The following is a 54,756-nucleotide window of genomic DNA, read 5'->3' as shown; positions in this document are numbered from 1 at the left end:
CGTCAGTTCGCCCGCGGTTATCGCCTCGAAAAGGCGCGTGACCGAGGCGAACCAGCCAGGGCGGTCCAGCCGCATCCGGCATTCCAGCGGCAGGCGCTGTCGGTTCTCGCTTTCGCAGACGCGCCACGGGACCCGCAATCGCCCCGGCGCGGTGCCCAGGGTCCTGTCTGTGCGCGCGCTGGTCGCCGACAGCGGATAGGAGATCGGGCTTGCCGCGTGACGGATGAAGCGCCCGGTGCTCGGCGACCGGTGGAGGATGGTCCGGCTATCGTCGATGCGCGCCGGCCGCCGCCGCGGGGTTGAACCCCACCGGTCGAACCGTATGAGTATGGAGAGACCGACATCTGCGGAGTTCCGCCATGACCGATCCGGGTGATCTGCAGGATCGGCTCGCTGTCTTGGAAGCCGACAACGCGCGCCTGCGTCGGTTGTTGGACGCGGCGGGTGTGCCCGACAGCCTGCGTCACGGCCTGCACAACACCCTCGCGATCATGCGCGCGATCATGCACCGCTCCGCCGAGAGTGCCGGTGATGTCGAAGGCTACGTGGCGCATCTCGACGGTCGCTTCGGCGCCGTGATGCGCGTGCAGGCCGCCACCGACGTGCTGGGTGAGGCCGACCTGCACAGCCTGATCTCGGACGAGCTGATGTTCCACCTCGTGCGCGAAGGTGATCAGGCGACTCTCACCGGCCCGCGGGTGCGGCTCCGGCCGAAGGCGGCGCTGGTCCTTGCGCTGGCGCTGCACGAGCTGGCGAGCAACGCGGTCGAACATGGCTCCCTGTCCCTGCCGCAGGGTCGCGTCGACGTCAGATGGGAGGCCCGACCGTCGGACGGGGCGGAGACGGCCGACCCTGTCCTGCAGCTGGACTGGAAGGAGCAGGGCGGCGTCACGGTAGTGGATCCGAGCCGGCGCGGCTTTGGCACGGAGGTGCTGTTGGAGACCTTGGTCTATCAGCTCGACGCGCAGACGGTGCTGGACTTCGAGTCCGACGGGTTGCACTTCAGGCTCTGTCTCCCGCTCGTGCCGACGGTCGGACACGTTCTCGCCGAGGACGCGACCGAGGCAGCACGCGCCGCCGGGATCGCGGACGAGGCCTGACAGGGGCCACTGGCCGCTCCGCCTCGAGAAACGAACCGCCCCCTCGCACCGGGAACCGGTCTGCTTCGCCGGTGGTGCGCTACTCGGCGGGGTGCAGGCGGCTTACGAAGCCTCCCACCGGATCTTCATCGGCGATCGGCTCCTGGATCAGGGTCCAATAGCCGAGGGCGGCCACGAGGGCGATCACCGCGCCGGTGATGAAAGCCATGGAGAAGTGGCCCGTCCCGCCGACGATGAACCCGGTGACCATCGGCGCCAGGGCGCCGCCGATATAGCCACCGAAATTCTGCATCGCGCCGAGCGAAGCGGTGCAACTCGCCGGCGCCGCCACCGAGGCCATCGCCCAGGCGGCCGACGAGCTCATGTAGACCAGGAACAGCGAGGCCGAGATGCAGGCGATGGCCAGCGTGTCGCTCGGGGTCAGCGCGGCCACCACGGTGCAGGCCGCGGTCGCCACCAGGGAGGCGGCCATCGGGATCTTGCGGCTGCGGATCGGATCGACGCCGCGGCGGACCAGCAGGTCGACGACCCGGCCGCCCAGGATGCCGCCCATCACGCCGAACGCGAACGGGATCGAGCCGACGAGGCCGGTCTTCTGCAGGGTGAAGTGCCGCTCGATCTCCAGGTAGCTCGGCAGCCACGCGGTGTAGAGCCAGGTCATGTAGATGCAGCCGAAATAGCCGACGATCATGCCCCAGCTGGTGCGGAAGCCGAACAGCCGGCGCCACGCGCTCCAGGTGACGGCCCGGCTCGCGTTCGGCGCGTCCCCCTCCTCCAGGAAGGCGCGCTCGGCCGGCGTCAGGCTCGACTCGCGGGGGTTGCGGAACACCGCGTAGACGATGGCAGCGAGCGCCAGACCCGACGCCCCCATGATGACGAACATGGCCCGCCAGCCGAAGCTGACCATCAGGAAGGTCAGCAGCGGCAGCGCCAGGAAGGTGCCGAGCGAGGAGGCGCAGTTCCAGATCCCGGTGGCCGTGCCGCGCTGGCGGATGTTGAACCAGTCGCGGGAGACGCGGGCGCAGGTCGGGAAATGCGGCGCCTCGCCGAGCCCGAGCACGATACGCGCGCTCACGAATTGCCAGAACGAGGTCACGGCGCCGCCCAGCATCTGGCCCAGCGACCAGCAGGTCAGGCCGAGGGTGAGCGTCAGGCGCGGGCCGAGCCGGTCCGCCAGAGCGCCGGCCGGCAGCTGCGCGAAGGCGTAGGCCCACAGGAAGGCCGAGAGCAGCAGGCCCATATCGGGAATCGAGAGGCCGAGATCCTCGCGGATCAGGGGATTGGCCACGGCCAGCGTCGCGCGGTCGACGTAGTTGACGACCCCGGCCGTCACCAGCAACGCGAGCGATACGGTCTGGATGCGCTTGACGCGCGGTGAAGCGGCCAGGGCCATGGCGTTCCTCCGGGATGACGGGCCCGTTCGGGTCTCCGGGGCCGCCCGATCGTTTGCGACTCAACGCGGCCCGCACGCATTCTGCATCGAACGCCGCCGGACGGAAGGGCCGCCCCCTCGCCTCCAAGGCCCCGCCGGCGTAGACCGCCCTCCTCCGTCACCCTCCGAGACAGCTCCGCGTGCGCCTGACCCAGATCACCCACCACGACCTCGACGGCTACGGCGCCTCCACGGTGGCGGCCGCCTGCGCGATGGTCGAGCGCGTCGTGCACGTGCCGCGCTACAGCGATGTCGGCCCGGTTTTCGAGGACGAGATCAAGCGCCTCGGCCGGGCGGCCGAGGGCGAGATCCTGCTGATGACCGATCTCGGCCTGGAAGAGCAGACCATCGCGGGCCTCAAGAAGTTCGCTGCGCTGAACAAGCGTCGCGAGGCGGGCCGCAAGCACCGCCTCGTCGTCCTCGACCACCACGCCTCGTCCCTCGACCAGCTGCGCCGCCTCGGGTTGGAGCCGGCCCCCGATCCGGCGCGGCCGGGCCTCAACCGGGTCGATATGGACGATCCCGAGATCGCGATCCTCATCGAGGAGGACATTTGCGCCACGCGGATGACCTTCGAGCACCGGACCCTGTTCGCGACGCATGAGCCCGGACCCGACCTGTCGAGCCTGCTCGCGGCGGTCGACGCCCTCGACCTCTGGCGCAAGGAGAGCCCCGCCTTTCGGGGCGGCCTGGCGCTCGACGAGATGTTCTGGGAGGCGGTGTCGAGCTTCGTGCCGGTGGGTCACCCCTGGCACGACCGGTTCGTGTCCGACATCCTGCTCGCGGCAGCCGAGACCCTGCGGACGGGGGCGAGCCCGGCCGAACTGGAGCAGCGCGCGACGGCAATCCGCACCGGCGTGGTCGACGCGCTGCTGCGCGAGGCGCCGGACGACGATCCCGCGCTCACCACGCGCATGCGCCTCGCCCGGGCGCTCGCCCGCTCGGACGCGCTGTTCCGCCCGCTGAAGGACGGCACGCTCCTGTCGTTCGCGCTCGATTCCGGGACGTTCCAGCGGGTCTCCGACCTGATCATGGATGCGGGCCGGGCGAAGCGCGTGGTCAACGTCCAGCGGATGGGCACGCTGTCGTTCCGCTCGAACGACGGCACGGCACTCGACGGCGCCCGCCTGTTCCGCGGCGGCGGCCATCGCGACGCCGCCGGCGGCCGGCTGCAGAGCGGCTCCGCCTTCTCGATGGCGGACGCGATCGCACAGGTGGAGCCGGTTCTGAGCCCCGAGAAGCCGCCGGGCTCGGACAGCCCGTTCGCGGCGTTGAAGAACTGGAAGGGGTGAGGCTCGGCGGAGCGCGCCGACTCATGCCGCGTGCGGCTGGTCCAGCACGGCCCCGGGCGCCACCTGTTTGCTGGCGTCGAGGATCTCGACGCCGATGATGCGGCCGTCCTCGTCCAGATCCACGATGAACCCAGGGCGGATTTCCTCACTCTCGACGACGCGAGTATCGGCGAGTCGGATGTAGAGGGCGTCCACGACGGGGTCGTACTCGGATTTCATCCTGAGGTTCTCCAGTTCCGCGTGCGGCCTCGATCGAGCAGAGCCGTGATGATCAAGGCCTCCGCGCCGTCCTGAAGCGGCTCGTATACCACGCGCAGTACACGACCGCCGCATTCGGGCACGCGTGCGAAGGCGCGGAGACGCCCGGGGTGATTGAGATCCGCCTCGACGAGTTCCGGCTCCGCCACGACCCGTTCGACCCAGAGCGGCTCGATGGCGCGCAGCCGCATGCGTCCGAGGGCATGATCACTCCATCGGATGCGGACCGTTTCCACGGCCTTCCCCCCAGCCCTTTTAAGGTGTTTGGGCCAGCTGCGAAAATCGCAAGTCGTGGCTCTAACATCCTGAAAGAGCACCGCCTTTTCCCCTCCCCCTTGTGGGGAGGGGCCAGGGGTGGGGGTGGCGCAGGATGAGGCGCAGCGGTGCCGTCTGCACCACCCCCACTTCCAACTCCTCCCCACAAGGGGGAGGAGAGTGCGCTTGGCCCCTGTCTCGTTGCTTCCGCAAACACCTTAAAAGGGCTGGCCTCCCCCTTTCGCCGCGCACAGGTTGTCGTGCTCCTGCGACACTCTCCTGTCATGCGCCGAACCGACCGTATCCACAGCCCCCGCCGAGCGCGTCTACGGTTCAGATGAGGAGACAACACCGCCCATGCGCCCCGCCCGCGCGAGCCTCCGCGTCCTCATCGTCCTCGCGGTTGCACAGATCATCGGCTGGGGCAGCGTCGGCGTCACCGCGGTCGTCGCCCCCTTAATCGCGGCGGATCTCGGGATGGACCTAGCCGCGGTGTTCGCCGGCAATTTGATCCTGTACGCGACCATGGGCCTGTCGGCGCCGATCCTCGGACGCGCCTTCGTCCGGTACGGCGCGCGGAGCGTGATGATCGCCGGTAACGTGCTGGCCGGACCGGGTTTCGTCGGGCTGGCCCTGGCAACCGGTCCGGTATCGTATGGCACCGCCTGGATCGTCCTCGGCGTCGCCAGCAGTGCAACACTGACGAATGCGGCCAACATCCTGCTGAACGAGATCGCCGGGCGCGGTGCCCGGCGGGCCATCGCGGCGCTGATGCTGGCCACCGGCCTGTCGAGCAGCCTGTTCTGGCCGATCACGGCCTTTCGGTCGCGCTCCTCGGCTGGCGGGCGACCTGTCTCGTCTATGCCGGGGCGATGTGGTTCGCCTGCCTGCCCCTCTACCGCTGGGGTTTGCCGCCGCACGCGAAGGCCGCCGCCGGAGTCGAGACCGCTCCGGAGACCACGACGCCGCCGCAGACCAGCACGTTCTGGTTGATCGCCTGCGGGATCACCCTCAACGCTTTCGTCACGTTCGGCCTCAGCGCCACCCTGATCGCGTTGCTGGTCGCCGAGGGATTGAGCCGGCCGGACGCGGTCCGGCTACGGCGCGATGCTCGGCATCGTCCAGGTCGGCGCGCGGGGGATCGACTTCCTGGGCGGCGGCCGGTGGGACGGGCCGACCAGCGGCCTGTTCGCCGGCATCCTCGTGGTGACGGCGCTGCTCCTGCTCGCCGCGGTCGGCGGGACACCGGACGCGGTGATGATCTTCATTCTGATCTACGGTCTCGGAAGCGGCGTCCTGGCGGTCGTGCGCGCGACCCCGCCGTTGGCCTTCTACGACCGCGCCGCCTATGCGCGCGCCGCCTCGCGCATCGCGCTCCCGCTCAACCTCGTGATGGCGGCCGCTCCGCCGGTGCTGGCGATGGTCCTGACCACGTTCGGCCGGGAAGCCGTCCTCCTGCTGGCGGCCGGATGCGTCCTGGCGGCCACGGCCGCGTTCCTCGCCCTGGCGCGGCGCCGGCCGGGAGACGTGGCTGCCCTCACAGCCTGAAATCCTCGCCGAGATAGAGCCGCCGCGCCTCCGGGTTGGCCACGATCTCCTCCGGCGTCCCCTCGGTCAGGATCCGGCCGGAATGCGCGATGTAGGCGCGGTCGATCAGCCCCAGCGTCTCGCGGACGTTGTGGTCGGTGATCAGCACGCCGATCCCGCGCTGCTTCAGGTGCTTCACCAGATCCTGGATGTCGCCCACCGCGATCGGATCGATGCCCGCGAAGGGCTCGTCGAGCAGCATGAAGGTCGGCGAGGAGGCGAGTGCCCGGGCGATCTCGCAGCGCCGCCGCTCGCCGCCCGAGAGCGCGATCGAGGGCGACTTGCGCAGGCGGGCGATGTCGAATTCTTCGAGGAGCGAGTCGAGCTTACGCGCCCGCTCCTTGCGGTCGGGTTCGGCCACCTCCAGCACGGCGCGGATGTTGTCCTCCACGCTCAGGCCCCGGAAGATCGAGGCTTCCTGCGGCAGGTAGCCGATGCCGAGGCGCGCCCGCTGATACATGGGCAGATGGGTGATCGGCAGGCCGTCGAGGGTGATGTCGCCGCGATCGGCCGCCACCAGCCCGGTGATCATGTAGAAGATCGTGGTCTTGCCGGCGCCGTTCGGGCCGAGCAGCCCTACCGCCTCGCCGGTGCGGACGGTAAGCCCCGCCTCGTGCACCACGGTGCGCGCGCCGTAGCTCTTGCGCAGGCCGCGCACGCTGAGGATGCCGGGACCGCCCCCGTCAGGCGCGGCCTGGCCCTCGGGCGTGGCGCCCTCCGGCTGGCGCGTACGCCGGCCGAACAGGCGCCCGAGCCAGCCGGCACGGGCCGCCGGCTCCTGCGGACCTGCCTGGAACGCCACAGCGCCGCTCAATCGACCTGCGCCTTCGGCTTGGAAGGAGTTTGCGTGCAGCCCTTCGGCTTGCCGTCCTTCTCGGCCTTCTCGCCCGGCACGAACAGGGCCGAGACACGGCCGCCCGGCACCGGGTCCATGTTGGCCCGGCCGGTGTTCATATCGTAGACCAGCCGCTGTCCACGGGTGACGTTCTGGCACTGGCTCAGCACGACATTGCCGGTGAGCACGATCCGCTTGGCGTCCTGATCGAACTCCGCGTGATTGCCGGTGGCGACCTGATCCTTCTGGACGACCGTTACCGGGCCGGCGCAGTCGACCTTCTGGATGCCGTTCTCCGCCGGGTTGCGGGCCGGCGCCGCCTCAGGTGCCGCCTCGGCGACCTTGCCGTCGCCTTTCGCGTCCTTACCGGGCGTATCCTTTCCGCGCTTGTAGTAGACCGTCATGGTCGAGCACCGGATCGTGCTCTCGCCCTGCACGGCCACGACGTTGCCGGCGAAGATCGCTTTGTTCTCCCGGTCGAACACGTCGAGCCGGTCGGCGTCGATCTTGATCGGGTCCTTGCCGCTGCCGCCGATATTGCCGAAGGGCGAATCCTTCCGGGCCGCGGGCTTCTCGGCGAAGGCTGGTGCGGCCAGCAACAGGCAGGCCGCCATGGCAGCCGCGACGGTGCGGGCGGTGCTCATCGCGCACCGTCCGAAGGCTGCGCGTCCGAGGTCTGAATGCGCAGGGCCGACGTCTCGGCCGGTCCGTCATGCGGCCTGTCGCCCTGAGTCTCGTTGACGATGACCACGTGGACGTTGCCCACGAACGAGATCCGCTTGCCGCTCTCCACCACGTCGAGCGTGTCGGCGTTCACGGTGGCGCGCGGGCTCGACACGATGACGGGCTCCTGGGACGTGATCGAGCCGGTCTTGAACGTCACGGCGGCCGAGCGCAACCGCGCCTCCTCGCCCTTGTCGGTCCAGATCCGGATGTCGTCCTTGAGGTCGAGGGCCTCGCGGGCGCTGTCGAACAGGCCGGAAGTCGCCGACAGCCGGGCGATGCCGCCGTTATCGTCGGTGGCGATGTGGCCGCGCATCTGCTGCAGCTCGATCAGGCTCGGCTTGCGCACGTCCTGCAGGGCGGCATCCGCCGTCACCTCGTAGCCGCGGGTGCCCTGGCGGAAGCCGGCGAGCCGCGGATTCTCCATGCGGACCTTCGAGCCCGCCAGAGTCACGTGGCCGACCGAGACGTCCGGGAGCTTGGCTGCGAAGGGATTGAACAGGTAGGCGAGGAGCAGCGCCACCGCGCCGCCGGCCGCCACCGGAATCAGCCGGCGCATCGCGCGCACGCGGCCGCTGTGGCGGTACGCCCGGGCATGCGCCCGGGTCCGCGCCGACGCGACCGCCTGTCTGGTGCCGGCTTCAGCCTCGACCGGGTTCATGCAGCGTCCGTGAGGCGCGGCGGGCCGCGCGCTTAAAGGAATCGGATCAGACGCCTGCGGCCCCCACCGCGCCCGCGCCACCGGCCGGGCAATGCTCCCGACCGGTGGCGAAGTTATGGCTCGACCATTTCCGTTTGATCAATCGGACTTATCAATGTCCTCACGGCATGTGCGCGGACACACGTCGTGAGCTCACAGGTCCGACTCTAGGCGGCGCGCGCCGCCGCCAGCGCCGCCGCGACCGTGCGGGCGAAGGCCGCCGGGTCGCGCGGGCTGTCGCCGTCCTGGATGCGGGCGAGGTCGAGCAGCGTGCCGGCCGCCTGCGGCACCTCCGATTCGGGCGCCGCGGCGAGCGCGCGAATCAGCGGGTGGCGCGGGTTGATCTCCAGAACCGGCTGACCGGCGCCGGCCCGTCCGGCCCGGCGCATCAGCCGCTGCATCTGAAGGTCCGGTCCGCCGGTGCCGGCCGAGAGCACGACCGCCGAATCGACCAGCCGGTCGGTGGTCCGCACGTCCGAAACGTCGGCGCCGAGCGCCGTCTTCACCGCGGCCACGAAGGCGTCGATGCCCTCGGGCGCCTCCGGCTGCTCGCCTTCGAGGGCGAATTTCGACAGGTCGAGGCCGCCCTTGGTGATCGACCGGAGCGGCTTCTCCTCGAAGGTGCCGAGCTGGTCCGGCCAGAAGGCGTCGACGTGGTCGGAGAGCAGCAGCACCTCCAGACCGCGGGCCTTGAAGCCCTCGAGCTGCGGCGAGGATTTCAGCGCCTCGGCATCGTCAGCGACGAGGTAGTAGATCGCCTCCTGGCCGTCCTTCATCCGGGACACGTAGTCGGGCAGCGAGGTCCAGCCCTCCACCGCCGAGGAGCGGAAGCGCAGCAGCGGCGCGATCTCGCCCCGGCGTTCGAAATCCTCGTAAATGCCCTCCTTCAGGACCGGGCCGAAATTCTCCCAGAAGGATTGATAGCTCTCGGCATCCTTGGCACGGGTGGCGAGTTCGGACACGACGCGGCCGGTGACGGCGCGGCGGATCCGGGCCAGCGCCGGCGTCGATTGCAGCATCTCCCGGGAGACGTTGAGCGGCAGGTCCTCGGTGTCGACAACGCCCTGGACGAAGCGCAGCCACGGCGGCAGCAACTCGGCCTCGTCGGTGATGAACATCCGCCGGACATGCAGGCGGACCTTGCTCTGCCGCTCGTTGTCCAGCGCCTGGAACGGCTTCGAGCCCGGGATGAACAGCAGCGCGGAGAATTCGAGCTGGCCCTCGGCGCGCCAGTGCAGCGTCGCCCAGGGCTTGTCGAAGTTCATGCCGATCGAGCGGTAGAATTCCTCGTACTGCTCCTCGGTGACCTCGGATTTCGGCTTGCGCCAGAGGGCCGTGCCCTGGTTGGCCGATTCGTCCTTGCCGTCGCGCACGACAGCGATCGGCACGGTGATGAAGTCGGCCCATTTCCGCACGAGATGGTCGAGCCGGTAGGGCTCCAGGTACTCGTCGGCATCCTCCTTGAGGTGGAGCACGATGTCGGTGCCGGGCTCCGCCCGCGTCGCCGGTTCGAGGGTGTAACTGCCCTGCCCTTCCGAGGCCCAGGTCCAGGCCTCGTCGCTGCCGGCGCGGCGCGACGTGACGGTGACCCGGTCGGCCACCATGAAGGCCGAGTAGAAGCCGACGCCGAACTGGCCGATCAGGCTCGGCCGGTCCTCGGCCTTGGCGGATTCGAGCGTCTGCGAGAAGGCCCGCGTGCCGGAGCGCGCGATGGTGCCGAGATTGGTGGCGAGATCCTCCTTGGTCATGCCGATGCCGGCATCCGAAACCGTCAGGGTCCGCGCCTCCTTGTCGGGCGCGATGCGGACCTTGGCGTCCGGCGGCAGGGCGCTTGCCGCCGAGGTGAGGGCCTCGAACCGCCGCCGGTCCATGGCGTCGGCGGCGTTGGCGACGAGTTCGCGCAGGAAGATCTCGCGGTCGGAGTAGAGCGCGTGCACGACGAGGTCGAGGAGGCGTCCCACCTCCGCCCCGAATTCGTGCCGCTCGATCGTCTCGCTCACGGGTGATGCCTCCGCTGTGGGGAAAATTGCGGTGGCCATATGCTGGCGAACGCGGCCGTTTTCAATGCGGAGACCCACCGGGCTTGGCGAGCGATGCGCCGCTTTGGGCAGGTTCTTGTCCTGGGTCCCGGATCAGGTTCCGCTGACGCTCCACCTGTCCGGGAAAGGGCGGAGGAGGTCGAAACGCGAAGCCCTTTTTCGGGCGCATGCAGCGCCAGCGGAATGCGACCCGGGACCCAGCACACGATCTGCCGCGTAGCGGCTCCGATGTCCGTGCGCCACTCATGATCAGATCTCGATCTCGGTCCCCACCTCCACGATCTGCCGGGTCGGCAGGCCGAAATGGGCGCCGGTGCGCTCGGCGTTGCGCTTCATGAAGGCGAACAGCCCCTCCCGCCACGGCGCCATGCCGGGATGGGTGGGCGACGGGATGACCACCTCGTGGCCGACGAAATAGGTCATGTCTTGGAGGTATTCCGGCGGTAGCAGGCCACTCGCCACCGCACATTGCAACCCCTCGGGGATCGAGGCGGTCTGCATGAAGCCGTAGCGCAGGACGACGCGCTCCATGCCGGGCGTGTATTTCGAGATCGCCTTGCGAATCCCCTGGGCCACCAGAGTCACCTGCGCCCGCTCGCTCGCCGGGATGACGGGCTCCTCCTCGTAGATCACGGTGATCAGGAGGATCCGCTCGTGCAGGCAGCGGCTGCGCTCGATCAGCCGCCCGAGCGCCATCGGGATGCCCTCGGTGGCGGCGGTGAGGAACGCGGCGGTGCCCGGCAGCGTCACCGGCGGGTGTGTGGAGAGCCGCGACAGGAACGTCGCCTCGGACATGCGCATGGTCTGGCGGACGGTCTCGAGGACGTGGTTGCCCTTCATCCAGGTCAGCATCAGGAAGGCGACCGCGCCGGCGAGAAGCAGCGGAAACCAGCCGCCTTCGAGGAGTTTCACGCTGTTGGCGGCGAAGAACACGAGGTCGACGGCGAGGAAGAAGCCGTTCACCGTGAAGACCAGCACCAGGCTGTAGCCCCAGCGCAGCGCGATCAGCGCGGCGAGCAGCGTGGTGATGCCCATCAGCGCCGACACCGCGATGCCGTAGGCGCCCGCCAGCGCGTCGGAGGAGCCGAACACCACGACGGCCGTGAGCGTCGCGGCGGCGAGCAGCCAGTTCACGCCGGGCACGTAGATCTGGCCGCGCTCGTCCTGATCCGTGTGCACCACCCGCATCATCGGCATGAAGCCGAGCTGGATCGATTGCTGGGTCAGCGAGAACACGCCCGAGATCACGGCCTGCGAGGCGATGACGGTCGCCATGGTGGCGAGCGCCACCAGCGGATAATGCGCCCAATCCGGCGCAAGCCGGTAGAACGGGTTCGCGATCGCGCCGGGATCGGCGATGATCAGGGCACCCTGTCCGCAATAGTGGATGAGCAGCGCCGGCAGCACCAGGGCGAACCACGCTAAGCGGATCGCCGGGGCGCCGAAATGGCCGAGATCGGCATACATCGCCTCGCCGCCGGTCACCGCCAGGAACGCCGCGCCCAGCATCAGGAAGCTCACGTGCCAGCCGGCATGGAGCAGGAAGTCCACGGCCCGCCAGGGGTTGGCGGCCTCCAGGATCTCGGGGGTGCGCAGGATGCTGGGGATCGCGATCAGCACCAGCACCGCGAACCAGACCAGCATGACGGGCCCGAACACGCGGCCGATGGCGGCCACGCCCTTGTGCTGGACGAGGAACAGCCCGACCAGGATCACGAGCGTGATCGGCACCACGTAGGGTCCGAGCGACGGCGCGTCGACCTTCAGGCCCTCGATCGCCGAGAGCACCGAGATCGCCGGCGTGATCGCCCCGTCGCCGTAGAGCAACGCCGCCCCGACCAGCCCAACCACGAGGAGCAACGCCTTCCAGCTGCCGGGACGCGCCTGCCGGGCGCCGAGCAAAGCCAGCATGGCCACGATGCCGCCCTCGCCGCGGTTGTCGGCCCGCAGGATCAGCACCGCGTATTTGAGCGAGACGATCAGGATCAGCGACCACAGGATCAGCGACACCGCGCCGGTCGCGGCCGCCGGCACCGAGGCGCCCCCGCTGGTTGCGGCCTTCACCGCCTCCTTGAACGCGTAGAGCGGGCTCGTGCCGATGTCGCCGTAGACGACACCCAGCGCGCCGAGCATCAGCGCCGCGCCAGGACCGTGCCGGACCGCCCCGGGCTTGCGCGGCACGCGCGCTGCCGGCAGATCGACAGCCGGGGCCGCCGCGGGGTTCAGGGCTTGGCTCACGGGCGGGTCCGGTCGATGGCGTCGCTGTGGAGCGAAACCTTAGCAAGGTCCTCGCGCGGCGGTAGACTCAGGAGATCCCCGCAGCGACCACGTCAAAGACTTGTCACCCGAACGTGATGACAGTGGAACGTCGCCCCGGGTGTCAGCTCAGGCCGCGTCGAGCCCCAGGTCGATGATCGCCGCCGAGTGGGTGATCCAGCCGCAGGAGATCAGGTCGACGCCCGAGGCCGCCACTGCCCCCACGGTCTCGCGGGTGATCCGCCCCGAGGCCTCGGAGAGCGCCCGGCCGTCGATCATCGCCACCGCGCGGGTGAGTTGGTCGGGGCCCATATTGTCGAGCAATACGGCGTCGACTCCGACCGAAAGCGCTTCCTCCAGCTGCTCCAGGCTGTCGACCTCGCACTCGATCTTCACGAGGTGGCCCGCCCGGGCGCGGGCGCGCTCGATCGCCGGCACGATGCCGCCGGCCACCGCCACGTGGTTGTCCTTGATCAGCACGGCGTCGTCGAGGCCGAACCGATGGTTCGAGCCGCCGCCGGCGCGGACCGCGTGCTTCTCCAGGGCGCGCAGGCCGGGCGTCGTCTTGCGGGTGCAGACGATCGAGGCCTTGCCGTGCGGGCGCGCCGCCTCGACGAGGCCGTGGGTGGCGGTGGCCACGCCCGACATCCGGCAGAGCAGGTTGAGGGCGACGCGCTCGGCGGTAAGGATCGCCCGGGCCGGGCCTTCGAGGCGCAGCACCACGTCGCCGGGGGAAACCCGGGCTCCGTCGCCGCGCTCGACCGTGACGGTCACGGACGGATCGACCAGCGCGAACGCGATGGCCGCGGCGTCGGTGCCGGAGATGACGCCGTCCTGGCGCGAGGCGATCACGCCGCGCATCCGCTCGCCCGGGGGCACGATGGCGTCGGTGGTGATGTCGCCCGCCCGGCCGAGATCCTCCAGCAGGGCGGCGCGAGCCACCGGCTCAACGAGGAGCCGCGGCAGGGGCAGGATCTCTTCGGAGAGGACCGATCGGGTCATGGCGTCAGCACTTCCTCGGCGGACGGAATCGCGCGGGGCGCGGCGGTCAGATCGGCCAGCGTTGTCTCGGTGTGGGCGGCCGGGGCGAGATGCGGGACGTCGCTGCGCCAGTGGGCGCCGCGGCTCTCCTGGCGGCCGAGCGCGCCGCGGGCGATGAGCAGGGCCACCAGGGCAGCGTCGCAGGTTTCCGCCTTGGGCTCCAGGATGGCGACCGCCTCGGCGAGGCCCGCGGCATCGCGCACGACCCCGACCTTGCTCTCCATCAGCGCCCGGAGCGTCGGCAGATCGCCGGCGGCGCGCACGGTCACGGCCTCCGGCACGATGGCGGCGGGCGGCGGCGCGTCGAGCCCGTCGGCGATGAAGCGGGCATAGGCCAAACCCTCCAGCAGGGAGTTGCTGGCGAGCCGGTTCGCCCCGTGCAGCCCCGTCGAGGAGACCTCGCCGCAGGCGTAGAGACCCGGCACGGAGGTGGCGCCGTGGGCGTCCACCTTGACGCCGCCCATATGGTAGTGCGCCGCCGGACGGACTGGGATCGGCTGCACGGCCGGGTCGATGCCGGCGGCGGCGCAGAGGGCCGCCACCGTCGGGAAGCGCGTCGGCATCGCGGCACCGAGCGCGCCCCGGGCGTCGAGATAGACCGTGCGGCCCCGCTGCAGCGCCTGGAAGATGCCGCGGGCGACCACGTCGCGCGGCGCGAGATCGCCACCCGCGATGCCGGCCATCACGGGGGCGCCGGTCTCGTCGATCAGCCGGGCGCCCTCCCCGCGCAGGGCCTCGGTGGCGAGCGGCATCGGGTCGGCGCCGGCCGCGATGGCGGTCGGGTGGAACTGCACGAACTCCATGTCGCGCATCACCGCGCCGGCGCGCGCGGCGAGCGCCAGCCCGCGGCCCACGGCGCCGGGCGGGTTGGTGGTCGAGCCGTAGAGGGCGCCGACGCCGCCGGTGGCGAGCACCACCGCCCGGGCCGGAATGCGGAACAGGGCGCCGTCGCGCTCGGCGACGATCCCGGCGACGGCGCCGTTCGTGTCCCGCAGCAGGTCGCAGGCGCGCGCCGTGACGATTTCGACGGAGGGCGCTTCCAGAACGGCCCGCACGAGCCCTTCGAGGACGCGGGCGCCGGTGGCGTCACCGCCGGAGCGGACGATGCGGCGGCGGCCATGCGCGGCCTCAAGCCCGAGGGCCAGGGCGCCGTCATCCGTGCGGTCGAACGGGACGCCGATCCGGACCAGCCAGTCGATCAGCGCAGGGCCCTCCTGGGCAACCCGGAGCGCCACATCGGGCTCGGTCAGCCCGGCGCCGGCGGCTTCGGTGTCGGCGGCGTGGAGGTCCGCCGCGTCGTCGGCGCCCATCGCGGCGGCGATGCCGCCCTGCGCCCAGCCGGTGGCAGTCCCGAGGCCGAGGGCCGACGCGGTAACCAGCGTCACCGGACGAGGCGCGAGGCGCAGCGCGACGCTGAGGCCCGCGACGCCGCCGCCGACCACGACGATCCGGTCGGCATGGTTGGGGGAGATCGCGTTCATCGCGTGCGCACCTGAAGCATGCGTTCCACCGCCGCCCGGGCGCGGTCGGCGAGCGCCGGATCGACCGTGACCTCATGGGTCATCGTCTCCAGCGAACGGCGGATGTTGCGGAGGCTCATCCGCTTCATGTGCGGGCACATGTTGCAGGGCTTGATGAACTCGATATCCGGGTTCTGAGCCGAGATGTTGTCGGCCATGGAGCATTCGGTGACGAGCACCACCTGCTTCGGCCGCTTCTCGACGACGAAGTCCATCATCATCGCGGTCGAGCCGGAGAAGTCCGATTCGGCGACCACGTCGGGCGGGCATTCCGGATGCGCGATCACCGTGACGCCGGGATAGCTGTCGCGGACATCGCGGATATCGGCCGGGGTGAAGCGCTCGTGGACCTCGCAATGGCCGGCCCAGGTCAGGATCTCGACCTCCGGGACCTCGGCCTGGACGTTCTGCGCGAGGAATTCGTCCGGGATCATCAGGACCCGGGGGGCGTTCAGCGACTTCACCACCGCGACGGCGTTGCCGGAGGTGCAGCACAGGTCCGATTCGGCCTTCACGGCGGCCGATGTGTTCACGTAGGTCACGACCGGGACGCCCGGGTACTTGGCGCGCAGCGCCCGCACGTCCGCGGCGGTGATCGAATCGGCGAGCGAGCAGCCCGCGCCCATGTCGGGGATCAGCACGGTCTTGCCCGGGTTCAGGAGCTTGGCCGTCTCGGCCATGAAGTGGACGCCCGCCAGCACGATGACGTCGGCGTCGACGGTCACCGCCTCGCGGGCCAGCGCCAAGCTGTCGCCGACGATGTCCGCCACCGTGTGGAAGATCTCCGGCGCCTGATAGTTGTGCGCCAGGATCACGGCGTTGCGCTCCCGCTTCAGGCGTAGGATCGCCTCGATATCCGGGGCGAGCGCCGGCCACTCGATCGCCGGAACATGCCGGCTGACGCGGGCGTAGAGATCGGGCAGCGGCAGCCCCGGGATGGGCGTGCGGGAGACGGGTGCAACGGTCGCCGCCATGGCGTCCTCCATTATGCTCAGTTTGAGCATTGTGCCGCCTAACTTATGGGGGCCGGGGACGCCTGTCTAGATATGCTAGCTCTGAGCATAAATTGTTTGCGACGCGATGTTATGCTGCGCCGCCGAAGGGCCAACGCTCAGCAGAACGTGGCCGGGTCGGGTCCGATCCGGCCGTCGGCGCGGTCGAGGGCGGCGATTCGGTCCATCTCCTCGGCGGAGAGCGCGAAGTCGAACAGGGCGATGTTCTCGCGGATGCGCTCGGGCCGCGCCGTCTTCGGGATCGCCACGCAGCCGATCTGTACCTGCCAGCGCAGGATCACTTGGGCGGCCGACTTTCCATGCGCCTTCGCGATCGCGAGAATCGCCGGGTCGTTCAGCTCCTTGCCCTGGCCCAGCGGGCTCCACGCCTCGGTCACGATGCCGTGACGGGCGTCGTCCGCCCGGGGTGCCTTGCGCTGGAAATGCGGGTGCAGCTCGATCTGGTTCACGGCCGGGGTGACGCCGGTCTCCGCCACCAGCGTAGCGACGTGCTCGGGTGTGAAGTTGGAGACGCCGATGGATTTCGCCCGGCCCTCCTTCCGGAGTTCGATCAGCGTCTTCCAGGTCTCCACGAACAGGTGCCGCCGTGGGCAGGGCCAGTGGATCAGGTAGAGATCGACGTAGGGCAGGCCGAGGCGCTTCAGGCTCTCGTCGAAGGCGCGCCTGGACGCGTCGCGGCCCTGGCGGTCGTTCCAGAGCTTGGTGGTGAGGAAGATGTCTTCGCGCGGAACCGGCGCGTCACGGATGGCGCGGCCGACGCCCGCCTCATTGCCGTAGGCGGCCGCCGTGTCGATCAGGCGGTAACCGGCTTGGAGCGCCGTGCCGACGAGGTCTGGTGCTTGCGAATCGGAGAGTTGCCAGCAGCCGTAGCCGATCTGCGGGATGTGACGGCCATCGTTGAGGGCCAGGGTCAGGACAGCCATGCGGAAACGCTCCGGGGACGAATATCGACCTCCTCACCCTGCGAAGGGCACGGCCATCGAACAAGTCTGGACGGCGTATGCCGGATCCCGTCAGCGGATCGAGCCCCCTCGCGGGCCGACCGTCCACTCATGAAACCGGAAAATAGCGGACATACGCGAAGGCCGAACCGTCCGGCGCCCAGTTAGGCGAATTCATCGTGCCCTGGCCCCCGATCAGCTCGAACAGGGTTTCAACCCGCCGCCCGTCCGGGTCCATCATCCGGACGCGAACAGGATGATCTCGCGGATGGTCGATCACGGCGGCATCGTAGGACAGGAAGACCACCGCCTGTCCATCGGGCGAGGGGTGGGGGAACCAGTCGTTGGCCTCGCTCTCCGTCACCCACTCTGCCGCGCCGCCATCTGCGGGAACGCGCCAGATCTGCATTCGCCCGCTGCGGCTGGAGTTGAAATAGATCCACCGACCATCGGCTGAATAATCCGGCCCGTCGTTCCGGCCCTCTCCCTGTGTAAGTCGCCTCTCATCGCCGCCCTTGAGGTCGATCGTGTAGATATCGAATACGTCGTCGCGGATGCCGCAATAGGTGAGGCGTTCGCCGTCCGGTGACCAGCCGTGCCAGTAGCTCGGCAGATTGTCGGTGATGCGCCTGGGTGTCCCGCCCGCCGCCGGAAGCACGTAGATCGCCGTCTTGCCGAACTCGACCTTGTCGGAGATCGCCATGTGCGTTCCGTCAGGCGAGAGCCCATGATCGTTGTTGCAGCGTATGGCGAAGCCGGTCTCGATCGGCACCGGGCGTGGTTCGCCCGTTAAATCAAGCCTGTATATCCGTCCCTGGCTGTTCAGGAGCAGGAATTGTCCGCAGGGAGACCAGTTCGGCGCCTCGAACAGCGCCGGTGTCTGCCAAACGACGCGCGCCATGCGACTGTTGAGGTCAAAGATCTCGATCGAACTCCGCATGGCTACTCCCGATTCGGGCCGCTCCCTAACCTTTCCGGAGGTAGCATGGCGGCTTGCGCCCGGGCGATCCGGTCGAAAAATCTCTATTCCGCTGCACCCTCCATCAGGGCTTGATCTGCCAAGCCCCCTGTCGCGCCGCGAGCGATCCGGAGCCCGCATGGCTGGTATCGAAGACCAGTTGCGGTTTTGCAGCACAACACGGGAACCATCGGTGAGGCGGCTGAGGCTGCGCAGAGCCGATCAAAGTCCACCCGCGCTGAACGGGCGCAGTCTGGACCGGATCAAATCCGCCAAGCCCGGCGTTGGCACACTGGATTCCAGGCTGCGCCGCGCCGTGATGCGCTGCGCCCGGACGGGATAGCAGCATGACCGACGAGACACCGAAATCGCCGTTCGCCGTGACGCGGCGTTCCATCGTGGAGGGTGCCGCTGCGGCCGGCGCCCTCGGCGCCCTGGGCTTCCGACCGGCGGCCGCCGCGCCGGCGCCGGGCGATCCCGCCCCCCAGACCCTACCGGTGCGGCTCACCGTCAACGGGCAGCCGCACGACCTCGTCCTCGACACGCGCACCACGCTGCTCGATGCGCTCCGCGAGCATCTGGCCCTCACCGGCACCAAGAAGGGTTGCGATCACGGCCAATGCGGCGCCTGCACGGTGCTGGTCGACGGCCGACGCATCAATTCCTGCCTGACGCTGGCCGCCATGCATGAGGGCGATCAAGTCACCACGATCGAGGGCCTCGCCAACGGCGACACGCTGCACCCGATGCAGGCCGCCTTCCTGGAGCATGACGGCTTCCAGTGCGGCTACTGCACGCCGGGCCAGATCTGCTCGTCGGTCGGCATGCTGAGCGAGGCCAAGGCCGGCTGGCCGAGCCACGTCACCGAGGATGTCGCCGCGACGCCGTCGCTCAGCGACGCCGAGATCCGCGAGCGGATGAGCGGCAATCTCTGTCGCTGCAGCGCCTACCCGAACATCGTCGCGGCGATCCGCGACACCGCCGCCAGCAACCTCTGAGGGGCCGGACATGAAGGCCTTCACGTACGAGCGTCCCGCGACCGTGCAGGACGCCGCCAAGCTCGCGGCCGAGCGGCCGAACGCCAAGTTCATCGCCGGCGGCACCAACCTGCTCGACCTGATGAAGCTTCAGATCGAGACCCCGGCCACGCTGATCGACGTCAACCGCCTGCCGCTCGACAAGGTCGAGGCCACGCAGGACGGGGGCCTGCGCATCGGCGCCCTGGTGCGCAATTCCGATCTCGCCGCCGATCCGCGGGTCCGGAAGGATTACGCCGTGCTGGCCAAGGCGCTGCTTGCGGGCGCCTCCGGCCAATTGCGCAACAAGGCCACCACCGCCGGCAACCTGCTCCAGCGGACCCGCTGCTACTACTTCTACGACACGGCCATGCCCTGCAACAAACGCGAGCCGGGCTCGGGCTGCTCGGCGATCGGCGGGTTCAACCGCATCATGGCGGTTGTTGGCGCCAGCGAGGCCTGCATCGCCACCAACCCGTCCGACATGAACGTCGCCATGCGGGCACTCGACGCGACGGTCGAGACCATGAACCCGGATGGCCAAGCGCGAACAATCCCGATCGCCGACTTCCACAAGCTGCCGGGCGACACGCCGCAAGTCGAGACGGATCTCCGCAAGGGCGAGATCATCACGGCGGTGACTTTGCCGAAGCCCGTGGCCGGCACGCATATCTACCGGAAGGTCCGCGACCGGGCCTCCTACGCCTTCGCCACCGTGTCGGTGGCGGCGGTGATCGCAGGGGCCGAGGGCGGCAAGCCGCAGAACGCGCGCCTCGCCTTCGGCGGGTTGGCGCACAAGCCCTGGCGGGTGGCCGAGGCCGAGACGGCGCTCATGCAGACCGGCTCGGCGGATGCCGCCGCCGACGCGGTGCTCAAGGGCGCCCGCGGCTACGGCAGCAACGATTTCAAGATCCCGCTGACCCGCCGGACCCTGCGCGCCGTCGTGGCGCAGGCGACCCGCGCTTAATTTCCGGCAAGGACGCTTCCCATGGAGATGAACCAGCCGATCGGCCGGACGCCGCTTGACGACCGTCCCGACGGCCTCGTCGGTAAGCCGCTGGACCGGGTCGAAGGCAAGCTCAAGGTCACGGGCCACGCGCCCTACGCCTACGAGACCCGGGCCCTGAAGAACCCCGCCTACGGCTTCATCGTGCCGGCGACGATCGCGTCCGGCACGATCCAGTCGATCGACGCGGAAGCTGCCCGCAAGGCGCCGGGCACGATCCTGGTCCTGACCCACGAGAACGTGCCCGAGCAGGGCGAGAAGAAGGAGCAGGTCTGGCCGCAGCTCCAGGGCACGGAGGTGAAGTTCTACGGGCAGCCCGTGGCCTTCGTGGTGGCCGAGACCTTCGAGCAGGCCCGCGCCGCCGCGATGCTGGTCAAGGTCCGGTACGATGCGGCCAAGCCCAAGGGGCTGCTCAAGGACAGCCTCGCGGCGGCCTACGAGCCGAAGCCGGTCAACTCGCCGCCCGATTCCAAGCTCGGCGACTTCGACGCCGCCTTCGCGGCCGCCCCCGTGAAGCTCGACGTGGAATACGTTACCCCGAACCAGATCCACGCGCAGATGGAGCCGCACGCCACGATCGCCTCATGGGAGGGTGACGGCGTGGTGCTGTATACCGCCAACCAGATGCCGAACCGAGGGCAGAAGGCCCTCGGCTCCGTGCTCAGACTGCCGCCCGAGAAGGTGCGGATCGTCAGCCCCTATATCGGCGGCGGCTTCGGCTCGAAGCTGCAGGTCCAGCCGGAGGCGACGCTTGCGATCCTGGCCTCGAAGCTGATCCAGCGGCCCGTGAAGGTGGCGCTGACCCGGCAGCAGGAATTCCACGTCGCGACCCACCGCACCGATACGGTCCAGAAGATCCGCCTCGGCGCCGATCAGGACGGGCGGCTCTCGGCGATCAGCCACGAATCGTGGTCGGATACCGCCGAGGGCGACGGGTTCTTCGAGACCTCCGCCAACGTCACGCGTTCGCTCTACGCGGCGCAGAACCGCGTCACGCGCCACCGGCTCGTGAACCTGAACATGCCGATCGCCTCGTCGATGCGCGCGCCCGGCGAGGCCGTGGGCCAGCTCGCCTTCGAATGCGCGATGGACGAACTGGCCGAGCAGCTGAAGATCGATCCGATCGAATTGCGGGTGCGCAACGAGCCGGCCGAGGATCCCGAGAAGAAGGTGCCGTTCTCCACCCGCCAGCTCGTGCCCTGCATGCGCGAGGGTGCGCGCCTGTTCGGCTGGGACAAAAGGCAGGCGGCGGGCAGCCGGCGCGAGGGCAACTGGCTCGTCGGCATGGGCATGTCGGCCGCCGCCCGCCTCAACCCGCTGATGCCGTCCTCCGCCAAGGTGCGGCTCGGGCCGGACGGCGTGCTGGTGGTGCGGATGGCCATGACCGATCCGGGCACCGGCACCTACACGATCCTCACCCAGATCGCCGGCGAGATGATGGGGCTGCCGATCGAGCGCGTGCGCGTCGAGATGGGCGACACCGACTTCCCGTTCGCCTCGGGCTCGGGCGGCTCGTTCGGCGCGGCCTCGGCCGGCTCGGCGCTCTACGTGGCCTGCGACAACCTCCGGCAGGCGCTCCTCAAGGCCGGCGACCTCAACCCGGAGGGTGCCACGTTCCGCGACGGCGCCGTCACGTCCGGCAACCGCACGGAGTCGCTCACCGACCTCGCGGGTGCCGGGATGGAGGCCTCCGGCGAGATCAAGCCGGGCGAGATGAAGCAGAAATTCTCGCAATACTCCTACGGCGCGCATTTCGCCGAGGTCGGCGTCGACGTCGATACCGGCGAGATCCGGCTGCGGCGGATGCTCGGCGTCTTCACCGGCGGGCGGATCCTCAACGCCAAGACGGCGCGCAGCCAGGCGATCGGCGGCATGACCTTCGGGGTCGGCGCGGCGCTGATGGAGGATGCGGTGGTCGATTCCCGCTACAGCTATTTCGTCAACCACGATCTGGCCGAGTACCACGTGCCGGTCCACGCCGACATCCCGATGATCGACGCGGTGTTCCTGCCCGAACTCGACGACAAGACCAACCCGCTGAAGAGCAAGGGCCTCGGCGAACTGGGCATCTGCGGCGCCGGCGCCTCGCTCGCCAACGCGATCTACAACGCCACCGGGATCCGCGTGCGCGCGTACCCGCTGACGCTCGACAAGATGCTCAAGGGATTCGAGGAGCAGGAGGGGCAGGCACAGCGGCGGACCTGAGCAGCCCGCCGGTGCCTGTATACCGGTGAACTGTGGGGATCATCGCCGCCCGGACTTGACACGTTCCAGTTTTGTTCCAGCATGGACGCCCGCCCCTCACGAGAGTCGGCGGGCGTCCGCTTTTCCGCGCTTCGGCCCGGGAGATCGGGCCGTCGGCTAAGCTTCGGTAACCATACCGTGGCCAAGGTCGTGCGGTGTGATCCTGGCGCGCCCGCCGCGGCGCCTGATACGGAGTCGTCCGCCGATGGCCCTGCCCAATGCGCTCACGGCCAAGCTCGAAGCGGTTCAAGCCGAGTACCGCGTCGCCCCGCACAACATCGATGCGGAGCAGGCGCTGCTGGGCGCGATCCTGGTGAATAACGACGCCTATTACCGGGTGTCGGACTTCCTGCTGCCCGAGCACTTCATGGAGGATGCGCACCAGCAGATCTTCACGGTCGCGGCCTCCCTGATCCGGGCCGGCAAGCTCGCCACGCCCATCACCATGAAGACCTATCTGGGCGACGCCGACTTTGGCGGCCAGACGGTGATGCAATACCTCGCCCGGCTCGCCGCCGACGCGACCACCGTCATCAACGCGGGTGATTACGGCCGCACGATCTACGACCTCGCCATCCGCCGCCGGCTGATCACGATCGGCGAGGACCTGGTCAACGGCGCCTATGAGGCCCCGGTGGAGCAGGCGCCCCGGGATCAGATCGAGGAGACCGAGCGGCGCCTCTACGAGCTGGCCGAGGCCGGACGCTACGACGGCGGCTTCCAGAAGTTCTCGGACGCGCTCACCGCCGCGGTCGACATGGCCGCGAAGGCCTATCAGCGCGAAGGCAAGCTCTCGGGTATCGCCACAGGCCTCACCGACCTCGACGCCAAGATGGGCGGCCTCCAGCCATCCGACCTGATCATCCTCGCGGGGCGCCCGGCCATGGGCAAGACCTCGCTGGTGACCAACATCGCCTTCAACATCGCCAAGGCCTATCGCGGCGAGAAGCAGCCGGACGGCACGACCAAGACCGTGAATGGCGGGATCGTCGGGTTCTTCTCCCTCGAAATGTCGGCCGAGCAGCTCGCCACCCGTATCATCGCCGAGCAGTCGGGCGTGCCTTCCTACAAGATCCGCCGCGGCGACATCCGGCCTGAGGATTTCTACAAGATCACCGACGCCGCCCGGGACATGCAGACGATCCCGTTCTACATCGACCAGAGCGGCGGCATCTCGATCGCGCAGCTCTCCGCGCGCGCCCGGCGCCTGAAGCGCCAGAAGGGTCTCGACCTGCTGATCGTCGATTACCTGCAGCTGCTCTCGGGCTCGGGCAAGCGCAGCGATAACCGCGTGCAGGAAATGACCGAGATCACAACCGGCATGAAGGCCCTGGCCAAGGAGCTGGCGGTGCCGGTGATTGCCCTCTCGCAGCTCTCCCGTCAGGTGGAGAACCGCGACGACAAGCGCCCGCAGCTCGCCGACCTTCGCGAGTCGGGCTCGATCGAGCAGGACGCCGACGTGGTGATGTTCGTGTTCCGCGAAGAGTACTACGTCGGCAACAAGAAGCCCCGCGAAGGCACCGAGGAATTCTTTGCCTGGGAGGCCGAGATGCAGCGCGTCCACGGCAAGGCCGAGGTGATCCTCGGAAAGCAGCGTCACGGCCCCACCGGCACGGTGGAACTGCAGTTCGACGCCAACATCACCCGGTTCTCGAACCTCGCGCAGACGGACCGGATCCCCGAGCAGATGTGATCGGCACGGGGGTATCGCGCTTGGCGTCCCCGCGAACCATCGCCGAAGCCGCTCGTTGAGCGAGGACGATTGTCCCGCCGCGGCAGGAGCCACGATGAGCGAGCCCACCCCTCCGAAGATGCCCTACTGGCACGTCTACACCGACGCGGAGGGGGTGAGCCGCCAGGCGCTGTTCCACATCGAGCGCTTCACCTTCGAGGGGATCAACCCCGAGACCGCGCCGCAATGGAACGACAAGATGGACCCGGCCCCTTCGGTCGTGACCTTCACGGTCCTGCCGGTGGGCTGGGTCGGCGAATGGCACGAGAATCCGCGGCCGCAATGGATCGCGATCCTCTCCGGCCGCTGGTTCGTGGAGACCATGGACGGCCACCGGGTCGAGATGGGCCCGGGCGAGCTGATGATGGGCGAGGATCAGAACACGAAGGCGCGTGACGGCAAGAAGGGCCACCTGTCCGGCACGGTCGGCGACGAGCCCTGCACGATGATCGTCACCGGCCTCCAGGTCGAGCCGACCGTGAACCAGCCCGGCCGCTTCAAGTAGGAACCGGCCATGGACGGTTTCGAGATGACGCAGCCGCGCTTCAAGGCCTACGTGCTGCCGAACGCACCGCTGCAAAAGCTCGCCGAGGGTTTCCGCTGGACGGAGGGGCCGGTCTGGTTCGGGGACCGGGACGAGCTGCTCTTCTCCGATCTGCCGAACAACCGGGTGATGCGCTGGGCCGAATATGCCGGGCTCAGCGTCTATCGCGAGGCGAGCGATTTCGAGAACGGCCATGCCCGCGACCGGCAGGGGCGGCTGCTCTCCTGCTCGCATCGCGGCCGGCGCATCCATCGGACCGAGCTGGATGGTAGCATCACCAGCCTGGTCGAGCGCTACCAGGGCCGGCGACTCAACTCGCCCAACGATCTCGTGTGCAAGTCGGACGGCACGATCTGGTTCTCGGATCCGCCCTACGGCATTCAGACCGATTACGAGGGCGGCAAGCAGGAATCCGAGCTGCCCGCCGCGGTCTACCGCTTCGATCCACGCGACGGCTCCCTGCGGGTGGTGGCGGACGATTTTCAGGGCCCGAACGGCTTGTGTTTCTCCCCCGACGAGCGCCGGCTCTATATCGTGGAGACGGGACTGCAGTTCGATCCCGACCCGGTGCAGCACGTCCGCGCCTTCGACGTGGCCGAGGATGGAAGCCTGTCCGGGGGCGCGGTGCTGTTCAGGATCGAACCGGGCAACGCCGACGGGATCCGCTGCGACGAGCACGGCAACATCTGGTCGAGCGCCGGCGACGGGGTCCATTGCATCGACCCGGGCGGGGAGCTCGTCGGCAAGATCCTGGTGCCCTCGACAGTCGCCAACCTCGCCTTCGGCGGCCGCTACAACAGCCGCCTGTTCCTGTGCGCCTCGCACACGCTCTACGCGATCTACGTCAATGTGCGGGGAGCCCCCCTCCTGTGAGCGGCGTGCGGGCGATCCTCGGCTTCGGCCGGACCGTCACGGATCTCGCGGCCACCGAGGCGTTCTACCGCGACGGCCTCGGCTTCACGCGCGTCGCCCCGCCGGAGCCCGTGCCCGTCGCGCAAGCCGAGGTGATGGGGCTCGCAGGCCGGAAGGCGACGCAGCTGCGCATGCGGCTCGGGCGCCAGAGCGTGACCTTCCTGGCGGTGGAACCGCCCGGTGCCCCCTACCCGCCCCATCCCGCGGCGACCGACCCGTTCTTCCAGCACCTCGCGATCCCGGTCCGCGCCATGGACGCCGCGATGGCGCAGCTCGCGCGAATGAACCCGACGCCCATCAGCCATGGCGGTCCGCAGGTCCTTCCGGCTTCCTCGGGGGGCGTGACGGCCTACAAGTTCCGCGACCCGGACGGGCATCCGCTGGAGCTGATCTTCTTCCCCGATGGGGCGCCGGCCGCGCGCTGGCGCGACGCGCCGGGTCTGTTCCTCGGCATCGACCACTCCGCGATCACCGTCACCGACCTCGAAGCGACCCTGGCCTTTCTCACCGGGCCGCTCGGACTCACCGTCGCCCAGCGCGGCCTGAACGAGGGACCGGAGCAGGCGCGTCTCGACGGGGTTGATGATCCGCAGGTCGACGTGATCGCGCTGGAGCCTCCGGAACCGACGCCGCACGTGGAGGTGCTCCATTATCGGTCACCGGCCGCGCAGCGCTCCGCCTTATTCAGTCCCGCCGATCGCGCCTCGACCCGCTTTATTATCAGCACTGACACGGTGGATCGGTTGCTCGGTCTTTTGGCTCCAGCACGTGTTGTCTCGAAGATCACGGCGGATGGCGCGGCCGCCTTCTGTACCGGTCCGGACGGCCACGGGTTCTTGTTTCTACCAGATTGAGCCCATTCGTTGCCGGTTTGCCGGCGGGGACAGAGACGGTAAGCTCCCTGCCGAATCCGAAAGTGCCCGCCGCCATGCGCATCAGCATTGAGGCCGCCGAAGGCCAACTTCCGCAGCTCATCAAAGCTGCCGCACAGGGTGAGGACGTCGTCCTCTCGCAGGCGGACCGCCCGGTGGCCCGGATCGTTCCCATCTCCGCGACTCCGTTCCGGATCGGCATCCTACCGAGCCAAGCCCTTGGAAGCGGGCCGGATTGGCTGGAGCCGATGCCTGAGGACGAACGGTCGCTCTGGGAAGGTGGGCTTTGAGCGCGGTCCTCCTCGATACACATACCTGGGCCTGGAGCTTGACCCGCCGACCCGCGGCTTTCCACACGAGCACGCTCGGTGATTGCGGCAGCGGATGCGGTTGAGGTCAGCCCTATCTCGTTCTTCGAGATTGCGCAGAAGGTGCGGCTCGGCAAATGGCCCGAAATGGCTGCCTACGCCGATCAACTCGTTTCCCTGTTGGATCGGCAGGGTGGCCGGGTCGCTGCGCTTGAGCCGGCCGTCTGCCTGTCCGGCAGTCTCATGGAGTGGCAGCATCGTGATCCGTTCGATCGCCTCATCGCCGCCACGGCACTTCACTACGCCTATCCTCTGATCTCCGCAGATGCGGTCTTCGACGGGATCGTGCAACGCATCTGGTAATCTGCCATCGGGCTTGACGCGCCGCCCCTCCGGCGTCCAATCCGGCCGCCCCGGAGGTGAGACCGATGCCGCTCCTCGCCCTGCCCTTTCCGGCCATCGATCCGGTGGCCATCGCGATCGGGCCGATCACGATCAAATGGTACGCGCTCGCCTACATCACCGGCCTGATCGGCGGCTGGTATTACGCGCGCCGCCTCGTCATGGCCGACAGCCTCTGGGGCGTGGTGAAGCGCCCGCAGGTGGTCGATATCGACGACCTCGTCGTCTGGGTCGCGCTCGGCGTCGTGCTGGGCGGGCGGATCGGCTACGTGCTGTTCTACAATCTGCCGATGTACATCGCCGATCCGTGGGAGATCCTGGCGATCCGCAACGGCGGCATGTCGTTCCACGGCGGGTTCCTCGGGGCGATCCTGGCCTTCCTGCTGTTCGCCCGGTCCAAGGGGCTCAACGGCTACACGCTGCTCGATATCGGCGCCGTGGTCGTGCCGATCGGCCTGTTCTTCGGGCGCATCGCCAACTTCGTGAACGGCGAACTCTGGGGCCGCGTGGCGCCCGACTTCCCCTACGCGATCGTGTTCCCGAGCGGCGGCCCCCTGCCCCGTCACCCCAGCCAGCTCTACGAGGCGGCGACCGAGGGCCTGCTGCTGTTCATCGTCATGGCGATCAGCGTCCGCCGCTTCGGCTTCCGCAGGCCGGGGCTGCTCGGCGGGATCTTCGTCCTCGGCTACGCGCTGGCCCGGACGTTCTGTGAGTTCTTCCGCGAGCCGGATCGCCAGCTCGGCTTCCTGTTCGGCGATCATCTCGGGCCCATGGGCGGCGGCGTCACCATGGGCATGCTGCTCTGCGTGCCGATGATGATCGTCGGCCTCACCTACATCGTGCTCGCGGCGACCGGCCGGACGCGCCCGCGCCACCCGGTCGAGGCACCGGCCTCCGAGGAGGCGCGCAAAGCGCCGGTCGGGGCGTGACGCCGCTCGCCGCGGAGATCGCCGCGCTGATCCGCCAGAACGGGCCGATCGGCGTCGATCGCTACATGGCGCTCTGCCTGGGCCATCCGGTCCACGGTTACTACCGCACCCGCGATCCCCTGGGCGCGCAGGGCGATTTCACGACGGCACCCGAGATCAGCCAGATCTTCGGTGAGCTGATCGGCGCCTGGGCCGCCTACGTCCACGGTCTTATGGGGCAACCGGATCCGCTGGTCCTGGTCGAACTCGGCCCGGGCCGCGGGACGCTGATGGCCGATGCCCTGCGGGCGCTGCGCGCCGCCGCGCCGCGGTCACGCGTCGCACCGCACCTCGTCGAGACCAGCCCGGTTCTGCGGGCCGTTCAGGAGCGCGCGCTCACCGGTGCGGGAGCGGTCTGGCACGACGGCGTGGAGACCCTGCCGCAGGGACCCGCGATCATCCTGGCCAACGAATTTTTCGACTGCCTGCCGGTGCTCCAGTTCGTGCGGGGATCGGGGGGCTGGCACGCGCGTCAGGTCGGCCTCGACGCGCAGGGCCGCTTCACCTTCGGGCTCGCGCCGGAGCCGACCCCGGGGCTGGACGCCGAGGGACCGGAGGGTGCCCTGCTGAGCGTGCCAAGTGCGGGGCTCGCCCTCATCCGTGCGCTGGCCGAGCGCGTCCGCACGACGGGCGGCGTCCTGCTGATCCTCGATTACGGTCACGCCCGCCCCGGCTTCGGCGACACGCTCCAGGCGATGGCGCGACATGGCTTCGCCGATCCGCTGGCGGCGCCCGGCGAGGCCGATTTGACGCATCATGTCGATTTCGCCGCTCTCGCCACAGCGGCTTCGGGTGCGGGCGCCCAGGTCTCCGGACCGGTTAACCAGGGCGACTTCCTGCTGAGCCTCGGCCTGCGCCAGCGCGCGGATCGTCTGAAAGCCCGCGCCACAGCGGCTCAGGCCGCCGACATCGACGGAGCTGTCGCGCGGCTCACGGATCCCGGGCCGACCGGAATGGGGAGCCTGTTCAAGGTTCTGGCGGTGAGCGGCCCGCATCTGGGGCCGCTCCCGGGTTTTCCGGCATCGTAAGGCCGGGTCTGTTCAGCCGAACGAGCCGAAGCCGGAATCCGTCTGGCTCGCCGGACGCGGGCTCGGAGGTGCCGGCGGGTTCAGATCGTTCGGATCAAAGGCGCCGGGCTCGCCGGTGACGGGATGCGCGGGCGTATTCGGGGCGCGGGGCGCTTCGGCCACCGGCTTGGGGGCGTCCATCAGGGCGTCGGAGTCGATCCCTTGCGACATTGCGATCCTTCTCGGATTGAGGCCGGATCGGCCTCATATTGCAATGCAGCAAGAATCTGACGTCTGAACGACATCGTCAAGGGGCAGCCCATGCGCTATCGCGGCGGGGCCCGGTACGCGTGGAGGCTTGACCGTGACGGAAGGCATGTTGATCGAAGCGCCGGACCTCTCCGCATGCGCGGGCATCCGCCACGCCTTTTTCACCCGCCTCGGCGGCGTCTCGGAGGGCGACTATGCCGCCTTGAACGGGGGTCTCGGCTCTCGGGATGTGCCGGCGAACGTCGCCGAGAACCGGGCGCGGATGAGCGCCAAGCTCGGCCTGGCGGCCGACCGCCTCGTGAGCCTGTATCAGATCCACTCGGCCGAGGCCGTCACCGTCGAGGCGCCGTTCGCACCTGCGGAGCGCCCGCGCGCGGATGCCATGGTCACGCGGGTGGAGGGTCTGGCCCTCGGCATCGCGACGGCAGATTGTGGGCCGATCCTGTTCGCCGATCCTGCCGAGGGCGTGATCGGCGCGGCCCATGCGGGCTGGAAGGGTGCGCTGACCGGGGTGATCGAGGCCACGGTGACGGCCATGGAAGCCTTGGGCGCCCGGCGGCACCGGATCGTGGCGGTGCTCGGACCCACGATCAGCCAACCGTCCTATGAGGTCGGCCCGGATTTCATCGCGCGCTTCCGCAGCGAGGCCGGGGGCATGGATCGATTCCTCGGCCCAGGCACGCGGCCGGATCACGCTCAGTTCGACCTGCCCGGCTTCATCCTGGCCCGGCTCGCCGAGGCCGAGGTGAGCAAGGCCGCAACTTTGGATCTCTGCACCTATGCCGATGCCGAGCGTTTCTACAGCTATCGCCGGGCTACCCATCGCGGCGAGGCGGATTACGGCAGGCTGATCTCCGCCATCGCACTCGTGGCCTGACGCAAGGCGATTCGGGCAGCTTGGCCGGAACCGGGAAGGGGGTGCGACAATTTGTCGATCTTCGAGCCTGTGAAAAAGCGTGGCCGTAACTGAACCTTGGCAATTCGAGCGCGTTGTGGGGTCAAGGTGCCGGGGAAAAACGGCGGGTTGCCACAAGGGGCCGCGGAAGCGGTCGGTGACACCGCGGAGCGCAAAGCAGCCCTGGAACCGCTGGAACGCAACCCGATCCATGTTCTGTCGCCGGCCGCGCGCGGTCGGCACTGAGCGACCCGTGAGGACCCGATGATCAAGAAGCTTCTTCTCGCGAGCGCCGCCACGGCTCTCCTGACCGGCGCCGCCTCGGCCGCCGACCTGCCGCGCCGGGCCGCCCCGCCGCCCGTGTTCACCCCCGTCCCGGTCTTCACCTGGACCGGCGCCTACTTCGGTATCAACGCCGGCTACGCCTTCGACGCCTCCAGCCGCTCGACCGGCTCGAGCTTCGGCGTGCCCTTCCCCTACGCCGCCCCCGGCACCGTCGCCACCTTCCGCGACCGCAGCCAGGACGGCTTCTCGGGCGGCGCCCAGATCGGCTACAACTACCAGTTCACCCCGGGCTCCGGCGTGGTCATCGGCATCGAGGCCGACGCCCAGTACCTCGACTTCGGGCGCAACCGGAACAACGCCTTCATCAGCGGCGCCGTCGCTCCGGGCTACTACGTCACCGACCCGCGCGGCCTGTCGAGCCTCGACTACTTCGGCACCGTGCGCGGCCGCCTCGGCTACGCCTTCGACCGCACCCTCGTGTACGGCACCGGCGGCTTCGCCTACGGCTCGGGCTCCTCGGATCGCTCGTTCGGCGGCTACGCCGGCAACGACAGCTTCCGCACCGGCTACGCGGTCGGCGGCGGCATCGAGTACGCGCTCCCCACCGACTCGTTCCTGAACTTCTTCCGCTCCTCGGCCGTGACGCTCAAGGTCGAAGGCCTGTACGTCAACCTCGACCACAACAACCGCAACCAGGGCGCGTTCGTCATCAACGCCGCCAACAACTTCCCGGTCGTCTACAGCGGCGTCGGCCGCCGCTCCGACGAGTTCGCCGTCGTCCGCGCCGGCCTGAACTACAAGTTCGGCTCGTACTGAGATCGAGGCCGGCGCGCCAACGAACGCGCCGGCCCCTCGAAGAACTCAGGTTTGCTACGCATGAGAAGCCCGGCCGCAAGCCGGGCTTCTCGCATGTCGGCGGGATCAAATGAAGTTTTGGACAGGGCCCCTGACAAAGCGTCACCGCGCTCCCATGTCGTAGCCGCCATGCGGCGCGTTCGGGCCCGCGGGTAAGATTCGAGGAGGACGACTCCATGAACAGCGAAGAACGCGACGTCATTTCGGGCATCTTCCAGCGTCTGGAGAAGGCGCAGTCTCAGCCCCGCGACGCGGAGGCCGAGCGCTTCATCGCCGACAAGATCCGCGCGCAGCCCTACGCGCCCTACGCGATGGCGCAGCTGATCTACGTGCAGGAAGAGGCGATCAAGAGCCTGAACCAGCAGCTCGAGCAGGCGCGCAGCCAGGGTGCGCAAGCCCAGTCCTCGGGCGGCGGTGGTTTCCTGTCGAGCATCTTCGGGGGCGGCAGCCAGCGCCAGGAACCGCAGCCGGGCTACGCGCAACAGCGACCGGCCGGCCAGCCCTGGGGCAATGCGGGCGCCCCTCCGCAGGGTTACCCGCAGCAGGGCTACCCGCAGCAGGGTTATCCGCAGCAGGGCGGCCCCTGGGGCGGCCAGCCGCAGGCTCCGGCGCGCGGCGGCGGCTTCCTCGCCTCGGCGCTCCCGATGGCGGCCGGCGCGGCGGGCGGCATGCTGCTCGGCAGCGCCCTCTCGAACGCCTTCGCGGGCGGCCATTCCAGCCTCGGCAGCGCCGCGGCGGCGGGGCTGGGCGGCGGTGGGGGCGAGACGATCGTCAACAACTACTACGGTGACGGCGGCAACCAGGATCTCGGCGCGGCCCTGGACAACAGCGGCAGCGACCTGGGTGGCTTCCAGGACGCGGGCTACAGCGATCCGGGCGGCGATTTCGGCGGCGACATGGGTGGCGGCGACGACAGCGATTGGACCTGATCGGCCAATCGATCCAAGCGGAAGGCCCGGCCGTGCTCAGACACGGCCGGGCCTTCCCGTTGACGACAGAGGCGACGGCGACGGCTGCGCCGTCACAGGACCTCGACGCGCGTGCCCACCGGAACGCGCTCGTAGAGATCCACCACGTCGTCGTTCATCATCCGGATGCAGCCCGACGAGACCGACTGGCCGATCGTGCCGGGCTCATTCGTCCCGTGGATCCGGTACAGCGACGAGCCGAGATAGAGAGCCCGCGCTCCGAGCGGATTCGCCGGGCCGCCCGCCATATGGCGCGGCAGATCGGGGCGGCGGGCCAGCATCTCGGGCGGCGGCGTCCAGTCCGGCCATTCGGCCTTGCGGCTGACGGTCTTGAGGCCGCTCCAGGCAAAACCCGGCCGGCCCACCCCGATGCCGTAGCGCAGAGCGCGCTGGCCTGGCTGCACGAGGTAGAGGTGCTTGCCGGCGGTGTCGATCACGATGGTCCCGGGCCTCTGCCGCCCGGTGAACGCCACTTCCTGGCGCTGGTATTCGGGGGAAACCGCGCGGGCGATCCGGCTGGGATCGGTCGGCACCGCGCCATAGGCCGACAGCTGCGGCGAACCGTAGGCTTGCGCCGGATAGGCCTGCATCGGCTCCGGCTCGGCCGGCAGCAATTCGCCGCTATAGGCTTCGACGCGCTGCGGAGCCATAACCCGCTGCGGCTGTACGGAGCGCTGCGGCCAGCTCCGGCCGTCGCGCCCGGCGTTGCCGGTGACGAGATACTCGATCAGCCCGCCGCCGTACCCGCCTTCGGCGTAGCGTGCCTGCTGGGCCTGGGCGGGCACGCCCCAGAGCGAGGCGATTGCCGCCGCCGAGAGACACAGTCGGATCGAACCGCGCATCGTACCCTGCTCCAGAACCCCGGCTCTCATCCCCGGCGCCGGAACGATCGGGCCGGCTGTCCCCGAATCAGGTGAACGAACATGGTGAATCCCGGTGCGCCTCCGATCCCTCCCCTGTCGGCGGAAGGCATCATGAATCCGCGGTAAAGTGGCCGCGATGCCGCTTGCGCGTGAAACCCGCCGGTGCCGGGCCCGCGATGCGGTCTGATGCCAGCTTGGCAGTCACAGTCCGTCAACCGATATGTTAGACAGTTGCGAACAGGCACCCCGAACGTCGACGTCCCGGATGATGACTCAGAAGCGCTACCGCATCGAAGACAGCCTCGGGATTCCCGCAGCGCCGCCGCCCTCGGCCGCGCCCGCATCGAACGAGCGCCTGGAGGAGATCTTCTCCGCGATCCAGGACCTGCGCCGCGTCACGCAGATGAGTGCCAGCGAGACCATCGAAGCCTGCCGGCGCGATCTGCACGAGGCGCTGGCGATGCGCTCCGAGCTCGACGTGATGAAGGAAGCCATCACCCGGACCAAGTCGGAGCTGGCGACCCTCCACCGCACCGAGTACAGCGGCAAGGGTATGCGCCGGGCGGCCGATGAGCTCGATGCCGTGGTCGATTCGACCGAGCGGGCCACGACGCAGCTCCTCGGCGCGGTCGAAGAGATCGAGACCCATGCCGGCATGCTCAATGCAGCCACGCTGCCGCCGGGCATGAAGCAGCATGTCGATGTGATTCTCGAACGGGTGATCACGGCCTACGAGGCCTGCAACTTCCAGGATCTGACCGGCCAGCGGATCAACAAGATCGTCGGCGTGATGAAGTTCATCGAGGAGCACCTCGACCGGCTCATCGACACATGGTCGGAGCTGGATAGCTTCAAGGAGCTGATCGCCGTCATGCCGGCGACGCCGAGCTCGCTGGACGACGAGAGCAGCCTGCTCAACGGGCCGAAGCTCGACCACGATATCGGCCACGTCGACCAGAGCGACATCGACTCGCTGTTCGATTGACTCGGCGCCCGCCGGGCGGCCGACCAAATTTATTCTCTGCCCCCGTCCCGCTCGGGGGCGGGAAGGCTTAAATCTGCGGGATGAGCCGCAGAGCCCTCTCAGACCTGCCCCCCGACACGTTCGACGACGGCCGCGACGCCGAGCGGGAGGAGCCCGCCGACGAGTCTGAGGCCACGCTGCCGGAGGATACGGCGGCCGAAATCGACTTCGACTTCGAGCCGGGCGCCGTCGAAGCCGGAACCGAGGTAATCCGCCGCTTCTGGTCGACCCTGCCGGCCTCGCCCGGCGTGTACCGGATGTTCGACCATCGCGGCGACGTCCTCTACGTCGGCAAGGCCAAGAACCTGAAGGCCCGGGTCGGCTCCTACGCCCGCGGGCAGGCCCATTCGAACCGCATCGCCCGGATGATCTCGCAGACGGCGGCGATGGAGTTCGTCACCACCGCGACCGAGACCGAAGCGCTGCTGCTCGAAGCCAACCTGATCAAGCAGCTGAAGCCCCGCTTCAACGTGCTGATGCGGGACGACAAGTCGTTCCCCTACATCCTGGTCACCGCCGACGGGCCCGCCCCGCAGATCGTCAAGCATCGCGGCGCAAGGCGCCGGAAGGGCAATTATTACGGGCCGTTCGCCAGCGTCTGGGCGGTCAACCGGACGGTCAACGCCCTGCAGCGCGCCTTCCTGCTGCGCACCTGCACCGACAGTTATTACGAGAACCGCACCCGGCCCTGCCTGCTCTATCAGATCAAGCGCTGCTCCGGCCCCTGCACGGGCGAGATCGCCCAGGAGGATTATGCCGCCATGGCGGATTCGGCCCGGGCGTTCCTCGCCGGCAAGTCGAACGCCGTGAAGGACCGGATGCGGGCCGAGATGCAGGAGGCCTCCGAGGCTCTCGAGTTCGAGCGCGCCGCCCGCTACCGGGACCGGATCGCCGCGCTCTCGGCGATCCAGGGGGTGCAGGGCGTCAACACCCAGGGCGTCGAGGAGGCGGATGTTTTCGCCCTCGACGAGCAGGCCGGCCAGTTCTGCATCGAGGTGTTCTTCTTTCGGAACTTCCAGAACTGGGGCAACCGGGCCTATTTCCCGAAGGCCGACCGGACCATGACGCCCGACGAGGTCCTGGGCTCGTTCATCGGCCAGTTCTACGACGACAAGCCGGCGCCGCGCATCGTGCTGACCAGCCACGCGATCGAGGATGCCGAACTCGTGGCCGCCGCCCTGTCGAGCCGGGTCGATTACCGCGTCGAGATCCATCGACCGCTCCGGGGGGAGCGGAAGAACCTCGTCGATTACGCCCAGCGCAACGCCAAGGAGGCTTTGGCCCGGCGGCTCGCCGACACGGCCTCCCAGGGCAAGCTGCTCGCGGCCCTGGGTCAGGCCTTCGGCATGGAGAAGGCGCCGCGCCGGATCGAGGTCTACGACAACTCGCACATCATGGGCACGAACGCGGTCGGCGGCATGATCGTCGCCGGCCCTACGGGTTTCATGAAGACGCATTACCGCACGTTCAACATCAAGAACGAGGAGCTCACCCCGGGGGACGATTTCGGCATGATGCGCGAGGTGCTGCAGCGCCGCTTCAAGCGGCTGGTGAAGGAGGCGCCGCGCACCGCCCGGGAGGCGGAGGTCGCCGCCGCGGAGGGCGGCGCGCCCGAGCCCGTTCCGGCCGAGGAGAGCGAATCCTTCCCGGCCTGGCCCGACCTCGTGCTCATCGACGGCGGCAAGGGGCAGCTCGACGCCGCACGGGCGGCCCTCGACGCGGTCGGCGTGACGGACGTGCCCCTGGTCGGAGTCGCCAAGGGCCGCGACCGGGACGCCGGACGCGAGACGTTTTTCGTCCCCGGCCGGCCGCCCTTCAAGCTTCCGCCGCGCGATCCGACGCTCTACTTCGTGCAGCGACTCCGCGACGAGGCGCACCGCTTCGCCATTGGAAGCCACCGGGCCAAGCGCAAGCGTGAGATGGTGAAGAATCCCCTGGACGAGATCGCCGGCATCGGCCCGAGCCGCAAGCGTGCGCTGCTGCACCATTTCGGAACCGTCAAGGCGATCGAGCGCGCCGCCTTCGAGGATCTGGCCAAGACCCCGGGCGTGAACGCCGCCACCGCACGGGCGGTCTACGACTTCTTCCATGCCGGCGCCTGAGAATCCCGCCGCCATGGCCAAGTCGGACACCGAGGCGTTGACGCCTGCGCCGCGCTCTGATTTCACCGCGGCGATGAACGCCGTCCTACCCCGACGACGGTCGCCGGCCTGGACGCTCGCGAACTGCCTGACCTACGGGCGCCTCGTCGCGGTGCCGGTGATGGTCGCGCTGCTGTTCTGGCCCGAATCCCACACCGCCCGGTGGACGGCGCTGGGGGTGTTCGTGGCGGCCGCGATCACCGACTACCTGGACGGGTACGTCGCGCGTACTTACCACCAGAGCTCGGCGCTCGGCCGGATGCTCGACCCGATCGCCGACAAGCTCCTCGTCTCGGCCTGCCTGCTGATGCTGGCGGCCGATCACACGATCGTCGGCTCCAGCGTCTGGGCGGCGATCGTGATCCTGTGCCGGGAGGTGCTGGTCTCGGGCCTGCGGGAGTATCTGGCCGAGCTGAAGGTCGGCGTGCCGGTGAGCAGGATCGCCAAGTGGAAGACGACCGTGCAGCTCGTCGCCCTGGGCTTCCTCGTGGCCGGCCCGGCCGGCGAGACGGTGCTGCCGGGGACGGAGCGGATCGGTCTCGCGCTGCTGTGGCTCGCCGCCGCGCTGACGATCTGGACCGGCTGGGACTACATGCGGGCCGGGATCAAGCACGTCATCGACGACCCGCGCTGAGATGTGATCCGATGAAGCTCGTCTATTTCGCCTGGGTCCGCGAGCGGATCGGTCGCCCCGAGGAGGAGCTGACGCCGCCGGCGACGGTCGCCACCGTGGCCGATCTGGTGACGTGGCTCCGGGGTCGCGGCGAGGAATACGTCCACGCCTTCGAGGAGCCCGGCGTGGTGCGCGCCGCCATCGACCGGGTTCATGCCAAGCCGGACGCGGCGATCGCGGGCGCGCGCGAGATCGCGTTCTTCCCCCCGATGACGGGCGGCTGAGGGCTTCCCGGGTCTCGGCGCAGGTAGTTTTCGCGGACTTGCGCCGACCCTGGCCCGAGCCCCACTAGAGTGGTCGCTCCGGCTGTCCCTCAAGCCGAACGGCGCGCGGACCGAGCCAAGTTTCTTACGGGTTCGGTCCGTTTCATGGGCCGTCCAGGCAGCGGAACGCTCAAGCTGGGATTGCCGTTATTCGGTACCGAATTCCGGTACTGGAGCCCCAGAATGCGCATCGCACTGATTGCCACCGCTGCCCTGTTGAGTGTCTGCGCGTCCGCGCAGGCTCAGACCACGGTTATCGAGCGCGACCGGCCCGCCGTCGTCGTCGATCGCCCCGCCTCCGAGTCGAAATCCGTCACGGTCCACGACCATGGCGACGGCTGCGTCACCAAGACGGTGCGCAAGGAGAACGACATGGGTGATTCCAAGACGGTCAAGAAGGAATCGTGCGACTGAGGTACGGCCAGGCGCCGGTGCGGCCTCCCGCCCGGCGCCCGAGATGAGGACTGTGCAGCCGGAAGGCCGGCTCGCGTACGGAGATCCGGCGCCCAATCGTTCGCAACGCAGCCGGTGCAACCTGCAATCAGCGCCAGCCGGCATCCACGAAGTAGCCGTGGCCGGTGCACATGCGGGCATCATCCGAGGCCAGGAACAGGACCAGGGCGGCGACGTCGGCCGGCTGGATCCGCCCGTCGAGGCACTGCGCCGCGACGATCTCCGCCTCGCCCTCGGGCGTGTACCATTTTTCCTGCCGCGGGGTCTGGACGTTGCCGGGCACGATCGCCACCACCCGGATGCCGTCGCGGCCGAGGTCGCGGGCGAGCGCGCGGGTCATCCCCTCGATCGCGGCCTTGGCGGTCTGGTAGACCGGCATGTTCTTCGAGCCCAGGTGCCAGCTGATCGACCCGAAGTTCAGGATCACCCCACCCCCGGCCCGCCGCATCGCCGGCACGGCCGCCTGGGCGGCGAAGAACAGGTGCCGCAGGTTCACCGCCATCCGGTCATCCCAGTAGGCGGGCGTGACGTCCTCGAGGCTGTGCCGATCGTCGTTGCCGGCATTGTTCACCAGCACGTCCAGGCCACCCAGGGTCGTCTCGGCCTCGGCCACGAAACGGCGGACCGCCTCCACGTCGGTGAGATCACAGCGGCGGTAGAGCGGCGCGTGCGCGGCGCGCGGCGAGAGACGCGCAACCAGCGCAGCCGCCGCCTCGTCCGCGATGTCGCAGAAGACGACCCGGGCACCCTGGGCCACGAACGCCTCGACAAGCCCCTCCCCGATGCCGGAGGCGCCGCCGGTCACCAGCACGCGCTTGTCCCGGAGGCTCGGATAGAGCGCGCGACCGTCAGACAATGTCGGCATCGAACGGTTTCCACCCTCAGAGCAAAGCACGATTTGTCTGAGTTTTATCCAGTTCGGCCTCGGTCCGCAACGTGGCCGGCGCGGGAGTTCGTGAAACGTTAACGGTTGCTCAAACACAACAGGGCGACATCCCGAGTCGCCTTGGACCGCGTCGCGATCCGGCGTGGCTCCAGGCCACTGCTTCGACGCGCGCTCCTCGCCGGATTCCGAGCGACGGCGGTCAGCGCTCCAGAAAGGACAGCGCGATGCCCCTGCGTCTGGAACTCAAGCCGTACGAGCGGCTGATCATCAACGGTGCCCTGCTGCGCAACGGCGAACGCCGCTCGACATTCCTGATCGAGACACAATGCAAGTTTCTGCGTGAGAGTGAGATCATCACGGAGAGCGAGGCCGACACGGCCTGCAAGCAGCTCCACCTGACGCTGACGGTGATCTATCTGGCCGACGATCCGGCAAAGGGCATCGACCTGTTCTTCCGCCAAGCCACCGACCTGATCCGGCAGGCTCCGGCGGCGGCGCCCCAGATCGCGGCGATCGCCGAGCAGGTCGAGGCCGGCGAATACTATCGGGCACTCAAGCTGAGCCGCAAACTGGTCGAGTGGGAGAGCGCGGTCCGGATGCCCGGGACGGATCATCCGGTCGCCGCGGAGGCTCCGTAGGAGCCGAGCCCGCCTCAGCCGGGATTGCCCTGCAGGCCTGCTGCCACGTGGTTGTTGATCGACACGAGCGTGGCGATCTTCTCCGGCGTCGGAGCGATCATCGCGTCGAGGCAAGTGTTCAGCACGTAGGCGCCGAGGCGCCCGACACCCTGCTTCACATCCGCGGGAAGCGGGTTCTGCTCGGCGGTGGCCTCCGTGCTCAGCAGCGTCCACACCCGCTGATTGTAGGACAACGCATCGTTGATTCGGGCGCTCTCCCCTGCGGCGAGCGCCTGACCGGCGCCGATCAGGCGTTGCGCGGCCTTCAGCAGCAGCTGGGATTCGGCTTCGCGGGGCGTCAGCGCGCTTTGGGCGGTTCTGGCATAAGCATTGGCGGCGATGTTCATCGGCGGTGCAGACCCCGTCATCAGTCCTGCCGGCAGGCAGGCTTGCCCGTAGCTATCGCAGATCAGGAGTTAAGACTGCGTGAGCGTCGGGTCGGCCATGATAACGCCGGGTTGGACAACGACCACGCGATGTGGCCTCAGAAACCGGTCCCGGATCACGTCAACAATGCTGAATTTCTTCCTCGGAACCGTGGCTGGCGGCCTCATCGCCTGCGTGCTGACGATCGCAGCCGCGCGCCAGCCGGAGGTTCAGGCACGCCTCGGGCTGAAACCGGCCCCGGCACCATTAGCCTTGGCGGCGGCACCCAAGGCGCCGGAGCCGGATTGCAATCGGCGCCCGGAAGCGGCTCCGAAGGGCGTGGCGCAGGAAATCCTGTTCAACCGCCAGCGCTTCTGGTCGGTCGCGCCGTAATCAGAGCGCGCCGAGCAGGACCAGCAGCATCGTCGTCGCGACGGTCGTGCTGACGAAGCCGCACAGGGCAGCGGCGAAGGACGGACCGGTCCGGACGGCGGCGGACGGCTCGATCTCGGTCGACAGGGTCACAGGGGTCATCGGCGAAAAACCTTGTGGGCGACCTGCGTCGCGCATGACGGGACGTTGCTGCGGGAGCGGGCAGCTCGAAGTGCGGAGGCGCACCCGATCAGTCGCAGCGATTGATTTTCCTGGCGATCCGCAGGCCGCGCAGCTCGCTCCGCAGGTCGATCGCTACGACACCCTCGCCGCATCGCTCGAATGCGTCACGGGCGTCCTCGTAGCGGTCACCGACTTCGTCGAGCGTGTCGCAGACACGGTCGTGGTTGCCGAGCCGCGCCTCCTGGCGTGCCTGGAAGCGCAGGGCGTTCGCCTCATCGACCTTGCGCTGGGCCTCCAGGCAGGCTGGCAGGGCCAGGGCCGAGGAGGTCAGGGCGAGGCCGGCCAGCGGGCTGGCGAGGCAGCGAAGAAGAGTAGCCGAACTGGCTCTCACGGGAACACTCACGTACGCGTTGATGGACAGGCCGAACGGGCACTGCCGGGTTTCTCGGGGCGGTGCAGGACCACCCCTTCTCTGTGGGCAAAAACGGTGAAGCTGTGGTGAAGGTTCCGGCCGAAATCAGTGCTTCCCCCGCAAGCGTGAGCTGAGGATAGTGGGGAGCGCCACCGGCGCCGGCCCCATTGGATCGACACCGACATCGTACTGCTTCGGCATCGGCTTGAGCTTGCCGTGGCTATGTCCGTGCAGGTTGAGGGCACCTTTGCTCATCCCGTTCCACGTGCGGAACGCGTAATGGCAGAGCACCACCATCCGGCCCTCGACGGCGAACTCCGCGTAGTGGCGCACCGAGGACCAGCCGGGCGCCCCCAGGGTGTCGGGTCCGTCATTGTTGCCGACGATCAGGTGCTTCTCGCCGTTGAGCCCGTCGAGGATCTCGCGGATCCGCGCACCGCTCGGGCCGAGAGCGAAATCGCCGAGGTGCCAGACGGTGTCGCCGGGAGCGACCGTCTCGTTCCAGGCGGCGATCAGGCCGGCATCGTGGGCCTCAAGGTCCGGATAGGGCCTGTGGTCGAAGCGCAGCACCCGCGTGTCGCCGAAATGCGTGTCGCCCGTGAAGAAGATGGTCACCGTTCGGCTCCGCGTGAGGCCAGCCTGCTTTCCGTGTCCGGCTGGGCGCCGAAGCGCCGAGCGGGCCGGGAGGTTCCCACGAAGCCGTGACGCGCGGGCGCGTTGACGGCGCATCCGCCGACGGTGAAGCCTGCGCATAAGGAACGATGGTGCGGGAGGATGCGGACGATGCTCGGGACGGTCGCCTTCGCGTTCCTGGCCGGGCTGCTATCGGTGCTGTCGCCGTGCGTGCTGCCGCTGGTGCCGATCGTCCTCGGGACCGCGGCGGCGGAGCACCGGCTCGGTCCTTTGGCCCTGGCGGCCGGGCTGGCGATCGCTTTCACGGCGATCGGTCTCTTCGTGGCGACCGTGGGCTTCGCCATCGGGCTCGACGGCGACGTGTTCCGCTCCGTCGGCGCGATCCTGATGGTTGGGGTGGGGATCGTGCTGGTGCTGCCGCGGCTCCAGGCCCGGGTCGCGACCGCGGCGGGTCCAGTCGGCGCCTGGGCCGAGGAGCGCTTCGGCGGCGTCGGGACAGGCGGCCTCTCCGGCCAGTTCACCGTGGGCCTCCTGCTGGGCGCGGCCTGGAGCCCCTGTGTCGGCCCGACCCTCGGCGCCGCCTCGCTGATGGCGGCGCGCGGCCAGCATCTGGGCAGCGTCGCCCTGACGATGCTGGCCTTCGGGATCGGCGCCGCGCTGCCGCTGATGCTGCTGGGCTTCGCCTCCCGCGAGGCGCTGATGCGCTGGCGCGGCGGGCTCGCGGCGGCCGGCCGGACCGCGAAAGCCGGTCTGGGCCTCCTGCTCATCGTGCTGGGTCTGCTGGTGCTGAGCGGCCTCGACAAGCGCGCAGAGTCGGCCATCGTGGCGGCCTCGCCGGACTGGCTCAACGCGGTCACGACGCGCTACTGATTGAGGGGTCGCGCCATCCGGACCGGAGTTCAGTCATGACCGATGTCCCCCGCCTCTCGAGCCTCGCCCATGGCGGCGGCTGCGGCTGCAAGCTCGACCCGGCAATTCTGCGCCAGCTGCTGGCTGCGCAGCCGGCCGCAGGCCCGTTCGAGCGCCTGCTCGTCGGCAACGAGACCTCCGACGATGCCGCGGTGTGGGAACTCGACGACGGCACCTGCGTGATCGCCACCACCGACTTCTTCACCCCGATGGTGGACGATCCGGTCGATTTCGGCCGGATCGCGGCGACGAACGCCATCTCGGACGTCTACGCCATGGGCGGCCGGCCGATCCTGGCCCTCGCGATCCTGGGCATGCCGCTCGGCAAGATCGAGCCCGAGGTGGTGGCCCGGATCCTCCGGGGCGGCGCCGAGATCTGCGCCGAGGCCGGAATCCCCGTGGCGGGCGGCCACTCGATCGACGCGCCCGAGCCGATCTACGGGCTCGCGGTGATCGGCACCTGCCGCCGGGAGGCGGTGCGGCGCAACGCCGACGCGCTGGCCGGCGACGCGGTCATCCTGACCAAGGCCCTCGGGGTCGGCGTCTACTCGGCGGCGATCAAGCGCGAAAAGCTGGACGAGGGCGGCTACCGGGATTTCATCGCCACCACCACCCTGCTGAACCGGATCGGCCCGGAGCTCGCAGCCGAGCCCGCCGTCCACGCGCTGACCGACGTGACCGGCTTCGGCATCCTCGGCCACGGCCTCGAACTCGCCCGGGGCGCCGGCCTGACCTTCCGGCTCGAGGCGGATGCCCTGCCGCTTCTGCCGCGGGCGGCGGCGCTGGCGCAGGAGGGCTGCGTCACCGGCGCCTCGCACCGCAACTGGGCCGCGTTCGGCGCGGAGATCGACCTGCCCGCCGATCTCCCGGATTGGCGCCGCCACCTGCTCACCGACCCGCAGACCTCCGGCGGCCTTCTGGTGACCTGCGCGGCCGACCGGGCCGAGGCCATCCTGGCCCGCATCCACGACGCCGGCTACCCGGCCGCCGCCCGAATCGGCCGGATGGAGGCGGGACCCGCGCGGATCCACGTGGTGGGCTGACGGCCCGACGCCTCGGTCAGGGCCAAAGCGCGAGAGGCAATCTTCAACATTCGCGTCCAGGGTGCAGCCGCAACACGATACCCGAGCCGCCTTGACCGAAGCCCCAGCCCCCTCGCCGCCCGCCCACGGCATCGCCGGCTGGCCATTCGGCCCGGCCGTCATCGGCCCGGCCCGGCCCGCCGCGCTGCCGGACGGGCGGCCCTGGCCGCGGATCCGCATCATCACCGTGGTCGAGGCCGACGCGCTGCTCGGCGAGACCGTCGCTTCAGTCCTGCGCCAGGATTATGCGGAGCTCCGGCACGACCTCGTCGCGTCTCGGGACGCGCATTCGGCTGTCGCGCGGATCCTGGCCGATCCGGGCATCGATCACCTGCTTTGGCTCGATGCCGGCGATCTCCTCGCCCCCGGTGCGCTGGCCGCATCGGCCCTCGAAGCGGTACTGACGGGGGCAGCCGCGGTGGCGGGCCTGCGCGTCCTGTTCGACAGGGCGGTCCATTCCCTCGACAGCCCGGCTTTCGCGGATGAACCGGGCGGGTCCGCCGTCACGGGCAGCGGGGTGCTCTGGGCACGCGGGAGCCTCGATCCGCGCGCCGCGCTCGGCGCCGACGGGAGGCTCGATGCCGCCGCGGCGTGGTCGGTGCTCCCGGAGGAGGCCCGCCGGACCATCGGCCGCCCGGTGCTGCTCCATAAGCTGGCGGCGGCTCCGGCCCCTGCGGACGGCCTGTCCATCGTCTCGCTCACCGGGACCGGCACGCAGGGCGGGGCCGGCGTGGCGCAGCGGCGGCTCGCCGAGGCGCTCGGCCTCGCGGGCCACCGCCTGACTCCCGTCACCCTGAGCGATCGCCCCGAGGCGGCCGAGTGGACCGACACCTTTCCGGTGGCCGAGGCCGCGATCCTGGCGGCTGCGCCCGACCTCGTCCTCGCCGGCAACCTGCACGGCGCGACCCGCAGCCTCGACGTGGTCGACCGCCTGCGGCGGCACGGCCCGGTCGCCCTCGTCCTGCATGACTTGTTTCCGCTCACCGGCCGCTGCTGCCATCCGCGGGATTGCGGCCGCGCCGTGATCGGCTGCGACGCCGCCTGCCCGGGTCCGGACGAGTACCCGCAGCTCGCCCCGCGTCGGATCGCCGGCATGCACGCCCGCAAGCGTGCGGCCCTGGCCGGCCCCGCGGCTCCGTGGCTCCTCGCCAATTCCGACTGGACGCTGGCGCGCGCCCGGGAGTTGGCGCCGCCGGGCACGGTGGCGGAGCCGATCCGGCTCGCCTTCCCGACCGGCGTGTTCCGACCGGGCGATCGCGCGGCTTTGCGCCGCCGGCTCGGCCTGCCGCCCGACGACGTGCTGATCCTGATCTCCGCGGTGATCGTGGACGGCCCCGACAAGGGGTTTCACGACCTGCGCGACGCGCTCCGGGCGGTGGCACGCCCGGGCGTAGGCGTCGTGGCGATCGGCCGGCTCGACGATCCGGCCCGGCTCGGCATCGCCAACCTGTTCGCGCCGGGGCTGATCGCCGACGAGGAGACGCTCGCCACATGGTATGGCGCGTGCGACCTCCACGTCACGGCGAGCCGCCACGAGACCCTCGGGCAGACGCCGATCGAGGCCGGCCTGTGCGGCGTGCCGACCCTGGCCTACCGCACCTCCGGGCTGGCCTCCGCGGTGATCGACGGCGTTTCGGGCCGCCTCGTGCCCCTGAAGCCCGGCGCCCTCGCGGAGGCCCTTGCGGCGCTGATCGATGATCCCGAGGCGCGCACGCGGCTCGGCGCCTTCGCGCGGATCGCCCTGGAGAGCCGCTTCAGCCCGGCCGCCGCAGCCCTGTCGCTGGAGGCCGTCTTCCGGCGGCACGGGCTGAGGGACGCCACGACGCGGCCGCGCTTCGAGCCCGCGATGCTCGGCCATTTCCCCTTCGCGGCCGTGCGGCGGGCGGGCACGGTCGGAACCGTACCGGCGGCCTCGCGGCCCTTCGTGCGCCGGCTGCGGCGGGCCAAGCAGATGGTCCTCGGGCGCCGGATGCCCCTCCTCGTGCGCCGCTGCCTCTATCTCGCGGGCCGCCTGCACCGGAGCCTGCCGTGACGACGCGGTCTGACGACGCGACCGCCGGCCGAACCCGGCGGATCTATCTCGACCAGACGCATCTGCGCGGCCACGTCACCGGGATCGAGCGGGTCACCCTCGACTTGTTCGCCCCGGACAAGCTCGCGCCCCACGCGGTCCGGATAGTCACCGGCGGATCGCTGCCGGGCATGATCGCGGCGCAGCACCTCGGTCTGCCCCTGCACGCGTTGCGGGACCGGGACGCGCTCTTCCTGTTCCCGGGCTTCCCGCCGGGTCCGCTCTGCGCGCTCGCGGCCGAGCGCTGCCTGCTCTACGTGCACGACACCTTCCTCGTGACCCGGCCGGAGGATCTGAGCCTGCGCAGCCGGCTCTACATGAGCCCGAGCTTCGCCCTGGCCCTGCGCTGGTGCCCGAACCTGTTCGTCAACAGCCGGACCACCGGCGAGGCGGTGCGTGCCGTCTGCGCCCCCCGGGCCCGGGTCGCGCTGCTGCGGCCGCCGGTGCGCGACGCGTTCGGGCTCGCCGACCTGCCGGGGCCGGCCTCCCTCATACCGGGTGGCACGCTGCGCATCCTCGCCATCGGGACCATCGAGCCGCGGAAGAACTACCCGGCCGCCCTCGCCCTCACGGCGGCGCTGATCCGGGCCGGCATGCCGGCGGAACTGCACCTCGTGGGCCGGGTCGGCTGGGGCCGGCACGCCTTCCTGGACGATCCCGCGCCCTTCCTGCACCGGCACGGCTATCTCTCGGACGCCGAGCTGCGCAGCCTCGTGGCGTCGTGCCACCTGCTGCTTTCGACCTCGAAGGCGGAGGGGCTCGGCCTGCCCCTGCTGGAGGTGCAGCACGGCGGTCTACCGGTTGTGGCACCGGACGACGCCGTGTTCCGCGAGGTGCTGGGCCGGTCCGGTTTGCTGATCCGCCCGGAAGCGCCGGAGGCCGCAGCGCGCGCGCTGACCGATTGGCTCGCCGGGAGCGGCCTCGCCCGGGCGGCTGCGGCCAGCCGGGACAACGTAGCGCGCTGGAACGCCGCGGCGGCCGAGGACGGGGCACGCTTCCACCGGTTCCTCGCGGGTGATCCCGCAGCCTACGAGGCTGTGGATTCGACGGTTGCGGTGCAGGGCGCCGCCGACTTTCGTACGTAGTCTGCGGCTGGGCGATGGCTTTTCTCGCCGTCAAGGAGTGACAGTTGATCCCCTCTCCAAAGGAGGCGATCTACAGGCTCCAAGTCGCGGCCCTCGGATCACGACGAGAGTACTTTGGCGGTACGCCGATTGCTGACGTATCATCCAAGGCACTGCCCTCGGCGTGGTCCTGTACCGAATCGGCACACAGCTGACCGGAACGGGAACAGGATGACGGGGACGGTGGGCGACCAGTCCGTCCCAAAAGGTCAGGGAGCGAGGCGTATGTTCGACTTCTCGACACGAATAAGCGGTGAGCAACCCGTCCGGATCGTGCTTCCGGACGTCGCATCCCGCAACGACCCGAAGGTCATCCTGCGCCGCCTCTGGCGCGGGCGCAGCTTCATCGTGCTGAGCGCCCTGTTCATGGTGGCGGTTGCGGTGGCGCTGCTCGGCCTGATCCCGCCGCGCTACACCTCCAGCATCCAGATCCTCGTCGATCCAAGCGACCTGCGCGTCGTCGAGAACGACGTGAACGCCCGCCAGCCGCAGGCCGATAGCGGCGTCTCCATCGCCGAGAGCCAGGTGCGGGTGATCCAGTCCGACAACGTCCTGCGCCGGGTGATCGCCAAGCTTCACCTCGATCAGGACGACGAGTTCGTGCTGCCGGACGGCAACAACGCGACGCTCAACGGGATCAAGGGGGCGCTCGGCATGCTGCCCCCGCCCGCCAGCCGGAACCCGGTCAACATCGCCCTCGACACGCTCCAGAACCGCCTCAGCGTCCGCCGGGCCGAGCGGACCTTCGTGATCGACGTCTCCGTCCAGTCCCGCGACCCCGAGAAGGCCGCGCGAATCGCCAACGCCATCGGCGACGCCTACTTCGCCGAGGAAGCCGCCGCGCGGACCGACACCGCCCGCCGCGCCTCGGATGCCCTGGCGGGTCGCCTCGCCAGCCTGAAGCGCGACGTCGAGCAGGCCGAGGACGCGGTGGTCCGCTACCGTGAGGTGCACAAGCTCGTGGCTTCGAGCGGGCGCCTGCTCACCGATCAGCAGCTCGGCGACCTGAACCAGCAACTCGTGACCGCCTCGATCAAGACCGCAGAGGCGAAGGCGCGGCTCGATCAGGCACGCCGGATGCGGTCCTCGGATCCGAGCACCGCGCTCCCCGAGATGCTGCAATCGCTGGAGATGCAGGCGCTGCGCCAGCAATACGCCACGCTCTCCCGCAACACCGCCGAGCTCGCGACCCGGCTCGGCGAGCGCCACCCGGCCATGGCCGAGCAATACGCTCAGCAGCGCGACCTCCAGCGCCTGATCCAGCGCGAGAAGGAGCGGATCATCGACACGACCCAGAAGGATTACGACCGGGCCGCCGCCAGCGAAGCCGCGATCCGGGCCAATCTCGACCGGGTCAAGACCGAGACGGCCTCCAGCGACCGGGCCTATGTCGGCCTGCGCGAGCTGGAGCGGACGCTCGAAGCGCGCCGGGGCGTGTACGAGGCCTATCTGAAGCGCGCCCGCGAGGCGAGCGAGCAGGAGCGGCTCGACACCACCAACGTACGGATCATCTCGGCGGCGACCCCCGCCCGCCAGCGGACCTTCCCGCCCTCGCCGAAAATCGTCCTGCCGCTGGCCCTCGTGCTCGGTCTGCTCATGGGCGGCGGCATCGCCCTGGCGCTCGGCGCCGACAGCGATCGACGCCGTTCGCAGCGTGCCGCTCCGCGCCCCGCCGCAAGCTTCCGAGCCGCCGATGCGTGATCTCGGGCGGCTCCGACTCGACCTGGATGCGGCAGACCCGCTTCCCCGGGAGGCGCGCACCGTCCGGTTGCCCGCCACCCTGCTCCCCGGATCGGCCCTGCCGGGCGCGTCCGTCGAGCTGTTCGGCCTGCGCTTCCAGACCGGCAGTGCCGAATCGATCGTGGCCGCGGTGGCGGCCCGGCGCGACGACGGCCCCCGGATGATCGTGACGGCCAATGTCGATCACATCGTCCAGCTCAGCACGGATCCGGCCTTCCGGGACGCCTATGACCGCGCGGCGGCGCGGACCCTCGACGGGATGCCGCTGGTCTGGCTGGCGCGGGCAGCCTGCCGTCGGCCGGTCCACCGGGTGACCGGCCACGATCTGCTGGACTGCGTGCTGGCCGACCCGCCCGCCTTCGCCCGGCGGATCTTCCTGGTCTCGGCGCGCCAGGACGCGGCGGACGCGCTGGCGGCCCGGTTGCGGGCCAAGGGTCTGCCGGCGGGAGCGGTGGCGAGCGCCGTCCCGCCCTTCGGCTTCGAAACCGACCGGGAGTACAGCCGGGACCTCGCGGCGCGGATCCGGGCGCATGGGACGACGCTGCTGGTCATGGGCGTCGGGGCGCCCAAATCGGAGATCTGGATCGACCGGCATCGGTCGGCGCTGGGCAACCCAGTCGTGTTCTGCATCGGCGATGCGCTGAACGTGGCGGCGGGATACCTGTCGCGGGCCCCGGGCCTGATGCAGCGCCTGGGCCTCGAATGGATCTTCCGGTTCCTCCAGGCGCCGCGGCGGCTGTTTCGCCGCTACTTCATCAAGTCCTGGCGCTTCATCGGCATCGTCGCCCGGGGCCGGATCGTGGATCGCGGCGGCTGAGGCGGGTCCAAAGCTCCGGAGGCCGAACCAGGGCGCTCCACGCAGCCTCCTGCCCCTGTCCGGGGGCGGGAGTTTGACGGGCGCGACTCAGAACAGATCCGGCCGTCGCAATTGCAGCGCGTACAGAAGCACGAGCGACTTCATGTCGGTGAGCCGCCCGTCGCGCCCCATGGCGGCGAGTTCCTGAAGCGGGATCTCGTGGACCGCCACCGCCTCGCCCTCAGCGGCCAAGCCGCCCCCGGCCCCAGCCCGGTCGGCGACCCCGTAGGCGGCCAGGAACAGGTCCATCCGCTCGGTCGAGATCCCCGGCATCGACCACGCGCTGGCGACGAAGTCCAACCCGCCCAGGCGCAGACCCGTCTCCTCCATCGCCTCGCGCCGGGCTTCATCCTCAGCCGCCCCCTCGTCGAGCAGGCCCGCCGGCACCTCCATGTGGGTCGGCGGACCATCGGAATAGAGGACCGGCGCCCGGAACTGGGAGACCAGCGTCGCGACGCGCCGGTCCGGATCGTAGGGCAGAACCGCGACCGCCCGGCCGTGATCCTCGATCTCCCGCGTGATGCGCGTCCCGTCCGCCTGCATCACCTCGGCCACGAGGAAACGGGCCCAGCCGTCATGCACGAGGCGCACGCCCCCGATCCGCGATGTCATGCCGGCCCCATCCCTCTCGCTGAGGCCCGACGGATCGTTCAGGAATGCGGCGGCTTCGCGGAGAGCGCGATGCGGAAGCGCAGGCGGTCACCGTGCCGCTCCGCCGCGTCGAGCCGGGCGCCCTCCTCGCGGACGAGGTTCGGGATGTCGATCATCGCCAGCGGATCGGTGCAGGTCACCACGAGGATCCGGCCGGCGGCGAGGCGGCGCAGCGCCTTGCGGGTCCGCAGGACCGGCAGCGGACATTTCAGGCCGCTGAGATCGAGGACGATATCGGTCTCGTCCACCCCGCAAGCTCCTGTACCGCGCGCCTCATGAGCGTCGCGCCGCCGGCAGGCCAGCCGCCGCTCACCACTCCGGATAGCTGAAGGCCGGGCCGTAATACCAATCCGGATCGGACCAGGAATAGCGCGGCCCATAATAGCCGTACTCGAAGCCGTGGGAACGTGTTGGCGCGTAGGAGTATCCGTAACCGAACGGCACCGGATACTGATACTCACCGTAGTAGCTGTAGAGCGGCGGCCGGGTCGGCCCGGGTACGCGTCGGCCGAGCTCCGGCTGTGCCCGGAACTGGGTTGGATCCGCAGCGAGGCTGGCGCCGGCGCTGGCGGTGAGGACGGCCGCCCCGGCCAGGAACGCGGCGGTGGAACGGAACATGGAACACCCCCTTGCGCACCGAACAGGTGCTTCGGAACGTTCCAGTAGCACAATCCGCTCGCGAGTCGCGTCGGCGCCGATCACGCCGTCAGCCGGCTCTCAGAAGACGCATTCCGTGAAGGCGGCGCGCACACATCGGCCCCAGCGGCCCTCGTAATCGGCGAGCAGATCCTCGGCCCGGGTCCGGCCAGCCGCCACGATGGCTTCGAGGGGTTGGAGATACATCGTCTCGTCGCGCCCCTCGGCGTCGCGGCGGCCGCGGGCGCGCAGCCCGGACCGGGCGATGGCCAGCGCCTCGGCGGCGACCACGCCGAGGGTCGTGTTGGCCACGGGCGTCGCGAGGCCGAGACGCGGCGCGGTGGCGCGCGCGGCCTCCCGGTTGGCCACGCTCCAGCCCTTCACGAGGTCGAGCGCCGCGTCGAGGGCCGTTTCGTCGTAGAGCAGTCCGGTCCAGAAGGCTGCCTGCGCGGCGATCATCCTGGAATCGCCGACATCGGCCCCGCGCATCTCCAGGAAGCGCTTGAGCCGGACCTCGGGGAAGGCGGTCGAGGCGTGGTTGGCCCAATCCGCAACTGTCGCGTACTCGCCCGGGAGTTGCGGCAGCTTCCCGGCCATCAGGTCGCGGAACGAGGCGCCCGACACGTCGTGGTAGGTGTCCCCGCGCTTGACGAAATACATCGGCATGTCGAGCAGCCAATCGGCATAGGCCTCGTAGCCGAACCCGGCCTCGAACGCGAAGGGCAGCATGCCGGTGCGGTCGGCATCGGTGTCGCGCCAGATCTCGGAGCGGCGCGACAGGAAGCCGTTCGGTCTTCCGTCGGTGAAGGGGGAATTGGCGAAGAGCGCGGTGGCCACCGGCTGCAGCGCCAGGGAGGCGCGCATCTTGCGCACCATATCGGCCTCGGAGGCGAAATCGAGATTCACCTGCACGGTGGCGGTGCGCAGCATCATGTCGAGGCCGAGGGACCCGACCTTCGGCATGTAGGAGGCCATGATCCTGTAGCGGCTCTTGGGCATCACCGGGGTCTCGTCCCGGCGCCATTTCGGGCTCATACCCAGGGTCAGGAAGCCGATGCCCAGGGGATCGGCGACCTGCTTCGCGGCCGCGAGATGGGTCGCGAGTTCCGCCGCGGTGGCGTGGATGTCCGGGAGCGCGGCACCGGACAGTTCGAACTGGCCACCGGGCTCGATCGAGATCGCCCCGCCCTCCTCGGCCGCGAGGCCGATGATGTTGCCCAGATCGAGGATCGGCTCCCAGCCCGTCTCGCGGGCAAGCCCCTCCAGCAGGGCTTTGATGCCCTGCTCCCCGTCGTAGGGCACCGGATCCCGGCTGTCCCGATAGAACGGGATTTTTTCGTGCTCGGTCCCGATCGCGAACCGCGCGCGCGGCTTCTCGCCCGCCGCGAACCATTCGATCAGTTCGGCACGCGTGGTGAGCGGCGTGCTGTCGTTGCTGTCGCGCGCCATGCGCTACCCGTCCGTGCGTCTGACCTGAGCCTGGGATGAGCGCGCCGGGTTGCTCCGGCGGGTCCGTCCGGCTCCCCTCTCGCGATGGGGCCGGGCGGACGCCCGCCCTCGACCCCGACGAGCGTGCGGCGCAGGCGGCGTCCGTCCACGCACATAGTCGAGGCGCCGAAAACCCACAACGCGGTGCCGGGGATCGACATGCGCCAACACGTCCCAACCGCGGGAGCAACCCGCCACCGCCGCGTCCTGATGTGCGCGGGCACACATCGAACCGGGCGCAACGTATAATCAGCGCGCGTCGCCGAGCACGGCCTGGACCAGGGCGAGGACTGCGACCGCAGCGGTATCGGCGCGCAGGATCCGCGGCCCCAGCGAGAGCGCAACCGTATTGGGCCGGGTCCGGATCAGCGCCCGCTCCTCCTCGGAGAAGCCGCCCTCCGGCCCCACCAGCACGGCGAGCGGCGGCGGCGCCTTCGGATCGGCCGCGGCCGCGAGCGCACGCACCGGATCGCGCACCGGCGCATCCTCGTCGCAGAACACGACGAGCCGCTCCGGATCCAGACCGGCTAAGACCTCGGGAAGCCGCGCGGGCTCCGGGCAATCCGGGATCGCCAGGATGCCGCACTGCTCGGCGGCCTCGATGGCGTTGGCGCGCAGCCGGTCCATGTTGACCCGGTCGCCCTGCGTGTAACGGGTGATCACCGGCCGGATCGTGCCCGCCCCCATCTCCACCGCCTTCTGCGCCAGGTAATCCAGGCGCGCGCTCTTCAGCGGCGCGAACAGGTAGTGGAGATCGGCCGGCGCGGGCTGCGGGCGCGTCTGCGCGGCGACATGCAGATCGGCGCCCTTCCGCCCGGTCTGGACCAGATGGGCGCGCCACTCGCCGTCGCGGCCGTTGAAGACCAGCACGGGATCGTCCGGTCCCCGGCGCAGGACGTTCAGCAGATAGTTCGCCTGCGCCCGGTCGAGCGGCAGGCGCGCGCCCTCGGCGAGGTCGGCCGCGACGTAGAGGCGGGGAGCGGTGAAATCGTAGGCCGGCATGAAGGCGTGGTCGCAAGGCGCCTCCAGCCTGTCAACGCGCCGCAGGCCGGCGGAAGTGTTGCCAAAGGGTTACGGCCGCGGCTTTTCGGCTTTCAGCGCACAGACGTATTGGAGAGCCGGTTTGCCGCTCGATTGACGCCACATTCCTATGGCGAACCCAACGATACGGAATTGGGCCGGCCGTATGCGGATTCGGCAGGGGCGTCGAGGGAGTTGCGGGATGGCGAAGGGGAGCTTGGGTCTGGGAGCCGCGGTGCTGATCGGCACCGTGATGTTCGGCACCGCGGCCTCGGCGCAGGGCGCCGCGCCCGAATGCGGCGCCATCCAGAAGACTCTGGCCGAACGCAAGGCGCTGGTCGGTAAGGCCAACGCGGCCTCGCAGTCGAAGAAGAAGATGACGCCGCAGGAAGCCTGCGCGCTGTTCGGGAAGCTTCAGGCCAACGGCGCCGAGGGCTTGAAGTGGATCACCGCCAACAAGGAATGGTGCTCCATCCCCGATTCCTTCGCCGAGGGCTTCAAGGCCGACCACCTGAAGGTCAGCGGCATCCGCACCAAGATCTGCAGCGTCGCCGCCCAGGCGACGAAGATGGAGGCGCAGGCCCGCGCCCAGGCTCAGGCCCAGGCCAACGGCCAGGGCGGCGGCCTGCTCGGCGGCCCGGGCCTGACCGGCAGCTTCAAGCTGCCGCAGGGCGCCCTGTAAGCGCGTATCACGACGGCGATTTTGCGCCGCAACCGATTGCAACGCGATCGGCGGCGGCTCTAAGGGATTGCGGATCCGGCGCGGATCCTTTCTCCGCAGCGGAGGAAGGATCGACATGCGGGACGACCGGAGACCCGGCCGATGAGCGGGCAGCCCACGGGCGGAACCGTGATCCAGGATCGACGCCCGGCCGATGCGGTGGCCGGCCACTGGGTCGAGCGGCTCGCGCCGCGATCCTGGCGCCCCTATCTCCGCCTCGCGCGGATCGACCGGCCGGTGGGCTGGTGGCTGCTTCTGCTCCCGTGCTGGTGGTCCGCGGCGCTGGCGGCGATCGCGGCGGACCAAGCCTTCCCGGATCCCTGGCACGGCCTGCTGTTCCTGATCGGCGCGGTGGCGATGCGCGGGGCGGGATCGACCTACAACGACATCGCCGACCGCGACCTCGACGCGCAGGTCGAGCGCACCCGCCTGCGTCCCCTGCCCTCGGGGCAGATCCGGCCGCGCCACGCCGCCCTGTTCCTCGTGGTCCAGGCCCTGGTGGGGCTGGCGGTGCTGCTGCAGTTCAACGAGCAGGCGATCCTGATCGGGCTCGGCTCGCTGCTGCCGGTCGCGATCTACCCATTCATGAAGCGTGTCATGCCGCTGCCGCAGGGGGTGCTCGGTCTGGCCTTCGCCTGGGGCGCGCTGATGGGCTGGGCGGCGGTGTTCGCGCGCCTCGATGCGCCGCCGCTGCTGCTCTATGCGGGCGCGTGGTTCTGGATCGTCGGCTACGACACGATCTACGCGGTCCAGGACATCGAGGATGACGAGATGGCCGGGATCCGCTCCTCCGCGCGCCTGTTCGGGCGGCATGTGCGGGGCGCGGTCGGCTTCTGCTACGCGCTGGCAGGCCTGCTGGTGGGGCTGGCGGCGTGGCGGGCCGGTGCGGGTCTCGTGGGGTTCCTGGGCGTGGCGGCCTTCGCCGGGCATCTGGCCTGGCAGGCCCTGTCTCTGCGGGAGCGCGACGGGCGCGGGGCGCTGACCCTGTTCCGCTCGAACCGCGATGCCGGCCTGATCCTGTTCGTCGGCCTCACCGCCGACGCGCTGGTGCGCAACCTCTCCTGAGTCGATCGACGCGATCAGGTCCGGGCGATGATCTCGTTCTCGCCGCGGTGGATCTGCGGCCGTGCCGGCAGCCGGCCGGTCTTGCGGCGGGCCAGGAAGCGGGGGCGGCGCCCGCCGAGCCCGGCATGGCGGCGCCGGATGCGCACGCGACCGAGGATCAGCCGGCCGATCTGCTCGGTGACGGGGACGAGAACGCCGTCTTCCCGGACGATC

At 69.7% G+C, this 54,756-nt stretch carries 59 protein-coding genes (1 of these 59 running past the window's edge); 33 read left to right on the top strand and 26 right to left on the bottom strand.

Annotated elements, in window-relative coordinates; translation table 11 throughout:
* Positions 1-359 precede the first annotated feature (359 nt).
* Positions 360-1,100, top strand: coding sequence for an HWE histidine kinase domain-containing protein (locus tag FVE89_RS26950; RefSeq protein WP_161393220.1), 741 nt, complete (start codon positions 360-362; stop codon positions 1,098-1,100).
* Positions 1,101-1,179: 79 nt separating this feature from the next.
* Here the strand turns inward: FVE89_RS26950 and FVE89_RS26945 are convergent, their stop codons facing one another.
* Complete coding sequence (locus FVE89_RS26945) at positions 1,180-2,493, bottom strand: MFS transporter (RefSeq protein ID WP_161393219.1); 1,314 nt, start codon at positions 2,491-2,493, stop codon at positions 1,180-1,182.
* 179 nt (positions 2,494-2,672) lie between these two features.
* Between FVE89_RS26945 and FVE89_RS26940 the strand changes: the two genes are divergently transcribed.
* A complete protein-coding gene (locus FVE89_RS26940; protein WP_161393218.1) occupies positions 2,673-3,824 on the top strand; it encodes a dimethylmenaquinone methyltransferase in 1,152 nt (383 codons plus the stop codon).
* A gap of 21 nt (positions 3,825-3,845) precedes the next feature.
* Here the strand turns inward: FVE89_RS26940 and FVE89_RS26935 are convergent, their stop codons facing one another.
* On the bottom strand, positions 3,846-4,043 hold the full coding sequence (locus FVE89_RS26935; protein WP_161393217.1) for a DUF2283 domain-containing protein: 198 nt from the start codon (positions 4,041-4,043) through the stop codon (positions 3,846-3,848).
* Positions 4,040-4,318, bottom strand: coding sequence for a DUF4258 domain-containing protein (locus FVE89_RS26930; RefSeq protein ID WP_342389830.1), 279 nt, complete (start codon positions 4,316-4,318; stop codon positions 4,040-4,042). Before FVE89_RS26930 ends, FVE89_RS26935 begins: the two co-directional genes overlap by 4 nt.
* Before the next feature lie 376 nt (positions 4,319-4,694).
* On the opposite strand from FVE89_RS26930, the gene FVE89_RS31430 reads away from it, so the two are divergent.
* Together FVE89_RS31430 and FVE89_RS31425 are read left to right on the top strand one after the other, a co-directional pair.
* Complete coding sequence (locus FVE89_RS31430) at positions 4,695-5,330, top strand: MFS transporter (RefSeq protein ID WP_246731197.1); 636 nt, start codon at positions 4,695-4,697, stop codon at positions 5,328-5,330.
* Positions 5,331-5,444: 114 nt separating this feature from the next.
* A complete protein-coding gene (locus FVE89_RS31425; protein ID WP_246731196.1) occupies positions 5,445-5,885 on the top strand; it encodes a hypothetical protein in 441 nt (146 codons plus the stop codon).
* Here the strand turns inward: FVE89_RS31425 and lptB are convergent.
* The 10 genes from lptB to FVE89_RS26875 all read right to left on the bottom strand — a co-directional run bounded on the left by lptB (position 5,875) and on the right by FVE89_RS26875 (position 17,932).
* Positions 5,875-6,669 carry an LPS export ABC transporter ATP-binding protein gene (gene lptB / locus FVE89_RS26920; RefSeq protein WP_246731210.1) on the bottom strand — a complete coding sequence of 265 codons (795 nt, stop codon included), beginning with the start codon at positions 6,667-6,669 and terminating at the stop codon, positions 5,875-5,877. The two genes, FVE89_RS31425 and lptB, sit on opposite strands and share 11 nt — an antisense overlap.
* Before the next feature lie 65 nt (positions 6,670-6,734).
* On the bottom strand, positions 6,735-7,403 hold the full coding sequence (locus tag FVE89_RS26915) for an LptA/OstA family protein (RefSeq protein WP_161393214.1): 669 nt from the start codon (positions 7,401-7,403) through the stop codon (positions 6,735-6,737).
* Positions 7,400-8,143 carry an LPS export ABC transporter periplasmic protein LptC gene (gene lptC, locus FVE89_RS26910; RefSeq protein WP_161393213.1) on the bottom strand — a complete coding sequence of 248 codons (744 nt, stop codon included), beginning with the start codon at positions 8,141-8,143 and terminating at the stop codon, positions 7,400-7,402. The genes FVE89_RS26915 and lptC overlap by 4 nt, the downstream gene beginning before the upstream one ends.
* A gap of 206 nt (positions 8,144-8,349) precedes the next feature.
* On the bottom strand, positions 8,350-10,182 hold the full coding sequence (htpG, locus tag FVE89_RS26905) for a molecular chaperone HtpG (RefSeq protein WP_161393212.1): 1,833 nt from the start codon (positions 10,180-10,182) through the stop codon (positions 8,350-8,352).
* A gap of 288 nt (positions 10,183-10,470) precedes the next feature.
* Positions 10,471-12,459 (bottom strand): KUP/HAK/KT family potassium transporter, encoded by a 1,989-nt coding sequence (locus FVE89_RS26900; protein ID WP_161393211.1) that lies wholly within the window; start codon positions 12,457-12,459, stop codon positions 10,471-10,473.
* 147 nt (positions 12,460-12,606) lie between these two features.
* Positions 12,607-13,479, bottom strand: a complete 873-nt coding sequence (gene nadC, locus FVE89_RS26895; protein ID WP_161393210.1) for a carboxylating nicotinate-nucleotide diphosphorylase — start codon at positions 13,477-13,479, stop codon at positions 12,607-12,609.
* Positions 13,476-14,999: an L-aspartate oxidase gene (locus FVE89_RS26890; protein ID WP_161393209.1), complete on the bottom strand. Its 1,524-nt coding sequence runs from the start codon at positions 14,997-14,999 to the stop codon at positions 13,476-13,478. The genes nadC and FVE89_RS26890 overlap by 4 nt, the downstream gene beginning before the upstream one ends.
* Positions 14,996-16,012 (bottom strand): quinolinate synthase NadA, encoded by a 1,017-nt coding sequence (gene nadA / locus FVE89_RS26885; protein WP_161393208.1) that lies wholly within the window; start codon positions 16,010-16,012, stop codon positions 14,996-14,998. Before nadA ends, FVE89_RS26890 begins: the two co-directional genes overlap by 4 nt.
* A gap of 137 nt (positions 16,013-16,149) precedes the next feature.
* On the bottom strand, positions 16,150-16,974 hold the full coding sequence (locus FVE89_RS26880) for an aldo/keto reductase (protein WP_161393207.1): 825 nt from the start codon (positions 16,972-16,974) through the stop codon (positions 16,150-16,152).
* A gap of 127 nt (positions 16,975-17,101) precedes the next feature.
* Positions 17,102-17,932 (bottom strand): PD40 domain-containing protein, encoded by an 831-nt coding sequence (locus FVE89_RS26875; protein WP_161393206.1) that lies wholly within the window; start codon positions 17,930-17,932, stop codon positions 17,102-17,104.
* A 365-nt stretch (positions 17,933-18,297) separates the two neighbouring features.
* Between FVE89_RS26875 and paoA the strand changes: the two genes are divergently transcribed.
* From paoA to FVE89_RS26820, 11 genes are all read left to right on the top strand, one after another.
* On the top strand, positions 18,298-18,948 hold the full coding sequence (paoA, locus tag FVE89_RS26870) for an aldehyde dehydrogenase iron-sulfur subunit PaoA (RefSeq protein ID WP_161393205.1): 651 nt from the start codon (positions 18,298-18,300) through the stop codon (positions 18,946-18,948).
* Positions 18,949-18,958: 10 nt separating this feature from the next.
* Entirely contained in the window at positions 18,959-19,933 is a 975-nt protein-coding gene (locus FVE89_RS26865; RefSeq protein WP_161393204.1) for a xanthine dehydrogenase family protein subunit M, read from the top strand.
* Positions 19,934-19,954: 21 nt separating this feature from the next.
* Positions 19,955-22,177 carry a xanthine dehydrogenase family protein molybdopterin-binding subunit gene (locus FVE89_RS26860; RefSeq protein WP_161393203.1) on the top strand — a complete coding sequence of 741 codons (2,223 nt, stop codon included), beginning with the start codon at positions 19,955-19,957 and terminating at the stop codon, positions 22,175-22,177.
* Between the two features lie 244 nt (positions 22,178-22,421).
* Complete coding sequence (locus tag FVE89_RS26855) at positions 22,422-23,909, top strand: replicative DNA helicase (protein ID WP_161393202.1); 1,488 nt, start codon at positions 22,422-22,424, stop codon at positions 23,907-23,909.
* Between the two features lie 94 nt (positions 23,910-24,003).
* Positions 24,004-24,453, top strand: a complete 450-nt coding sequence (locus tag FVE89_RS26850) for a cupin domain-containing protein (RefSeq protein WP_161393201.1) — start codon at positions 24,004-24,006, stop codon at positions 24,451-24,453.
* Positions 24,454-24,462: 9 nt separating this feature from the next.
* Positions 24,463-25,365, top strand: coding sequence for an SMP-30/gluconolactonase/LRE family protein (locus FVE89_RS26845; protein ID WP_161393200.1), 903 nt, complete (start codon positions 24,463-24,465; stop codon positions 25,363-25,365).
* The gene (locus FVE89_RS26840) at positions 25,362-26,258 is read left to right on the top strand and encodes a VOC family protein (RefSeq protein WP_161393199.1); all 897 of its coding nucleotides are present in this window, start codon (positions 25,362-25,364) and stop codon (positions 26,256-26,258) included. Before FVE89_RS26845 ends, FVE89_RS26840 begins: the two co-directional genes overlap by 4 nt.
* Positions 26,259-26,320: 62 nt before the next feature.
* Positions 26,321-26,566 (top strand): type II toxin-antitoxin system prevent-host-death family antitoxin, encoded by a 246-nt coding sequence (locus tag FVE89_RS26835; protein WP_342389829.1) that lies wholly within the window; start codon positions 26,321-26,323, stop codon positions 26,564-26,566.
* 78 nt (positions 26,567-26,644) lie between these two features.
* On the top strand, positions 26,645-26,947 hold the full coding sequence (locus tag FVE89_RS26830; RefSeq protein ID WP_342389828.1) for a type II toxin-antitoxin system VapC family toxin: 303 nt from the start codon (positions 26,645-26,647) through the stop codon (positions 26,945-26,947).
* Positions 26,948-27,012: 65 nt separating this feature from the next.
* Complete coding sequence (gene lgt / locus FVE89_RS26825; RefSeq protein WP_161393198.1) at positions 27,013-27,915, top strand: prolipoprotein diacylglyceryl transferase; 903 nt, start codon at positions 27,013-27,015, stop codon at positions 27,913-27,915.
* On the top strand, positions 27,912-28,982 hold the full coding sequence (locus tag FVE89_RS26820; RefSeq protein ID WP_348644740.1) for an SAM-dependent methyltransferase: 1,071 nt from the start codon (positions 27,912-27,914) through the stop codon (positions 28,980-28,982). Before lgt ends, FVE89_RS26820 begins: the two co-directional genes overlap by 4 nt.
* Positions 28,983-28,994: 12 nt before the next feature.
* Here the strand turns inward: FVE89_RS26820 and FVE89_RS26815 are convergent, their stop codons facing one another.
* Complete coding sequence (locus FVE89_RS26815; protein ID WP_161393197.1) at positions 28,995-29,192, bottom strand: fibronectin-attachment protein (FAP); 198 nt, start codon at positions 29,190-29,192, stop codon at positions 28,995-28,997.
* A 145-nt stretch (positions 29,193-29,337) separates the two neighbouring features.
* Between FVE89_RS26815 and pgeF the strand changes: the two genes are divergently transcribed.
* The 3 genes from pgeF (at position 29,338) to FVE89_RS26800 (ending at position 32,195) form a co-directional block, all read left to right on the top strand.
* Positions 29,338-30,108 (top strand): peptidoglycan editing factor PgeF, encoded by a 771-nt coding sequence (pgeF, locus tag FVE89_RS26810; protein WP_161393378.1) that lies wholly within the window; start codon positions 29,338-29,340, stop codon positions 30,106-30,108.
* 282 nt (positions 30,109-30,390) lie between these two features.
* Entirely contained in the window at positions 30,391-31,227 is an 837-nt protein-coding gene (locus tag FVE89_RS26805) for a porin family protein (RefSeq protein WP_161393196.1), read from the top strand.
* Positions 31,228-31,442: 215 nt separating this feature from the next.
* Entirely contained in the window at positions 31,443-32,195 is a 753-nt protein-coding gene (locus tag FVE89_RS26800) for a DUF2076 domain-containing protein (RefSeq protein WP_161393195.1), read from the top strand.
* Between the two features lie 92 nt (positions 32,196-32,287).
* On the opposite strand, the gene FVE89_RS26795 is transcribed toward FVE89_RS26800, so the two are convergent.
* On the bottom strand, positions 32,288-33,076 hold the full coding sequence (locus FVE89_RS26795; protein ID WP_161393194.1) for a L,D-transpeptidase: 789 nt from the start codon (positions 33,074-33,076) through the stop codon (positions 32,288-32,290).
* 289 nt (positions 33,077-33,365) lie between these two features.
* On the opposite strand from FVE89_RS26795, the gene FVE89_RS26790 reads away from it, so the two are divergent.
* The 5 genes from FVE89_RS26790 to FVE89_RS26770 all read left to right on the top strand — a co-directional run bounded on the left by FVE89_RS26790 (position 33,366) and on the right by FVE89_RS26770 (position 37,612).
* Positions 33,366-34,082 carry a protein phosphatase CheZ gene (locus FVE89_RS26790; protein WP_161393377.1) on the top strand — a complete coding sequence of 239 codons (717 nt, stop codon included), beginning with the start codon at positions 33,366-33,368 and terminating at the stop codon, positions 34,080-34,082.
* 80 nt (positions 34,083-34,162) lie between these two features.
* On the top strand, positions 34,163-36,223 hold the full coding sequence (gene uvrC / locus FVE89_RS26785) for an excinuclease ABC subunit UvrC (protein WP_161393193.1): 2,061 nt from the start codon (positions 34,163-34,165) through the stop codon (positions 36,221-36,223).
* A gap of 73 nt (positions 36,224-36,296) precedes the next feature.
* The gene (gene pgsA, locus FVE89_RS26780; RefSeq protein WP_202131123.1) at positions 36,297-36,896 is read left to right on the top strand and encodes a CDP-diacylglycerol--glycerol-3-phosphate 3-phosphatidyltransferase; all 600 of its coding nucleotides are present in this window, start codon (positions 36,297-36,299) and stop codon (positions 36,894-36,896) included.
* An 11-nt stretch (positions 36,897-36,907) separates the two neighbouring features.
* Positions 36,908-37,159 carry a molybdopterin converting factor subunit 1 gene (gene moaD / locus FVE89_RS26775; protein WP_161393191.1) on the top strand — a complete coding sequence of 84 codons (252 nt, stop codon included), beginning with the start codon at positions 36,908-36,910 and terminating at the stop codon, positions 37,157-37,159.
* 222 nt (positions 37,160-37,381) lie between these two features.
* A complete protein-coding gene (locus FVE89_RS26770; RefSeq protein WP_161393190.1) occupies positions 37,382-37,612 on the top strand; it encodes a hypothetical protein in 231 nt (76 codons plus the stop codon).
* 127 nt (positions 37,613-37,739) lie between these two features.
* Here FVE89_RS26770 and FVE89_RS26765 read toward each other — a convergent pair whose 3' ends face one another.
* Entirely contained in the window at positions 37,740-38,516 is a 777-nt protein-coding gene (locus tag FVE89_RS26765) for an SDR family oxidoreductase (protein ID WP_161393189.1), read from the bottom strand.
* 245 nt (positions 38,517-38,761) lie between these two features.
* Here FVE89_RS26765 and FVE89_RS26760 point away from each other — a divergent pair, with 245 nt between their 5' ends.
* The gene (locus FVE89_RS26760; protein WP_161393188.1) at positions 38,762-39,175 is read left to right on the top strand and encodes a flagellar biosynthesis repressor FlbT; all 414 of its coding nucleotides are present in this window, start codon (positions 38,762-38,764) and stop codon (positions 39,173-39,175) included.
* Between the two features lie 14 nt (positions 39,176-39,189).
* On the opposite strand, the gene flaF is transcribed toward FVE89_RS26760, so the two are convergent.
* Entirely contained in the window at positions 39,190-39,561 is a 372-nt protein-coding gene (flaF, locus tag FVE89_RS26755) for a flagellar biosynthesis regulator FlaF (RefSeq protein WP_161393187.1), read from the bottom strand.
* Positions 39,562-39,727: 166 nt separating this feature from the next.
* Between flaF and FVE89_RS26750 the strand changes: the two genes are divergently transcribed.
* The gene (locus tag FVE89_RS26750; RefSeq protein ID WP_161393186.1) at positions 39,728-39,973 is read left to right on the top strand and encodes a hypothetical protein; all 246 of its coding nucleotides are present in this window, start codon (positions 39,728-39,730) and stop codon (positions 39,971-39,973) included.
* Here FVE89_RS26750 and FVE89_RS30710 read toward each other — a convergent pair whose 3' ends face one another.
* From FVE89_RS30710 to FVE89_RS26740, 3 genes are all read right to left on the bottom strand, one after another.
* Entirely contained in the window at positions 39,974-40,114 is a 141-nt protein-coding gene (locus FVE89_RS30710) for a hypothetical protein (protein WP_202131100.1), read from the bottom strand.
* 88 nt (positions 40,115-40,202) lie between these two features.
* On the bottom strand, positions 40,203-40,526 hold the full coding sequence (locus FVE89_RS26745) for a hypothetical protein (RefSeq protein WP_161393185.1): 324 nt from the start codon (positions 40,524-40,526) through the stop codon (positions 40,203-40,205).
* A gap of 126 nt (positions 40,527-40,652) precedes the next feature.
* Complete coding sequence (locus FVE89_RS26740) at positions 40,653-41,162, bottom strand: metallophosphoesterase (RefSeq protein WP_161393184.1); 510 nt, start codon at positions 41,160-41,162, stop codon at positions 40,653-40,655.
* A 168-nt stretch (positions 41,163-41,330) separates the two neighbouring features.
* On the opposite strand from FVE89_RS26740, the gene FVE89_RS26735 reads away from it, so the two are divergent.
* From FVE89_RS26735 to FVE89_RS26710, 6 genes are all read left to right on the top strand, one after another.
* Positions 41,331-42,050, top strand: a complete 720-nt coding sequence (locus FVE89_RS26735; RefSeq protein WP_161393183.1) for a cytochrome c biogenesis protein CcdA — start codon at positions 41,331-41,333, stop codon at positions 42,048-42,050.
* Between the two features lie 35 nt (positions 42,051-42,085).
* Complete coding sequence (selD, locus tag FVE89_RS26730; protein ID WP_161393182.1) at positions 42,086-43,132, top strand: selenide, water dikinase SelD; 1,047 nt, start codon at positions 42,086-42,088, stop codon at positions 43,130-43,132.
* A gap of 91 nt (positions 43,133-43,223) precedes the next feature.
* Positions 43,224-45,203 (top strand): glycosyltransferase, encoded by a 1,980-nt coding sequence (locus tag FVE89_RS26725; protein WP_161393181.1) that lies wholly within the window; start codon positions 43,224-43,226, stop codon positions 45,201-45,203.
* Entirely contained in the window at positions 45,200-46,327 is a 1,128-nt protein-coding gene (locus tag FVE89_RS26720) for a glycosyltransferase (RefSeq protein WP_161393180.1), read from the top strand. The genes FVE89_RS26725 and FVE89_RS26720 overlap by 4 nt, the downstream gene beginning before the upstream one ends.
* A 312-nt stretch (positions 46,328-46,639) precedes the next feature.
* Positions 46,640-48,067: a GumC family protein gene (locus FVE89_RS26715; protein ID WP_342389826.1), complete on the top strand. Its 1,428-nt coding sequence runs from the start codon at positions 46,640-46,642 to the stop codon at positions 48,065-48,067.
* Positions 48,060-48,923 carry a WecB/TagA/CpsF family glycosyltransferase gene (locus tag FVE89_RS26710; RefSeq protein WP_161393178.1) on the top strand — a complete coding sequence of 288 codons (864 nt, stop codon included), beginning with the start codon at positions 48,060-48,062 and terminating at the stop codon, positions 48,921-48,923. Before FVE89_RS26715 ends, FVE89_RS26710 begins: the two co-directional genes overlap by 8 nt.
* A gap of 87 nt (positions 48,924-49,010) precedes the next feature.
* Here FVE89_RS26710 and FVE89_RS26705 read toward each other — a convergent pair whose 3' ends face one another.
* The 5 genes from FVE89_RS26705 to FVE89_RS26685 all read right to left on the bottom strand — a co-directional run bounded on the left by FVE89_RS26705 (position 49,011) and on the right by FVE89_RS26685 (position 52,739).
* Positions 49,011-49,574 (bottom strand): NUDIX hydrolase, encoded by a 564-nt coding sequence (locus tag FVE89_RS26705; RefSeq protein ID WP_161393177.1) that lies wholly within the window; start codon positions 49,572-49,574, stop codon positions 49,011-49,013.
* A gap of 38 nt (positions 49,575-49,612) precedes the next feature.
* On the bottom strand, positions 49,613-49,861 hold the full coding sequence (locus FVE89_RS31420; protein WP_342389825.1) for a sulfurtransferase TusA family protein: 249 nt from the start codon (positions 49,859-49,861) through the stop codon (positions 49,613-49,615).
* 61 nt (positions 49,862-49,922) lie between these two features.
* On the bottom strand, positions 49,923-50,231 hold the full coding sequence (locus FVE89_RS26695; protein ID WP_161393175.1) for a hypothetical protein: 309 nt from the start codon (positions 50,229-50,231) through the stop codon (positions 49,923-49,925).
* 99 nt (positions 50,232-50,330) lie between these two features.
* Positions 50,331-51,698 (bottom strand): glutamate--cysteine ligase, encoded by a 1,368-nt coding sequence (locus FVE89_RS26690; protein WP_161393174.1) that lies wholly within the window; start codon positions 51,696-51,698, stop codon positions 50,331-50,333.
* 288 nt (positions 51,699-51,986) lie between these two features.
* On the bottom strand, positions 51,987-52,739 hold the full coding sequence (locus FVE89_RS26685; RefSeq protein ID WP_161393173.1) for a 16S rRNA (uracil(1498)-N(3))-methyltransferase: 753 nt from the start codon (positions 52,737-52,739) through the stop codon (positions 51,987-51,989).
* Positions 52,740-52,959: 220 nt separating this feature from the next.
* On the opposite strand from FVE89_RS26685, the gene FVE89_RS26680 reads away from it, so the two are divergent.
* Positions 52,960-53,439: a hypothetical protein gene (locus FVE89_RS26680; RefSeq protein WP_161393172.1), complete on the top strand. Its 480-nt coding sequence runs from the start codon at positions 52,960-52,962 to the stop codon at positions 53,437-53,439.
* A gap of 141 nt (positions 53,440-53,580) precedes the next feature.
* Positions 53,581-54,543: a 4-hydroxybenzoate octaprenyltransferase gene (gene ubiA / locus FVE89_RS26675; protein WP_161393171.1), complete on the top strand. Its 963-nt coding sequence runs from the start codon at positions 53,581-53,583 to the stop codon at positions 54,541-54,543.
* A gap of 14 nt (positions 54,544-54,557) precedes the next feature.
* On the opposite strand, the gene FVE89_RS26670 is transcribed toward ubiA, so the two are convergent.
* Positions 54,558-54,756: the end of a DUF6101 family protein gene (locus FVE89_RS26670; RefSeq protein ID WP_161393170.1), read on the bottom strand. 257 nt of this gene lie beyond the right edge of the window; the window shows 199 of its 456 coding nt (coding positions 258-456); the start codon falls outside the window, past its right edge; it ends in the stop codon at positions 54,558-54,560.

This window comes from Methylobacterium sp. 2A, assembly GCF_009806555.1.
Classification (GTDB): domain Bacteria; phylum Pseudomonadota; class Alphaproteobacteria; order Rhizobiales; family Beijerinckiaceae; genus Methylobacterium.
This window is presented reverse-complemented; position numbering and strand designations above follow the sequence as displayed.

Excerpts from the sequence above, each read along its gene's own strand:
- paoA (WP_161393205.1), top strand. The coding sequence starts at position 18,298 with ATGACCGACGAGACACCGAAATCGCCGTTCGCCGTGACGCGGCGTTCC.
- FVE89_RS26945 (WP_161393219.1), bottom strand. The coding sequence starts at position 2,493 with ATGGCCCTGGCCGCTTCACCGCGCGTCAAGCGCATCCAGACCGTATCG.
- FVE89_RS26805 (WP_161393196.1), top strand. The coding sequence starts at position 30,391 with ATGATCAAGAAGCTTCTTCTCGCGAGCGCCGCCACGGCTCTCCTGACC.
- moaD (WP_161393191.1), top strand. The coding sequence starts at position 36,908 with ATGAAGCTCGTCTATTTCGCCTGGGTCCGCGAGCGGATCGGTCGCCCC.
- FVE89_RS26685 (WP_161393173.1), bottom strand. The coding sequence starts at position 52,739 with ATGCCGGCCTACGATTTCACCGCTCCCCGCCTCTACGTCGCGGCCGAC.
- FVE89_RS26860 (WP_161393203.1), top strand. The coding sequence starts at position 19,955 with ATGGAGATGAACCAGCCGATCGGCCGGACGCCGCTTGACGACCGTCCC.
- FVE89_RS26680 (WP_161393172.1), top strand. The coding sequence starts at position 52,960 with ATGGCGAAGGGGAGCTTGGGTCTGGGAGCCGCGGTGCTGATCGGCACC.
- FVE89_RS26765 (WP_161393189.1), bottom strand. The coding sequence starts at position 38,516 with ATGCCGACATTGTCTGACGGTCGCGCGCTCTATCCGAGCCTCCGGGAC.
- FVE89_RS26880 (WP_161393207.1), bottom strand. The coding sequence starts at position 16,974 with ATGGCTGTCCTGACCCTGGCCCTCAACGATGGCCGTCACATCCCGCAG.
- FVE89_RS26865 (WP_161393204.1), top strand. The coding sequence starts at position 18,959 with ATGAAGGCCTTCACGTACGAGCGTCCCGCGACCGTGCAGGACGCCGCC.
- FVE89_RS26915 (WP_161393214.1), bottom strand. The coding sequence starts at position 7,403 with ATGAGCACCGCCCGCACCGTCGCGGCTGCCATGGCGGCCTGCCTGTTG.
- FVE89_RS30710 (WP_202131100.1), bottom strand. The coding sequence starts at position 40,114 with ATGACCCCTGTGACCCTGTCGACCGAGATCGAGCCGTCCGCCGCCGTC.
- FVE89_RS31430 (WP_246731197.1), top strand. The coding sequence starts at position 4,695 with ATGCGCCCCGCCCGCGCGAGCCTCCGCGTCCTCATCGTCCTCGCGGTT.
- pgsA (WP_202131123.1), top strand. The coding sequence starts at position 36,297 with ATGAACGCCGTCCTACCCCGACGACGGTCGCCGGCCTGGACGCTCGCG.
- FVE89_RS26735 (WP_161393183.1), top strand. The coding sequence starts at position 41,331 with ATGCTCGGGACGGTCGCCTTCGCGTTCCTGGCCGGGCTGCTATCGGTG.
- FVE89_RS26890 (WP_161393209.1), bottom strand. The coding sequence starts at position 14,999 with ATGAACGCGATCTCCCCCAACCATGCCGACCGGATCGTCGTGGTCGGC.
- FVE89_RS26800 (WP_161393195.1), top strand. The coding sequence starts at position 31,443 with ATGAACAGCGAAGAACGCGACGTCATTTCGGGCATCTTCCAGCGTCTG.
- FVE89_RS26790 (WP_161393377.1), top strand. The coding sequence starts at position 33,366 with ATGACTCAGAAGCGCTACCGCATCGAAGACAGCCTCGGGATTCCCGCA.
- FVE89_RS26875 (WP_161393206.1), bottom strand. The coding sequence starts at position 17,932 with ATGCGGAGTTCGATCGAGATCTTTGACCTCAACAGTCGCATGGCGCGC.
- FVE89_RS26935 (WP_161393217.1), bottom strand. The coding sequence starts at position 4,043 with ATGAAATCCGAGTACGACCCCGTCGTGGACGCCCTCTACATCCGACTC.
- flaF (WP_161393187.1), bottom strand. The coding sequence starts at position 39,561 with ATGAACATCGCCGCCAATGCTTATGCCAGAACCGCCCAAAGCGCGCTG.
- FVE89_RS26690 (WP_161393174.1), bottom strand. The coding sequence starts at position 51,698 with ATGGCGCGCGACAGCAACGACAGCACGCCGCTCACCACGCGTGCCGAA.
- FVE89_RS26710 (WP_161393178.1), top strand. The coding sequence starts at position 48,060 with ATGCGTGATCTCGGGCGGCTCCGACTCGACCTGGATGCGGCAGACCCG.
- nadA (WP_161393208.1), bottom strand. The coding sequence starts at position 16,012 with ATGGCGGCGACCGTTGCACCCGTCTCCCGCACGCCCATCCCGGGGCTG.
- FVE89_RS26770 (WP_161393190.1), top strand. The coding sequence starts at position 37,382 with ATGCGCATCGCACTGATTGCCACCGCTGCCCTGTTGAGTGTCTGCGCG.
- FVE89_RS26815 (WP_161393197.1), bottom strand. The coding sequence starts at position 29,192 with ATGTCGCAAGGGATCGACTCCGACGCCCTGATGGACGCCCCCAAGCCG.
- FVE89_RS26750 (WP_161393186.1), top strand. The coding sequence starts at position 39,728 with ATGCTGAATTTCTTCCTCGGAACCGTGGCTGGCGGCCTCATCGCCTGC.
- nadC (WP_161393210.1), bottom strand. The coding sequence starts at position 13,479 with ATGACCCGATCGGTCCTCTCCGAAGAGATCCTGCCCCTGCCGCGGCTC.
- FVE89_RS26845 (WP_161393200.1), top strand. The coding sequence starts at position 24,463 with ATGGACGGTTTCGAGATGACGCAGCCGCGCTTCAAGGCCTACGTGCTG.
- FVE89_RS26760 (WP_161393188.1), top strand. The coding sequence starts at position 38,762 with ATGCCCCTGCGTCTGGAACTCAAGCCGTACGAGCGGCTGATCATCAAC.
- FVE89_RS26695 (WP_161393175.1), bottom strand. The coding sequence starts at position 50,231 with ATGTTCCGTTCCACCGCCGCGTTCCTGGCCGGGGCGGCCGTCCTCACC.
- ubiA (WP_161393171.1), top strand. The coding sequence starts at position 53,581 with ATGAGCGGGCAGCCCACGGGCGGAACCGTGATCCAGGATCGACGCCCG.
- FVE89_RS26795 (WP_161393194.1), bottom strand. The coding sequence starts at position 33,076 with ATGCGCGGTTCGATCCGACTGTGTCTCTCGGCGGCGGCAATCGCCTCG.
- pgeF (WP_161393378.1), top strand. The coding sequence starts at position 29,338 with ATGTTGATCGAAGCGCCGGACCTCTCCGCATGCGCGGGCATCCGCCAC.
- FVE89_RS26850 (WP_161393201.1), top strand. The coding sequence starts at position 24,004 with ATGAGCGAGCCCACCCCTCCGAAGATGCCCTACTGGCACGTCTACACC.
- lptC (WP_161393213.1), bottom strand. The coding sequence starts at position 8,143 with ATGAACCCGGTCGAGGCTGAAGCCGGCACCAGACAGGCGGTCGCGTCG.
- FVE89_RS31425 (WP_246731196.1), top strand. The coding sequence starts at position 5,445 with ATGCTCGGCATCGTCCAGGTCGGCGCGCGGGGGATCGACTTCCTGGGC.
- FVE89_RS26705 (WP_161393177.1), bottom strand. The coding sequence starts at position 49,574 with ATGACATCGCGGATCGGGGGCGTGCGCCTCGTGCATGACGGCTGGGCC.
- FVE89_RS26855 (WP_161393202.1), top strand. The coding sequence starts at position 22,422 with ATGGCCCTGCCCAATGCGCTCACGGCCAAGCTCGAAGCGGTTCAAGCC.
- uvrC (WP_161393193.1), top strand. The coding sequence starts at position 34,163 with ATGAGCCGCAGAGCCCTCTCAGACCTGCCCCCCGACACGTTCGACGAC.
- selD (WP_161393182.1), top strand. The coding sequence starts at position 42,086 with ATGACCGATGTCCCCCGCCTCTCGAGCCTCGCCCATGGCGGCGGCTGC.
- FVE89_RS26950 (WP_161393220.1), top strand. The coding sequence starts at position 360 with ATGACCGATCCGGGTGATCTGCAGGATCGGCTCGCTGTCTTGGAAGCC.
- lgt (WP_161393198.1), top strand. The coding sequence starts at position 27,013 with ATGCCGCTCCTCGCCCTGCCCTTTCCGGCCATCGATCCGGTGGCCATC.